Source organism: Pediococcus ethanolidurans, from assembly GCF_964062635.1.
GTDB lineage: Bacteria > Bacillota > Bacilli > Lactobacillales > Lactobacillaceae > Pediococcus > Pediococcus ethanolidurans.
Map to the genome: position 1 here is coordinate 2076175 of NZ_OZ061250.1, position 57671 is coordinate 2133845.

Annotated in this window: 58 protein-coding genes, 9 tRNA genes, 3 pseudogenes, 1 riboswitch and 1 other annotated feature (1 of these 72 running past the window's edge); of the genes and pseudogenes, 7 read left to right on the top strand and 63 right to left on the bottom strand. The window is 38.5% G+C overall.

The window, feature by feature from the left end; all coding sequences use genetic code 11:
• The 22 genes in view from secY to rpsJ are tightly spaced (at most 54 nt apart) and all read right to left on the bottom strand, a layout consistent with a single transcriptional unit that may run on beyond the window.
• Positions 1-1211 carry the 5' portion of a preprotein translocase subunit SecY gene (secY, locus tag AB3219_RS10310; protein WP_263807449.1) on the bottom strand. Its footprint begins 115 nt before the window's first position, so 1211 of the gene's 1326 nt are visible here — the first part of the coding sequence; it begins with the start codon at positions 1209-1211; the stop codon falls past the left edge of the window.
• The gene (rplO, locus tag AB3219_RS10315) at positions 1211-1645 is read right to left on the bottom strand and encodes a 50S ribosomal protein L15 (RefSeq protein ID WP_057807172.1); all 435 of its coding nucleotides are present in this window, start codon (positions 1643-1645) and stop codon (positions 1211-1213) included. The genes secY and rplO overlap by 1 nt, the downstream gene beginning before the upstream one ends.
• A gap of 28 nt (positions 1646-1673) precedes the next feature.
• Entirely contained in the window at positions 1674-1856 is a 183-nt protein-coding gene (gene rpmD, locus AB3219_RS10320; RefSeq protein ID WP_057751191.1) for a 50S ribosomal protein L30, read from the bottom strand.
• A 13-nt stretch (positions 1857-1869) separates the two neighbouring features.
• Positions 1870-2373 (bottom strand): 30S ribosomal protein S5, encoded by a 504-nt coding sequence (gene rpsE / locus AB3219_RS10325; protein WP_216753308.1) that lies wholly within the window; start codon positions 2371-2373, stop codon positions 1870-1872.
• A 21-nt stretch (positions 2374-2394) separates the two neighbouring features.
• A complete protein-coding gene (gene rplR / locus AB3219_RS10330; RefSeq protein ID WP_074693901.1) occupies positions 2395-2751 on the bottom strand; it encodes a 50S ribosomal protein L18 in 357 nt (118 codons plus the stop codon).
• 43 nt (positions 2752-2794) lie between these two features.
• The gene (gene rplF / locus AB3219_RS10335; protein WP_260365537.1) at positions 2795-3331 is read right to left on the bottom strand and encodes a 50S ribosomal protein L6; all 537 of its coding nucleotides are present in this window, start codon (positions 3329-3331) and stop codon (positions 2795-2797) included.
• A gap of 30 nt (positions 3332-3361) precedes the next feature.
• Entirely contained in the window at positions 3362-3760 is a 399-nt protein-coding gene (gene rpsH, locus AB3219_RS10340) for a 30S ribosomal protein S8 (RefSeq protein ID WP_057807163.1), read from the bottom strand.
• A 34-nt stretch (positions 3761-3794) separates the two neighbouring features.
• Complete coding sequence (locus AB3219_RS10345) at positions 3795-3980, bottom strand: type Z 30S ribosomal protein S14 (RefSeq protein WP_074693903.1); 186 nt, start codon at positions 3978-3980, stop codon at positions 3795-3797.
• A gap of 18 nt (positions 3981-3998) precedes the next feature.
• A complete protein-coding gene (rplE, locus tag AB3219_RS10350; protein ID WP_216753307.1) occupies positions 3999-4541 on the bottom strand; it encodes a 50S ribosomal protein L5 in 543 nt (180 codons plus the stop codon).
• A 25-nt stretch (positions 4542-4566) separates the two neighbouring features.
• Entirely contained in the window at positions 4567-4878 is a 312-nt protein-coding gene (gene rplX, locus AB3219_RS10355) for a 50S ribosomal protein L24 (protein WP_216753306.1), read from the bottom strand.
• Positions 4879-4911: 33 nt separating this feature from the next.
• A complete protein-coding gene (rplN, locus tag AB3219_RS10360; RefSeq protein ID WP_057782481.1) occupies positions 4912-5280 on the bottom strand; it encodes a 50S ribosomal protein L14 in 369 nt (122 codons plus the stop codon).
• Between the two features lie 54 nt (positions 5281-5334).
• Entirely contained in the window at positions 5335-5601 is a 267-nt protein-coding gene (rpsQ, locus tag AB3219_RS10365) for a 30S ribosomal protein S17 (protein WP_263773325.1), read from the bottom strand.
• 27 nt (positions 5602-5628) lie between these two features.
• Positions 5629-5823, bottom strand: a complete 195-nt coding sequence (gene rpmC / locus AB3219_RS10370) for a 50S ribosomal protein L29 (RefSeq protein WP_057807155.1) — start codon at positions 5821-5823, stop codon at positions 5629-5631.
• On the bottom strand, positions 5813-6247 hold the full coding sequence (rplP, locus tag AB3219_RS10375; protein ID WP_057782475.1) for a 50S ribosomal protein L16: 435 nt from the start codon (positions 6245-6247) through the stop codon (positions 5813-5815). Before rplP ends, rpmC begins: the two co-directional genes overlap by 11 nt.
• A gap of 2 nt (positions 6248-6249) precedes the next feature.
• Positions 6250-6921, bottom strand: a complete 672-nt coding sequence (gene rpsC / locus AB3219_RS10380; protein WP_057807153.1) for a 30S ribosomal protein S3 — start codon at positions 6919-6921, stop codon at positions 6250-6252.
• Between the two features lie 12 nt (positions 6922-6933).
• A complete protein-coding gene (gene rplV, locus AB3219_RS10385; RefSeq protein ID WP_057782471.1) occupies positions 6934-7281 on the bottom strand; it encodes a 50S ribosomal protein L22 in 348 nt (115 codons plus the stop codon).
• Positions 7282-7293: 12 nt separating this feature from the next.
• On the bottom strand, positions 7294-7578 hold the full coding sequence (gene rpsS / locus AB3219_RS10390; RefSeq protein WP_057807150.1) for a 30S ribosomal protein S19: 285 nt from the start codon (positions 7576-7578) through the stop codon (positions 7294-7296).
• Between the two features lie 29 nt (positions 7579-7607).
• The gene (rplB, locus tag AB3219_RS10395; RefSeq protein ID WP_216753305.1) at positions 7608-8456 is read right to left on the bottom strand and encodes a 50S ribosomal protein L2; all 849 of its coding nucleotides are present in this window, start codon (positions 8454-8456) and stop codon (positions 7608-7610) included.
• Between the two features lie 26 nt (positions 8457-8482).
• Positions 8483-8770, bottom strand: a complete 288-nt coding sequence (rplW, locus tag AB3219_RS10400) for a 50S ribosomal protein L23 (RefSeq protein ID WP_057751148.1) — start codon at positions 8768-8770, stop codon at positions 8483-8485.
• A complete protein-coding gene (gene rplD / locus AB3219_RS10405) occupies positions 8770-9393 on the bottom strand; it encodes a 50S ribosomal protein L4 (protein WP_057807146.1) in 624 nt (207 codons plus the stop codon). The genes rplW and rplD overlap by 1 nt, the downstream gene beginning before the upstream one ends.
• An 18-nt stretch (positions 9394-9411) precedes the next feature.
• Positions 9412-10047, bottom strand: coding sequence for a 50S ribosomal protein L3 (rplC, locus tag AB3219_RS10410; RefSeq protein ID WP_263773326.1), 636 nt, complete (start codon positions 10045-10047; stop codon positions 9412-9414).
• Between the two features lie 48 nt (positions 10048-10095).
• The gene (gene rpsJ / locus AB3219_RS10415; RefSeq protein ID WP_046871293.1) at positions 10096-10404 is read right to left on the bottom strand and encodes a 30S ribosomal protein S10; all 309 of its coding nucleotides are present in this window, start codon (positions 10402-10404) and stop codon (positions 10096-10098) included.
• 298 nt (positions 10405-10702) lie between these two features.
• Between rpsJ and AB3219_RS10420 the strand changes: the two are divergent.
• Positions 10703-11256 (top strand): annotated as a pseudogene (locus AB3219_RS10420) (cysteine hydrolase family protein).
• 85 nt (positions 11257-11341) lie between these two features.
• Here the strand turns inward: AB3219_RS10420 and fusA are convergent.
• From fusA to rpsL, 3 genes are all read right to left on the bottom strand, one after another.
• Positions 11342-13441 (bottom strand): elongation factor G, encoded by a 2100-nt coding sequence (gene fusA, locus AB3219_RS10425; RefSeq protein ID WP_263773327.1) that lies wholly within the window; start codon positions 13439-13441, stop codon positions 11342-11344.
• A gap of 135 nt (positions 13442-13576) precedes the next feature.
• Positions 13577-14047: a 30S ribosomal protein S7 gene (gene rpsG, locus AB3219_RS10430; RefSeq protein ID WP_057782453.1), complete on the bottom strand. Its 471-nt coding sequence runs from the start codon at positions 14045-14047 to the stop codon at positions 13577-13579.
• Positions 14048-14060: 13 nt separating this feature from the next.
• Positions 14061-14474: a 30S ribosomal protein S12 gene (gene rpsL, locus AB3219_RS10435; protein ID WP_046871289.1), complete on the bottom strand. Its 414-nt coding sequence runs from the start codon at positions 14472-14474 to the stop codon at positions 14061-14063.
• A 996-nt stretch (positions 14475-15470) separates the two neighbouring features.
• On the opposite strand from rpsL, the gene AB3219_RS10440 reads away from it, so the two are divergent.
• Positions 15471-16154 carry an A24 family peptidase gene (locus tag AB3219_RS10440; protein WP_216754339.1) on the top strand — a complete coding sequence of 228 codons (684 nt, stop codon included), beginning with the start codon at positions 15471-15473 and terminating at the stop codon, positions 16152-16154.
• A 75-nt stretch (positions 16155-16229) separates the two neighbouring features.
• Here the strand turns inward: AB3219_RS10440 and rpoC are convergent, their stop codons facing one another.
• The 18 genes from rpoC to AB3219_RS10530 form a co-directional block, all read right to left on the bottom strand.
• Positions 16230-19871 carry a DNA-directed RNA polymerase subunit beta' gene (gene rpoC / locus AB3219_RS10445; RefSeq protein ID WP_263773328.1) on the bottom strand — a complete coding sequence of 1214 codons (3642 nt, stop codon included), beginning with the start codon at positions 19869-19871 and terminating at the stop codon, positions 16230-16232.
• 42 nt (positions 19872-19913) lie between these two features.
• Positions 19914-23534, bottom strand: a complete 3621-nt coding sequence (locus AB3219_RS10450) for a DNA-directed RNA polymerase subunit beta (RefSeq protein WP_260365539.1) — start codon at positions 23532-23534, stop codon at positions 19914-19916.
• Between the two features lie 253 nt (positions 23535-23787).
• Positions 23788-26271 (bottom strand): ATP-dependent Clp protease ATP-binding subunit, encoded by a 2484-nt coding sequence (locus tag AB3219_RS10455; RefSeq protein WP_263773329.1) that lies wholly within the window; start codon positions 26269-26271, stop codon positions 23788-23790.
• Between the two features lie 20 nt (positions 26272-26291).
• Positions 26292-26759: a CtsR family transcriptional regulator gene (locus tag AB3219_RS10460; protein WP_057807775.1), complete on the bottom strand. Its 468-nt coding sequence runs from the start codon at positions 26757-26759 to the stop codon at positions 26292-26294.
• Positions 26760-26904: 145 nt separating this feature from the next.
• A tRNA-Pro gene (locus AB3219_RS10465) sits at positions 26905-26978 on the bottom strand.
• A gap of 56 nt (positions 26979-27034) precedes the next feature.
• Positions 27035-27108, bottom strand: a tRNA-Pro gene (locus tag AB3219_RS10470).
• A 125-nt stretch (positions 27109-27233) separates the two neighbouring features.
• Positions 27234-27307, bottom strand: a tRNA-Arg gene (locus AB3219_RS10475).
• Between the two features lie 9 nt (positions 27308-27316).
• Positions 27317-27402: transfer RNA gene (locus AB3219_RS10480), tRNA-Leu, on the bottom strand.
• Between the two features lie 21 nt (positions 27403-27423).
• Positions 27424-27495 (bottom strand) — tRNA-Gly (locus tag AB3219_RS10485).
• 11 nt (positions 27496-27506) lie between these two features.
• Positions 27507-27579, bottom strand: a tRNA-Thr gene (locus tag AB3219_RS10490).
• A 27-nt stretch (positions 27580-27606) separates the two neighbouring features.
• Positions 27607-27688 (bottom strand) — tRNA-Leu (locus AB3219_RS10495).
• A 17-nt stretch (positions 27689-27705) separates the two neighbouring features.
• Positions 27706-27778: transfer RNA gene (locus AB3219_RS10500), tRNA-Lys, on the bottom strand.
• Positions 27779-27781: 3 nt separating this feature from the next.
• Positions 27782-27854: transfer RNA gene (locus AB3219_RS10505), tRNA-Val, on the bottom strand.
• A gap of 114 nt (positions 27855-27968) precedes the next feature.
• On the bottom strand, positions 27969-29246 hold the full coding sequence (serS, locus tag AB3219_RS10510; RefSeq protein WP_057807773.1) for a serine--tRNA ligase: 1278 nt from the start codon (positions 29244-29246) through the stop codon (positions 27969-27971).
• Positions 29247-29529: 283 nt separating this feature from the next.
• Positions 29530-30162: a deoxynucleoside kinase gene (locus AB3219_RS10515; protein WP_216762998.1), complete on the bottom strand. Its 633-nt coding sequence runs from the start codon at positions 30160-30162 to the stop codon at positions 29530-29532.
• 128 nt (positions 30163-30290) lie between these two features.
• The gene (locus AB3219_RS10520; protein WP_216754336.1) at positions 30291-31760 is read right to left on the bottom strand and encodes an amino acid permease; all 1470 of its coding nucleotides are present in this window, start codon (positions 31758-31760) and stop codon (positions 30291-30293) included.
• A gap of 119 nt (positions 31761-31879) precedes the next feature.
• Positions 31880-32064: riboswitch (Lysine riboswitch) on the bottom strand.
• Positions 32065-32115: 51 nt separating this feature from the next.
• Positions 32116-32646 carry an Rrf2 family transcriptional regulator gene (locus AB3219_RS10525; RefSeq protein WP_216762999.1) on the bottom strand — a complete coding sequence of 177 codons (531 nt, stop codon included), beginning with the start codon at positions 32644-32646 and terminating at the stop codon, positions 32116-32118.
• The gene (locus AB3219_RS10530; protein WP_216763000.1) at positions 32633-33193 is read right to left on the bottom strand and encodes a GNAT family N-acetyltransferase; all 561 of its coding nucleotides are present in this window, start codon (positions 33191-33193) and stop codon (positions 32633-32635) included. The genes AB3219_RS10525 and AB3219_RS10530 overlap by 14 nt, the downstream gene beginning before the upstream one ends.
• 991 nt (positions 33194-34184) lie before the next feature.
• On the opposite strand from AB3219_RS10530, the gene AB3219_RS10535 reads away from it, so the two are divergent.
• Positions 34185-35357, top strand: coding sequence for an LCP family protein (locus AB3219_RS10535; protein ID WP_367369438.1), 1173 nt, complete (start codon positions 34185-34187; stop codon positions 35355-35357).
• 18 nt (positions 35358-35375) lie between these two features.
• On the opposite strand, the gene AB3219_RS10540 is transcribed toward AB3219_RS10535, so the two are convergent.
• The 6 genes from AB3219_RS10540 to AB3219_RS10565 all read right to left on the bottom strand — a co-directional run bounded on the left by AB3219_RS10540 (position 35376) and on the right by AB3219_RS10565 (position 40956).
• Positions 35376-36659 carry an ISL3 family transposase gene (locus AB3219_RS10540; protein WP_367369439.1) on the bottom strand — a complete coding sequence of 428 codons (1284 nt, stop codon included), beginning with the start codon at positions 36657-36659 and terminating at the stop codon, positions 35376-35378.
• A gap of 328 nt (positions 36660-36987) precedes the next feature.
• Entirely contained in the window at positions 36988-38406 is a 1419-nt protein-coding gene (locus AB3219_RS10545; RefSeq protein ID WP_216763072.1) for a GW dipeptide domain-containing protein, read from the bottom strand.
• A gap of 106 nt (positions 38407-38512) precedes the next feature.
• A complete protein-coding gene (locus tag AB3219_RS10550) occupies positions 38513-38965 on the bottom strand; it encodes a threonine/serine exporter family protein (RefSeq protein ID WP_216763073.1) in 453 nt (150 codons plus the stop codon).
• Positions 38966-38979: 14 nt separating this feature from the next.
• Positions 38980-39672, bottom strand: coding sequence for a threonine/serine exporter family protein (locus tag AB3219_RS10555; RefSeq protein ID WP_253953631.1), 693 nt, complete (start codon positions 39670-39672; stop codon positions 38980-38982).
• A gap of 217 nt (positions 39673-39889) precedes the next feature.
• Positions 39890-40090 carry a cold-shock protein gene (locus AB3219_RS10560; RefSeq protein WP_057748686.1) on the bottom strand — a complete coding sequence of 67 codons (201 nt, stop codon included), beginning with the start codon at positions 40088-40090 and terminating at the stop codon, positions 39890-39892.
• Between the two features lie 203 nt (positions 40091-40293).
• Positions 40294-40956, bottom strand: coding sequence for a metal-dependent transcriptional regulator (locus AB3219_RS10565; RefSeq protein ID WP_216753501.1), 663 nt, complete (start codon positions 40954-40956; stop codon positions 40294-40296).
• Between the two features lie 144 nt (positions 40957-41100).
• On the opposite strand from AB3219_RS10565, the gene AB3219_RS10570 reads away from it, so the two are divergent.
• Positions 41101-41442: a hypothetical protein gene (locus AB3219_RS10570; protein WP_057805014.1), complete on the top strand. Its 342-nt coding sequence runs from the start codon at positions 41101-41103 to the stop codon at positions 41440-41442.
• A 15-nt stretch (positions 41443-41457) separates the two neighbouring features.
• Here the strand turns inward: AB3219_RS10570 and AB3219_RS10575 are convergent, their stop codons facing one another.
• Both AB3219_RS10575 and AB3219_RS10580 read right to left on the bottom strand, forming a co-directional pair.
• A complete protein-coding gene (locus AB3219_RS10575) occupies positions 41458-42354 on the bottom strand; it encodes a cation diffusion facilitator family transporter (RefSeq protein WP_367369440.1) in 897 nt (298 codons plus the stop codon).
• Positions 42355-42536: 182 nt separating this feature from the next.
• Positions 42537-44099, bottom strand: coding sequence for a bifunctional UDP-sugar hydrolase/5'-nucleotidase (locus tag AB3219_RS10580; RefSeq protein WP_263765869.1), 1563 nt, complete (start codon positions 44097-44099; stop codon positions 42537-42539).
• A 207-nt stretch (positions 44100-44306) separates the two neighbouring features.
• Here AB3219_RS10580 and AB3219_RS10585 point away from each other — a divergent pair.
• A pseudogene (locus tag AB3219_RS10585) lies at positions 44307-44768 on the top strand (phage tail protein).
• A gap of 82 nt (positions 44769-44850) precedes the next feature.
• Here AB3219_RS10585 and AB3219_RS10590 read toward each other — a convergent pair.
• From AB3219_RS10590 to AB3219_RS10635, 10 genes are all read right to left on the bottom strand, one after another.
• Positions 44851-45531, bottom strand: a complete 681-nt coding sequence (locus tag AB3219_RS10590; protein ID WP_216753498.1) for a phosphatase PAP2 family protein — start codon at positions 45529-45531, stop codon at positions 44851-44853.
• A gap of 13 nt (positions 45532-45544) precedes the next feature.
• A complete protein-coding gene (locus AB3219_RS10595) occupies positions 45545-46216 on the bottom strand; it encodes an HD domain-containing protein (RefSeq protein WP_216763077.1) in 672 nt (223 codons plus the stop codon).
• Positions 46217-46218: 2 nt separating this feature from the next.
• A complete protein-coding gene (gene rny, locus AB3219_RS10600; protein ID WP_216753496.1) occupies positions 46219-47766 on the bottom strand; it encodes a ribonuclease Y in 1548 nt (515 codons plus the stop codon).
• Between the two features lie 452 nt (positions 47767-48218).
• Positions 48219-49208, bottom strand: coding sequence for a Gfo/Idh/MocA family protein (locus AB3219_RS10605; RefSeq protein WP_260365302.1), 990 nt, complete (start codon positions 49206-49208; stop codon positions 48219-48221).
• Between the two features lie 17 nt (positions 49209-49225).
• A complete protein-coding gene (locus AB3219_RS10610) occupies positions 49226-49666 on the bottom strand; it encodes a hypothetical protein (RefSeq protein WP_216763079.1) in 441 nt (146 codons plus the stop codon).
• Between the two features lie 940 nt (positions 49667-50606).
• On the bottom strand, positions 50607-51206 hold the full coding sequence (locus AB3219_RS10615; RefSeq protein ID WP_057805023.1) for a GNAT family N-acetyltransferase: 600 nt from the start codon (positions 51204-51206) through the stop codon (positions 50607-50609).
• A gap of 77 nt (positions 51207-51283) precedes the next feature.
• Positions 51284-51844 (bottom strand): NUDIX hydrolase, encoded by a 561-nt coding sequence (locus AB3219_RS10620; RefSeq protein ID WP_216763080.1) that lies wholly within the window; start codon positions 51842-51844, stop codon positions 51284-51286.
• Positions 51837-52715, bottom strand: a complete 879-nt coding sequence (locus AB3219_RS10625) for an RluA family pseudouridine synthase (RefSeq protein WP_216753492.1) — start codon at positions 52713-52715, stop codon at positions 51837-51839. The genes AB3219_RS10620 and AB3219_RS10625 overlap by 8 nt, the downstream gene beginning before the upstream one ends.
• A 36-nt stretch (positions 52716-52751) precedes the next feature.
• Positions 52752-53360, bottom strand: a complete 609-nt coding sequence (locus AB3219_RS10630; protein ID WP_216753491.1) for a TMEM175 family protein — start codon at positions 53358-53360, stop codon at positions 52752-52754.
• A 605-nt stretch (positions 53361-53965) separates the two neighbouring features.
• On the bottom strand, positions 53966-54544 hold the full coding sequence (locus AB3219_RS10635; protein WP_216753490.1) for a hypothetical protein: 579 nt from the start codon (positions 54542-54544) through the stop codon (positions 53966-53968).
• A 195-nt stretch (positions 54545-54739) separates the two neighbouring features.
• Here AB3219_RS10635 and AB3219_RS10640 point away from each other — a divergent pair, with 195 nt between their 5' ends.
• The gene (locus AB3219_RS10640; RefSeq protein ID WP_164481576.1) at positions 54740-54886 is read left to right on the top strand and encodes a hypothetical protein; all 147 of its coding nucleotides are present in this window, start codon (positions 54740-54742) and stop codon (positions 54884-54886) included.
• A 132-nt stretch (positions 54887-55018) separates the two neighbouring features.
• Positions 55019-55249 (top strand) — a binding site (T-box leader).
• An 81-nt stretch (positions 55250-55330) separates the two neighbouring features.
• Positions 55331-56710 (top strand): branched-chain amino acid transport system II carrier protein, encoded by a 1380-nt coding sequence (gene brnQ / locus AB3219_RS10645; protein WP_367369441.1) that lies wholly within the window; start codon positions 55331-55333, stop codon positions 56708-56710.
• A gap of 399 nt (positions 56711-57109) precedes the next feature.
• Here brnQ and rpsN read toward each other — a convergent pair whose 3' ends face one another.
• Together rpsN and AB3219_RS10655 are read right to left on the bottom strand one after the other, a co-directional pair.
• Positions 57110-57379: a 30S ribosomal protein S14 gene (gene rpsN / locus AB3219_RS10650; RefSeq protein WP_057805029.1), complete on the bottom strand. Its 270-nt coding sequence runs from the start codon at positions 57377-57379 to the stop codon at positions 57110-57112.
• A pseudogene (locus tag AB3219_RS10655) lies at positions 57380-57457 on the bottom strand (hypothetical protein); the annotation flags it as partial.
• Positions 57458-57671: the final 214 nt, after the last annotated feature.

The window sequence follows — 57671 nt, forward strand, 5'->3', positions numbered from 1 at the left end:
CCGCCTAAACCGATTGATTCATCCAAGTTCCAGAAGTCTTGTGCCAACAATGGAATTAGTGAAACTAATCCTAAAAATAGCGATCCAACTACTGACAAACGAATTAACAATTGAGACACATAACTCTGTGTCTCATGGCCAGGCCAAACTCCCGGAATATAACTTCCTTGTTTTTGAAGATTCTCTGCCAATTTTTCAGGGTTAACCTGAACAAATGCATAGAAGAAGGTAAAGACGACAATCAAGAATGTGTACAAAATTGCACCATCTGTCGTTTGCATGTTAAACACATTCGACAAAATTTGGTACCAAGTATCAGAGGAGTGATTATTTGCAAAAGCCATCAAGATAGTTTGAGGTGTTGCAATAAATGAACTCGCAAAGATAACTGGAATAACACCAGCTACATTAACCTTTAAAGGTAAGTAACTGCTGTCAGGTGCACCTGACGCTCTTCTTGTATACTGAATTGGAACACGACGACTAGCCTGTTGAACCCAAGTAACAAAGATCACGATTGCCAATACGGCAATAATCAAAACAGCCACAAAAATGTAACTGTTCAACCATTGACTTTTAGCAGTATCCACAAATTGTTCTTGATAAATTTGATAAATACTTGTTGGTGTTCGTGCGATAATTCCGGCAAAAATCAAGATTGAAACACCATTACCAAGACCTCGATCGGTGATCATATCACCCATCCAGGTTGCTAACATTGTTCCACCAGTCAAGATAAGTCCGATTGTGACATAAGTCTGCACACTAGGATCTTTAACCAAGTTCAAGCCCAAGTTCAAGCTGCTTAACGCATTAAATCCAGCTGTAATACCAACCGATTGGACAAACGCCAATATGATAGTCAAGTACCGCGTAGCCTGATTTAACTTACGTCGACCAACTTCACCTTGTTTACTCCATTCAACAAACCTAGGAACAATGTCCATTTGCAAAAGTTGAATAACAATTTGCGCAGTAATGTATGGAGAAACACCCATCGCAAAAATAGAATAATTGGATAGGCCACCACCACTAAAGGTATTTAAGATGCCAACCAATCCAGAGGAAGCAACACTTTGTAATGCTTTGGCGTTAATCCCAGGAACTGTGATATACGCACCTAAACGATAAATAATCAAAACACCTAGGGTAAACAGAATTTTATTTCTAATATCCTTTACTTTAAAAGCGTTTTTGATAATCGATAGCATTAAATCACCTCAGTTTTGCCACCTGCAGCTTCAATTGCTTTTACTGCACTTTCTGAGAACTTATTAGCTTTAACTGTTAATTTCTTAGATAACTCACCGTCACCCAAAACTTTAACACCACTAAGCACTTTATTAATTACACCAGCTTTTAAAAGAGCTTCTGGTGTAACTTCTGCACCTTCATCAAACGCATTTAAGTTTGTCAAATTTACAATGGCATACTCTTTACGATTAATGTTAGTAAAGCCTCGTTTTGGAATTCGACGATAAAGTGGCATTTGGCCACCTTCAAAGCCCAAACGAACTTTTCCACGAGCCTTTTGGCCTTTTTGACCACGGCCAGATGTCTTACCATTACCAGATGAGGTTCCACGTCCAACACGGTTACGTACCTTACGTGAACCTTCACTAGGTTTTAATTCATTCAACTTCATAAGTATCGGCACCTCCTAACTAATTAAATTATTTAACTTCTTCAACTTCGATTAAATGGGCAATATGGAAAATTGCACCACGAGTCGCCTCATTATTAGGTAAAACGACTGAGCTATTAACCCGTCCCAAACCTAATTCTTTAACAATCTTACGTTGCTTGGGGAGGCGATGTACTGCACTCTTAATAAGTGTAATTTTTAATTGAGCCATCTTTTGTTCCTCCTTATTCAGCCAAGTGTTCTGCAGAAACACCACGTAATGAAGCAATTTCTTCAGCACTACGTAAGCCCTTCAAACCTTCAAATGTCGCACGAATAACGTTTACAGGTGTGTTTGAACCCAAACGTTTACTTGTAACATCATCTACTCCTGCAAGTTCCATAACGGCACGAACAGCACCACCAGCTGCAACACCAGAACCTTCTTCAGCAGGCTTTAATAAAATTCGTCCGCCACCAAACTCACCGATGATTTCGTGAGGGATGGTTGTGCCAATAATTGGGACTTGGATCAAACTCTTTGTAGCAGTTTCAACAGCCTTACGAATAGCTTCTGGAACTTCTTGAGCTTTACCAGTACCAAAACCAACGTGACCATTTTTATCGCCAACAACGACTAAAGCAGCAAAACGAAGACGACGGCCACCTTTAACAACCTTAGTAACACGGTTGATACCAACAACCCGATCTTCTAAGTCTAACTTTTCTGGATCGATATAATTCGACATGTACGGTATTCCCTCCTTATCTTAGAATTTAAGTCCGTTTTCACGAGCAGCTTCAGCTAAAGCTTGAACTCGGCCATGGTATAAGTACCCGCCACGATCGAAAACGACTTTTTCAATTTTCTTTTCTGTTGCGCGTTTTGCAACCAAAGCACCAACAGAACTTGCTTGATCAGTTTTTGAATCTCCACTAACTTCACTGTCCAATGTTGAGGCACTTGCTAGCGTTACACCCGCTACGTCATCAATTACTTGAGCGTAGATGTTTTTATTTGAACGATATACATTTAAGCGTGGGCACTCTGCAGTCCCAGAAATCTTATTACGAACACGTAAATGACGTCTTTGACGTGTTTTATTTTTATCTGGTTTTGAAATCACAATTTTCACCTCTAGAATATTCTAATGACTAGCCTAAGCGGCATTACTTACCAGTTTTACCTTCCTTAAGACGAACGTATTCACCAACATAGCGAACACCCTTACCTTTATAAGGTTCTGGAGAACGAACGGCACGAATCTCAGCAGCAAAATCGCCAACACGTTGTTTGCTAATTCCACTAACCGCGATATGTGTGTTATCAGGAACTTCTAACTGTAAATCAGCAGGAGTTTCCAGTTCAACAGGATTGGAATAACCTAAGTTTAAAACCAGTGTTTTTCCCTTAAGTTGTGCACGATAACCAACACCAACTAACTGTAAGTCTTTTTTGTAACCTTTAGTAACTCCTTCAACCATGTTGTTAAAGTTTGCACGAGTTGCTCCATGTAAGGCACGCATTTTATTATCATTAGTTGGGCGATCAAATGTAACCACGTTATCCTTTACAGACATTGTGATCTCAGTGCTAACAGTACGAGTTAATGTTCCCTTAGGACCCTTAACAGTAACTTGATCACCATCGGCCTTGACTTCAACGCCAGATGGAATTTCTACAGCTTTATAACCAATACGACTCAATTTAACTGCACCTCCTTACTTTTTTAAATTTTACCAAACGTAAGCTAAAACTTCGCCACCGATTTTTTTAGCGCGAGCTTCTTTATCAGTGATTACACCTTCAGATGTTGAAATGATTGCGATACCTAAACCATTCAAAACCTTTGGTACATCATCAGCTTTTACATATGAACGTAAACCTGGTTTTGAAATACGTTTCAATCCAGTAATAACACGTTCTTTGTTTTTACCATATTTAAGGAACACACGAATAATACCTTGCTTGTCGTCATCGACATATTCGACGTCCTTGATAAAGCCTTCGTTCTTAAGAATTTCAGCAATATCATGTTTGATTGTTGATGCAGGAACTTCTAAAGATTCGTGACGAACCATGTTCGCATTACGAATACGTGTTAAGAAATCTGCAATAGGATCAGTCATAGACATTAATGTTTACCCTCCTTTTACTCCGGTATACTTTTTACCAGCTTGCTTTTTTCATGCCAGGGATTTGGCCTTCATGAGCTAACTCGCGAAGACAAATGCGGCAAAGATGGAACTTACGATATACAGAGTGTGGACGGCCACAACGCTCACAACGTGTGTAGTTTTGTGTCGAATACTTTGCAGGACGTTGACTCTTAATAACTAACGATTTTTTTGCCAAATTTATTGCTCCCTTCGTTTACTTTTCGAATGGCATTCCAAGTTGTGCCAATAATTCACGTGATTCTTCATCTGTCTGAGCAGTTGTTACGATAACAATATCTAAACCACGAACATGGTTAACATTATCATAATCAATTTCAGGGAAGATTAATTGTTCACGGACACCAAGTGTATAGTTTCCACGGCCATCAAAAGCCCTTGAACTAACACCATGGAAGTCACGAACACGTGGTAACGACACATTGATTAACTTATCTAAGAAATCATACATGCGTTCGCCACGAAGTGTAACTTTAGCACCAATTGACATACCTTCACGTAAACGGAATCCGGCAATTGACTTCTTAGCCTTTGTTACCAAAGGTTTTTGACCAGAGATCAATGTTAATTCTTCAACAGCTTCGTCAAGATTCTTAGCATTAGTTGTTGCATCACCAACACCCATATTTAAGACAACTTTGTTGACCTTGGGTGCCTGCATTACTGAAGTGTAATCAAACTTTTTTACAAGCGCTGGAGTAACTTCTTTAACGTATTTTTCTTTTAAACGGTTAGACATGAAAAATTTTTCCTCCTTTCATGAATTATTTATCGATTGTTTCGCCAGATTTTTTAGCAAAACGTACTTTTTTACCATCTACAACTTTGTAGCCTACACGAGTAGGTTCATTAGTTGATGGATCAATTAACATCACGTTAGAAGCATCAATTGCAGCTTCTACATCAAGAATTCCACCTTGAGGGTTGTCATTACTTGCTTTTTGATGTTTTTTAACTTTATTAAGGCCTTCAACCACAACGCGATTTTTCTTAGCAAGGGTTTTAATAATTGTGCCCTCTTTGCCTTTTTCTTTGCCGCTAATTACGCGAACTTTATCACCATTTTTTACGAACATGCCGTGTCGCACCTCCTTAGATCCGATTGTTATTTACAATACTTCAGGGGCCAAAGAAACAATCTTCATGTAATCTTTGTCACGCAATTCACGTGCAACGGGTCCGAAGATACGTGTTCCTTGAGGGCTCTTATCATCTTTGATTAAAACTGCAGCATTTTCATCAAATTTGATGTATGAGCCATCAGCACGGTGTGCACCATCTTTAGTACGAACAACAACTGCCTTAACGACGTCACCTTTTTTGACAACGCCACCTGGTGTTGCTTGTTTGACAGTAGCCACAATAGTATCACCAATATAACCAAATTTTACTCGAGATCCACCTAAAACCTTGATTACCAAAATTTCACGTGCACCTGAATTGTCAGCAACTTTTAAACGACTCTCTTGTTGGATCACAGTTAGTGTCCTCCTTCCATTTTTGTATCAGAATACGAAATTAAAATAACAAATTTAGATAGTAACTGCTTTCTCAACGATATCAAGTAAACGGAATCGTTTGGTTGCGGACAAAGGCCGTGTTTCCATGATTCTTACAACATCGCCAACTTTAACTTCATTATTCTCATCATGTGCTTTATATTTCTTTGAATATTTAACACGTTTGCCATAAACAGGGTGCGTTTTGTAAGTATTAATCTGAACTGTGATTGTTTTATCCATCTTGTCTGAAACAACACGGCCTTGATATACTTTACGAGCGTTACGTTCTTCACTCATGTGTTAAGTTCCTCCCTTCGTATTCTTCTACTTGTTTAATTCTTTTTGACGCAAAACAGTTTTAATTCGTGCAATGTTCTTACGAACTTGCTTGAGACGAGCAGTGTTTTCCAATTGGCCAGTTGCTAATTGAAAACGTAAGTTAAAAAGCTCATCCTTATAATCTTGTTCCTTTTTAAGCATCTCATCAGTGGTTAATTCATTAATTTCTTTAGCCTTCATCTGATTCGCCACCTACTTCCTCGCGTTTGATAATCTTCGTTCTAACGGGTAGTTTCATGGAAGCAAGACGTAATGATTCACGTGCAACTTCTTCACTAACACCACCGACTTCGAACATAACCTTACCGCGTTTAACTGGTGCTACCCAACCTTCAGGTGTACCTTTACCATTACCCATACGAACACCTACACCTTTAGAAGTGTAAGACTTGTGAGGGAAAATTTTGATCCAAACCTTACCACCACGTTTCATGTGACGGTTCATAGCAACACGTGCTGCTTCAATCTGACGGTTTGAGATCCAATGTGAATCTAAAGCTTGTAAACCGTAATCACCGAATGTAACGGTTCTACCGCCCTTTGCGGCACCACGCATTTTACCACGATGCACACGACGGAACTTAACTCGTTTTGGTACTAGCATGATTATTTCCCTCCTTGTTCTTTAGAATTTCCTTTGGAACTCTTAGCTTCTGGTAAGATTTCTCCACGGTAGATCCAAGTTTTAACACCCAAACGACCGTATGTAGTACTTGCTTCAACCCAAGCATAATCCACATCAGCACGTAATGTATGCAATGGAACCGTTCCTTCAGAATAATGTTCAACACGGGACATATCCGCTCCGTTCAAACGACCTGCAACCTGAGTTTTGATACCCTTAGCACCTGCACGCATTGTACGTTGCATAGCTTGTTTCATTGCGCGACGGAAAGCAACACGGCCTTCCAATTGAGCAGCAATGTTTTCACCAACTAATTTGGCATCTAAATCAGGTTTCTTGATTTCAATAATATTAATATGAACTCGTTTACCTGTAAGTTCATTTAATTGTTTACGTAAGCTTTCTACCTCGGATCCGCCTTTTCCAATGACCATACCTGGTTTTGCAGTATGGATTGAAATGTTCACGCGATTTGCAGCACGTTCGATTTCTACATTGGAAACAGATGCGTCGGCAAGCTTAGTTGAGATGAATTTACGAATTTGTAAATCTTCACGTAAGTAGTTAGCAAAATCTTTTTCAGCATACCATTTTGCTTCCCAGTCACGGATGACACCAACACGAAATCCATTTGGATTTACTTTTTGACCCACGCGTGTTCCCTCCTATTTCTCAGATACGACTACTGTAATGTGACTTGTTCGTTTGTTGATTGGTGAAGCAGAACCTTTTGCTCGAGGACGGAAACGTTTTAAAGTTGGTCCTTCATTAACATAAGCTTCACTTACAACCAAATCTTCACGATCTAAGTCGAAGTTGTTTTCTGCATTAGCTACAGCAGACATTAAAACTTTTTCTACAACTGGTGATGCACCTCTTGGTGTGAACTTAAGAGTTGCAATTGCTTCTGCGACACTTTTTCCTCTAATAAGATCAATTACTAAACGAACCTTACGAGCGGCAATGCGAACAGTTTTTGCAGTTGCATGTGCAGATGTTACTTGTTCAGCCATGATTCATCCTCCTTATTTAGCAACTGTTGTCTTCTTATCGTCGGTACCATGTCCATGGAATGTTCGAGTAGGAACAAACTCACCAAGTTTATGGCCAACCATGTCATCTTGAATATAAACAGGGACATGTTTTCTGCCATCATAAACAGCAATTGTATAACCGATAAAACTTGGGAAAATTGTGGAACGACGTGACCATGTTTTGATTACAGACTTTTTGTCTTGATCTTTTTGTGCATCGATCTTCTTTAAAAGATAATCGTCTGCAAATGGTCCTTTTTTCAAACTACGACTCATTATGAAACCTCCTTTAGGGAAATTTTCGACTAAATATTACCTAAGCGACCGCGCTTACGACCACGAACGATAAATTTATTGGATTTATTCCGTTTGTTACGTGTCTTCTTACCAATGGTCTTCTTACCCCAAGGTGAAAGAGGCGATGGACGACCGACTGGAGCTTTACCTTCACCACCACCATGTGGATGATCGTTAGGGTTCATTACAGAACCACGAACGTGTGGACGTTGGCCAGCATAACGAGTACGTCCTGCCTTACCAACATTAACCAATTCATGTTCTTCATTACCAACAGCACCGATTGTGGCACGACCAGCAGATAAGATCATACGAACTTCAGATGAAGCTAAACGTACTAAGACGTATTTGCCTTCCTTACCAAGTAATTGTGCTGAAGCACCGGCAGAACGAGCCAACTGACCGCCCTTACCAGGTTTTAATTCGATATTATGAATAATGGTACCAACAGGAATGTCTGTTAATGGTAAAGCATTACCAACTTTAATATCAGCACCTGAACCTGATTGAACTTTGTCGCCAACCTTAAGGCCCTTTGGTGCAATAATATATGACTTAACTCCATCAGCATAAACAAGTAATGCAATGTTTGCTGTTCTGTTTGGATCATATTCAATAGCTTTAACAGTTGCCTCAACATCGTCTTTAATTCGTTTGAAATCAATAATACGATATTGACGCTTATTACCGCCGCCACGATGACGAACGGTCATACGGCCAGAATTATTACGGCCAGCTGTGTGGCTTTGAGATTCAAGTAACGATTTTTCAGGAGTCGTCTTGGTAATTTCGCTATAATCAAGCTGTGTCATGCCACGACGAGCATTTGTCGTTGGTTTAAATTTCTTAATCCCCACGTGTTTTTCCTCCTATAGTTTAGTTATTATTCTTCGTTGAATAATTTAATTTCTTTTGAGTCAGAAGACAATGTAACGATTGCCTTACGACGCTTCTTAGTATAACCAGAATAACGTCCCTGACGTTTGAGTTTACCTTTAACATTCATAATGTTTACTTTAACAACTTTGACATCAAAGACATCTTCAACAGCTTTTTTAACTTCTGTTTTGGTTGCACGAGTATCAACATCGAATGTGTAACGTTTGTCATCCATTTCTGCCATTGAAGCTTCAGTGACAACTGGACGTAAGATTACATCACGTGATTCCATTATGCGAGAGCCTCCTCTACTTGAGAAAGAGCCTTTTGAGTAATAACGAGCTTATCACTATTGACAACATCTAAAACATTTACACCAGTTGGTGAAACAATTTTGACATTTTCAAGGTTGCGAGCTGCACGTGCAGTTGCTTCGTTATCTTCTTCAAGGACTAATAATGCTTTCGTTGAAACTTTCAAGCTGTCAAGTGATTGTGCAAATGCTTTGGTCTTTGGTTGATCAAAGCTGTAACCATCAACAACTACTAAGCTGTCATCCAATACTTTTTGTGAAAGTACAGACTTCAACGCTAAACGACGCATTTTCTTTGGCAATTTGTATGCATATGAACGAGGTGTGGGGCCAAATACAATACCACCGCCACGCCATTGTGGTGAACGGATTGAACCTTGACGTGCACGACCAGTACCCTTTTGACGCCATGGCTTCTTACCACCACCACGAACTGCACTTCGATTTTTAACGGCGTGTGTGCCTTGGCGCAATGATGCGCGTTGCATAACAACAGCTTCAAAAATCACATTATCGTTTGGTGTGATACCAAAAATGTCAGCGTTGAGTTCAACGTCACCATTCTTCGTACCATCTTGTTTATATAAAGATACGCTTGTCATTTAATTTAGTCCTCCTTTCTACTTTTTATGTGGTTTAACTGCATTCTTAACAACTAAGAATGAGTTCTTTGATCCTGGGACATTACCCTTGATCAATAAAACATTGTTTTCTGTATCAGCCTTAACGACTTCTAGATTTTGAACTGTTCGTGTATTGTTACCCATACGACCTGGTAACTTCTTTCCAGGGAACACTCGGTTAATAATTGCGCCTAATGAACCTGGACGACGATGATAACGAGAGCCATGTGCCATCGGACCACGATGTTGTCCATCCTTCTTGATATTTCCTTGGAAACCATGTCCCTTAGAAGTACCTGTGACATCAACGATATCGCCTGCTGCGAACAAGTCAGCTTTAACTTCGTCACCGACTTTTAATTCTCCCAGCTCAACATCTCTGATTTCATGAATGAAGCGCTTAGGATTTGTATTTGCTTTTGCTACATGACCTTGTTCAGGTTTGTTGCTCAATACTTTACGTTTGTTATCGAACCCTAATTGCACTGCGTTATAACCATCACTTTCGACAGTTTTAACTTGTAATACAACGTTTGGTGTTGTATCAACAACAGTAACGGGAACTAATTCACCGTTATCAGTAAAGACTTGGGTCATACCAACCTTTTTTCCTAAGATTCCTTTTGTGGTCATGAGTACACCTCCAATATTATTGTGATTCTAAATTTGTGTTTCTAAAAATTAAAGCTTGATTTCAATATCAACGCCACTTGGCAGATCTAACTTCATCAATGAGTCAACTGTCTTTGGTGTTGGGTTAACGATATCAATCAAACGCTTGTGAGTACGCATTTCAAACTGCTCACGTGCTTTTTTGAACTTATGTGGTGAGCTCAATACCGTATAAATTGTACGTTCTGTTGGCAATGGAATTGGACCAGAAATTGTGGCACCAGTTCTTTTTGCTGTTTCGACAATCTTGTCTGCGGACTGATCTAAAATGCGATGTTCGTAAGCCTTTAAACGGATACGAATTTTTTGTTTTGCCATTGTGTTACCTCCTTCGTCTATTTTGAAAATGAGACTTGCTCCGTGAAAATTACCGCCACACTGTCGTGGCAAAGCGGCCGGGTGTGTCGCAACCTTTCACATCAAAGCTCCTTGTTTTACTTGATTAATGGGCATAATCCACCCGCTAAAATTCAAGTACTTATCCATAATACTAGATAAACTGCGGTTTTACAAGGCTTTGATTGTATTTATTTATCGTTTAAAAAAATGTAATGTATTTGTAACATATGAAAACGATTTATGTTTCATAATGAAACAAAAGATTGGAGGAATTTTAATGAAAAATCCAAAGACGCTTCTTATTATTGATTACACAAATGATTTTGTTGATACTTCTGGTGCACTTACTACCGGAAAGCCAGGACAAAAATCGAATCTGAAATTTTAAAGCTGGCAAATACATTTCAAAATAATGGTGACTATGTTATTTTCCCTACTGATCTTCATATAGAAAATGATCCTTTTCATCCTGAAACAAAACTTTTTCCCCCACATAATTTAAAAAATACATGGGGACATGAATTATATGATCAAGTTCAAATCTGGTTTAACAATCATCAAACTGATAAACATGTTTATTATTTTGATAAAAACAGATACAGTGCATTCGTAAACACGAATTTAGACAATTTTTTGAGAACCCACAAAATTTGTTCACTCACCTTAACCGGTGTTTGCACAGATATTTGCGTATTGCACACGGCAATTTCTGCTTATAATCTTAATTATCAACTTACAATCCCACAAAATGCGGTTGCCAGTTTTGATCAAAACGGTCACACTTGGGCATTAACACATTTCAAAAATTCTTTAGGTGCTCAAGTTATTTAACCAATTTAATGTAAACAAAAAAATCTCAATAAACTCAGTATAAAAACTGAATTTGTTGAGATTTTTTATTTTAACTTATTTAACTTTAGTCCTTACTTGAAGAACCACCATTTTTCTTGATGATATCTTCTTGAATAGACTTAGGAACTGCTTCGTAATGATCAAACGTCATTGTGAATGTCCCACGACCCTGTGAAGCTGAGCGTAAGGTTGTTGCATAACCAAACATTTCTGAAAGTGGTACAAATGCATGAATTTCTTCAGCACCTGAAATAGCTTCCATACCTTCGACACGGCCACGACGAGCTGTAATTTGGCCCATGATATCACCCATGTACTCTTCTGGTACACGAACTTCAACCTTCATAACTGGTTCCAAGATTACAGGAGCAGCCTTCTTAGCAGCATTATGAAGTGAGATTGATGCAGCAACCTTGAAAGCTGCTTCACTAGAATCGACTTCATGATAACTACCATCGTATAACTTAGCTTTCAAGTCAACTAATGGATAGCCTGCAAGAACACCATTATTCAAAGCTTCACGTAAACCTTGTTCAACAGCTGGAATAAATTCACGAGGTACAACACCACCAACAATGGCATCTTCGAATTCAAATCCTTTACCCTCTTCATTAGGTGTGAATTCAATCCAAACATCACCATATTGACCTTTACCACCAGACTGACGAACAAACTTACCTTGAGCAGATGCTGGTTTTGTGAATGCTTCACGATAAGCTACTTGAGGAGCACCAACAGTCGCTTCAACGTTAAATTCACGTTTCATACGATCAATGATAATGTCCAAATGTAACTCACCCATTCCGGCAATCAAAGTTTCACCAGTTTCAGGGTTGGTTTCAGCCTTGAATGTAGGATCTTCTTCAGCAAGTTTTTGAAGCGCAATATCCATCTTATCTTGGTCGGCCTTAGACTTTGGTTCTACGGCAACTTGGATAACTGGGTCAGGGAATTCCATTGATTCCAAATGTAATGGATGGTCTGGATCAGTTAATGAATCACCTGTAGCTGTATTCTTCAAACCAATCGCAGCAGCAATATCACCAGAGAAAACTTCTGGGATTTCTTGACGGTGATTAGAATGCATCTGTAGTAAACGTCCAACACGTTCACGTTTGTCTTTGGTTGAGTTCAATACATAAGAACCTGATTCCAAAGTTCCAGTATAAACTCGAATGTAAGTCAAACGACCAACGAATGGATCAGTTGCGACTTTAAATGCTAAAGCAGCAAATGGTTTGTCATCACCAGCGGTTAACTCAACAGGTTCATCAGTATCAGGATCAATCGCGTTGTATGGTTTAACATCCAATGGTGATGGTAAATAATCAACAACAGCATCCAACATCATCTGAACACCCTTGTTCTTGAAAGCTGAACCAGCTAAAACAGGGAATAATTCAAGATTCAATGTACCTTTACGAATAGCAGCTTTGATTTCTTCTTTACTGATTTCTTCGCCACCAAGGTATTTTTCCATGATGTCATCATCAATATCAGCTAATTGTTCAATCATTTCAGTCCGACGCTTTTCAGCCTCTTCCTTATACTTATCAGGAACATCAACTGTATCCCATTCAGTACCAAGTTGATCTTCATCGTAAAGATCAGCCTTCATTTCAACAAGGTCAATAACCCCTTCAAAATCATCTTCGGCACCAATTGGCATTTGAATTGGTAAAGCATTAGCTTGAAGACGATCCTTGATTGTTTGTACAGAATAGTCAAAGTCAGCGCCAACTTTATCCATCTTATTTGCAAAAACAATTCGTGGAACACTGTAATCAGAAGCCTGACGCCAAACAGTTTCTGTTTGAGGTTCAACACCAGCTTGGGCATCAAGAACCGCAACGGCACCATCTAAAACACGTAATGAACGTTCAACTTCAACAGTGAAGTCCACATGTCCTGGTGTATCAATGATGTTGATTCGATGATCTTTCCAAGCAGCTGTAGTAGCAGCTGATGTGATTGTGATACCACGTTCTTGTTCTTGGGCCATCCAGTCCATTTGTGAAGCACCATCATGGGTTTCACCAATTTTGTGAATTTTACCAGTGTAGTACAAAATCCGCTCTGTAGTAGTCGTTTTACCAGCATCGATATGAGCCATGATTCCGATATTACGAGTCTTTTCAAGTGGAAATTCTCTTTTGTTAGCCATATTAAAAAATGTTTCTCCCTTCAAATTAATGGTTAAAGAGTCAAAATTAGAAAAAATGACTACTATATGGACTTCATATAATAGCCATTCGTCATTGCTTTTCCCATAAACATGGATTAAGCAACAAGCGGAAAATTACCAACGATAATGAGCAAATGCTCGGTTGGCTTCAGCCATTCTATGAGTATCTTCACGCTTTTTAACTGAAGCACCTGTATTATTTGCAGCGTCCATGATTTCACGAGCAAGACGTTCTGTCATTGTATGTTCACCACGAAGGCGTGAATAGTTCACGAGCCAACGAAGTCCTAAAGTTGTCCGACGATCGGGACGTACTTCAATTGGTACTTGGTAGTTAGAACCACCAACACGACGAGCTTTAACTTCAAGAACTGGCATAATGTTCTTCATAGCTTCATCAAATACCTCAGTTGGTTCGTTACCAGTTTCAGATTTGATGACGTCGAATGCATTATAGAGAATCTTTGAAGCTGTACCACGTTTACCATCTAACATTAAATGGTTAATTAAACGAGTTACTAGTTTTGAGTTGTAAATTGGATCAGGTAATACTTCGCGTTTTGATGCAGGGCCTTTTCTTGGCATTTAAATAACCTCCTTACTTCTTAGGTTTCTTTGTACCGTATTTAGAACGGCTTTGTTTACGATCAGTAACACCGGCAGTATCAAGTGCACCACGGATAACGTGATAACGTACACCAGGTAAATCCTTAACACGACCGCCACGAATGAGCACAACACTATGTTCCTGAAGGTTATGTCCGATTCCTGGGATATATGCTGTAACTTCGATCAAGTTAGAAAGACGTACACGAGCATATTTACGTAAAGCAGAGTTAGGTTTCTTAGGTGTCATGGTACCAACACGAGTTGCAACGCCACGTTTTTGTGGCGCTGGGTTAGCAACAGCTTTTTTCTTCATGCTGTTATAGCCATAATTCAAAGCAGGAGCCTTAGATTTAGAACCGTGTGAATGACGACCCTTACGAACCAATTGGTTGATTGTAGGCATTAATTGTTTCCCCTTCCAAATATATAATCTTAATTGTTTAAGTACACACATCCAGGTGGGTCTTTTTTATTGATAAAAAAAACCGCCTCAACATGGCTTTGTGCCACCGTTTTCAGTCAGCATGTCTGTCTAATACAGAACCTGTCCACAAAAAGCACCTTTTTTAGATTATCATCATCAGCATAACTTGTCAAACATTTATCAAAAAAATATTAGTACTTATTCCCCACTTAATAGGCTTTCACTCGTATTTAATGAATTTGCTGAGGCTTAAACTGTAAAAAACATCTCGTTACCTGATATAAAAGTGCTCATAGTAACAAAATTAGATTAAAGCGCCGTCTTCCAGCAAATTTGGGCTGGAACGTAGTGCGAGTTCTTGCGGCGGTCTTGGCCACAAGAATCGACATCGTACGGAACATCAAGATTTTCGGAACGAAAATCATTCTTCTTTGCGTAGTAGTGGGCACAACTTAGAGCCGAAATACACGTCTCTAAGCTCGGCCTTTATCTAAGCGAAACCCACTAAGATAAATGTCACTACTGAGCCCATTTGCTTCCAGACTAAGTCTAATCTTTGTAACCAATGCATCGATATAAATGTTGTTATATCAATGTTACTGAGTATTATTTAACATCAAACATTTTTAGTCCGGAGGCGATTGGTCTCAGGGGTGAAATTATTCTTAGTAATTTATTACTTAAAATAAGGCCGAGTTTGAGGACAAGTGTACTTCTTGGCTTCAAATCGTGCCCACCCCGTTCCAGACCGGGTGAGCCGCAGGACGGCAATTAGACTATTTTTTATAGACTATGTCGTTTACCATCAGTTATTGAAGTAATTTTGATACTTTCAAACTTTAAGAATCTGCTTAAAGTTAAAACCACAAAAATTGCACTTAGTTCCCTAACACAAAAAATAATCATAACAACAAAATTAGTTTAAAAAAATCATCCCAAAATTTTGTAGTTTATTAAATGAAGGAGGAAACTAACATGCTCATCAAACTTTATTTTTTCATAACCGGTACCACAATTGGTTCTTTTCTTACGCTCTGTTTTGATAGAAGTCAAACACATCAATCAATCATTTGGCCCCGTTCTCACTGTTCAAACTGTCAAACCACCCTAAAACTTTTTGACCTCATTCCTATTGTCAGCTATTGTCTCTTAAATGGCAAATGTCGTTTTTGTCATCAGAAATTTTCACCGACTTCTTGCTTGATCGAATTAACTTTGGGCACACTTTATTTACAACTTGCTGACCGATCAACTTCTCTTTTGGAATTGAGTTCAAAATTGGTTGTAGTTACTTTACTCGTTTATCTAAGTTTAGTTGACTTAAAAACTACTTCTGTAAATGGCATGTGGATCGGGTTACTGGGTCTTACGGGAATCATCGAACAGTTCACACCGATAAACCTATTACTGTTTTCCCTTTTAGTACTCAGTCTTTTTACTCGTTTTCAGTTTAGTAACATTATCAAAGGCTTAGGTGAAGCCGACTTTGAACTTACTCTAGTGTTCGGCATTCTTCTAACTATCCAAGCCATTCCCAAAATAATTTGGCTGGCTTCTGGGCTTTGTTTAATTTTTAAATTTTGTTTTCCTTATTTTCATAAACGTAAAACACCATTTATTCCTTATTTAGTCTTTGGCTATCTAATGATGATTTTTTAAATTTTTTGAAATAAAAAAAGAAGCAGATCTGATTTTACTCAAATCTGCTTCTTTTTATTGATATATAGAAACGTGCTACTTAGTTGTTTCTGTATCCATTTCTTTTTCTACATCGCTAAGTGACTTAGGCTCCGTCACTTTGCCACCAACAGTCTTTGGAATAATCTTACGATAGTCAGGCATTCCTGTTCCAGCAGGAATAATCTTACCAATAATAACATTTTCCTTCAAACCAACTAATGGGTCATTCTTACCACGGATAGCGGCATCAGTTAATACTCGGGTTGTTTCCTGGAATGAAGCAGCTGATAAGAAACTATTAGTTTCCAAAGCAGCCTTAGTAATTCCAAGAAGAACTGGACGAGCAGTTGCTGGAATGCCACCAGCGATCAATGTCTTGTAGTTAGCATCCTTGAAATCATTGATATCAAGTAATGTACCAGGAAGCACATCTGTATCGCCAGGATCCATAACTCGAATCTTACGAAGCATTTGACGAACCATGATTTCAATATGTTTATCCAAGATTTCAACACCTTGCATACGGTAAACACGTTGAATTTCACGCAACAAATAATTTTCAGTTGAAAGTACATCACGCACCTTCAACAATTCTTTAGGATCGATAGAACCTTCGTTTAGAGCTGAACCACGATGAATGAAATCACCTTCAGCAACCTTCATACGTGCTGTAATTGGTAAAGTATAAGTACGTGTATCAGTTTCACCCTTGATTGTAACTTCTTTGCTACGTTCTGCAGGATTTTCTTCAACGGATTCAACTGTACCAGTTACTTCAGTAATTTCTGCACGACCTTTAGGATTACGAGCTTCAACAATTTCTTGAATACGTGGAAGTCCTTGCGTGATATCTTCGTTTCCAGCAACACCACCAGTATGGAAGTTACGCATAGTCAACTGAGTACCGGGTTCACCGATTGATTGAGCAGCAACAGTACCAACTGCTTCACCAACTTCAACTCGATCACCAGTAGCCATGTTACGACCATAACAACGTTCACAAACACCATGACGAGTGTTGCAAGTAAATGCAGAACGAATTGTCACTGTGTCGATACCAGCATCAATAATCTTTTGTGCCTTAGGTTCGTCGATCATTTCATTTTTACCAACAATCTTTTCGCCTGTTTGAGGATCATAAACAGATTTTTGTGTATAACGACCCAAAATTCGATCGTACAGGGACTCAATCACTTCATTACCTTCAACAATTGCAGAGATTGTCAAACCGCGATCAGTTCCACAGTCCTTTTCACGAACAATCACATCTTGGGCAACATCAACTAGACGACGGGTTAAGTAACCTGAGTTGGCAGTCTTAAGAGCCGTATCGGTCATACCTTTACGAGCACCATGGGTTGAAATGAACATTTCCAAAACAGAAAGTCCTTCACGGAAGTTTGAAAGAATTGGCAATTCCATAATTTTACCATTAGGAGCAGCCATCAAACCACGCATACCAGCCAACTGAGTAAAGTTAGAAATGTTACCACGAGCACCAGAATCACTCATCATATAAATTGGATTTTGAGGATCAAAACTCTCCATCAATTTTTGTTGAATATTATCTTTAGCATCGTTCCAAATTCCAACTACTCGTTCATAACGTTCATCATCAGTAATTAAACCACGACGGAACTGCTTAGTAACAGTGGCAACTTGTTTATGCGCTGCATTGACAATTTCTGGTTTTTCTTTCAAATCAGTAATATCAGAAATACCAACTGTTAAACCAGACTTAGTCGAAATATCGTAGCCAAGATCCTTCATTCGATCCAAAAGTAAGGAAGTTTGCGTAACTTTATATTGCTTGTAAACCTGCGCAATAATATCACTCAAGAAGCCCTTTTTGAATGGTGGAATCAATGGTTGTGCCTTAATAAAGGCTTTGATATCTTCACCAGGTTTTAAGAAATATTTATCCGGTGTACCTTCTACTAAGTTTTCATCAGTAGGTTCATTCAAATAAATTAATCCCTTTGGCAAAATATTATTAAAGATTGCTTTTCCAACAGTTGTCACCAAAATACGTTTGCGTTGTTCATCAGTAAATGGTTTCTTTGGCATTGAGCTTACTTGCACACCAATTCGTGTGTGCTCAGAAACGTAACCATTTTGCATAGCCAAACGAATTTCATCAAGATCTTTAAAGATCATGCCTTCGCCGACACTGTTTTCACGTTCCATTGTTAACCAATAGTTACCAATAACCATATCCTGAGATGGCGTTACAACTGGTTTACCATTAGCAGGTGCCAAAATATGATGAGCAGCTAACATTAGTAAACGTGCTTCAGCTTGTGCTTCATCTGATAATGGCAAATGAATAGCCATTTGGTCACCATCAAAATCGGCATTGTAAGCTTCACAAACTAACGGATGCAAACGCATTGCCTTGCCACTTACCAAAACAGGTTCAAAGGCCTGAATTCCAAGTCTATGCAAAGTAGGTGCACGGTTTAACAATACTGGATGTTCTTTAATGACATCTTCCAAGACATCATAAACATCATCATCCTTGCGATCGATCTTACGTTTAGCATTCTTGATGTTAGAAGCTAAATTACGTGAAACCAATTCTTTCATGATGAAAGGCTTAAAGAGTTCCAAAGCCATTGGAACAGGTAATCCCATTTGGTTCATTTTTAGTGATGGACCAACATCAATAACTGAACGGCCAGAATAATCAACACGTTTACCAAGTAAGTTTTGACGGAAACGTCCTTGCTTACCTTTCAACATGTGTGAAAGTGACTTCAATGGACGGTTACCTGGTCCAGCAACGGGACGGCCACGACGACCATTATCGATCAAAGCATCAACAGCTTCTTGTAACATTCGTTTTTCGTTTTGAACAATAATACCAGGAGCATTCAAATCTAATAAGCGTTTCAAACGATTATTACGGTTGATTACTCGACGATATAAATCGTTCAAATCAGATGTGGCAAAACGACCACCATCCAACTGAACCATTGGTCGTAAATCTGGTGGAATGACAGGAATGGCATCCATAATCATCCAGTCTGGTTCATTACCAGATTTAATGAAGGCTTCAATAATGTCCAAACGACGAACAGCACGTGTTCGTTTCTGTCCGGAAGCATCCTTGAGTTCTTCCTTTAAGGTTTTAGCTTCTTTATCAAGATCAACATCTTGAAGCAATTCCTTAATTGCTTCGCCACCGATCTTAGCATTGAAGGTATTACCATATTCTTCTAATTTTTCACGGTATTCCCGCTCCGTTAATAATTGTTTCTTTTCGAGTGGTGTCTTACCAGGATCAATTACGACATATGATGCAAAGTAGATGATTTCTTCAAGAGCACGAGGACTCATATCCAAAACCAAACCCATTCGACTTGGAATTCCCTTGAAATACCAGATGTGAGTAACTGGAGCTGCTAATTCAATATGACCCATTCGTTCACGACGAACTTTTGACTTAGTAACTTCAACACCACAACGGTCACAGACAATACCCTTGTAACGAATTCGTTTGTATTTTCCACAGGCACATTCGTAATCTTTAGTTGGTCCGAAAATTCGCTCATCAAACAGTCCATCTTTTTCAGGCTTTAATGTTCGATAATTAATCGTTTCAGGCTTTTTAACTTCGCCGTACGACCAACTTCTAATCTTGTCAGGGGATGCGAGCCCAATTTGCATGCTTTCAAACTTATTGACATCGATCAAAGGATCGACCTCCTTCTTAATTTGATTATTGATTAGTTAAACTTACTTTTGATTATTCTTCGTTTCAGCTTTTGTTTCACTCACAGAAGAAGCATCTTTTGAAGCTGCAGTTGCTTTAGCATCTTCTTTTGATTTATCTTTCTGTTCTTCGGCATACTTACTGAGTGCATCAACATTGACAACATCATCGTCATCATCATCCATATCACGCAACTCAATTTCATTCTTATCAGCATCAAGAACTTTCATATCCAAACCAAGTGCTTGTAACTCTTTAACCAAAACACGGAAGGATTCAGGAACTCCTGGACGTGGGATTGGATTGCCCTTAACAATGGCTTCATAGGTCTTTACACGACCCACAACATCATCGGATTTGTAAGTCAAGATTTCTTGAAGTGTATAAGCAGCACCATAAGCTTCAAGAGCCCAAACTTCCATTTCACCAAAACGCTGACCACCAAATTGTGCTTTACCACCTAATGGTTGTTGCGTAACTAATGAGTAAGGTCCAATTGAACGTGCATGAATCTTATCGTCAACCATGTGGGCTAATTTCATATAATGCATAACCCCAACGGCAATTCGTTGTTCGAATGGTTCACCAGTTCGACCATCATACAAAACAGTCTTAGCATCTGATTGCATACCAGCTTCTTTAACAGCATCCCAGATATCTTTATCACGCGCACCATCAAAAACAGGTGTTGCAACATGAATGCCTAAGTTACGAGCAGCCATTCCTAAATGCAATTCGAGAACCTGCCCGATATTCATACGAGAAGGCACACCCATGGGACTCAACATAATATCAATTGGTGTTCCATCTGGCATGTATGGCATATCTTCTTCAGGAATAACTACAGAAACAGTACCTTTGTTACCATGACGACCGGCCATCTTATCGCCGACTTGTAACTTACGTTTTTGAGCGATATAAACACGAACCATCATATTAACACCAGGTGAAAGTTCATCCCCGTTTTCACGAGTGAAGATCTTAACATCCTGGATAATACCGCCGCCACCATGAGGAACTCTAAGTGAAGTATCACGAACTTCACGTGCTTTTTCACCAAAGATTGCGTGAAGTAAACGTTCTTCAGCTGATAACTCGGTAACTCCCTTTGGTGTTACTTTACCAACTAAAATGTCGCCATCTTCAACTTCAGCACCAATGCGAACAATACCATCTTCGTCAAGATCCTTGAGGGCATCTTCACTAACGTTAGGAATTTCACGTGTCATTTCTTCAGGTCCAAGTTTGGTATTACGTGCTTCTGATTCATACTCTTCAATATGAATTGAAGTATAAACATCGTCACGGACCAAACGCTCGTTAATAGCAATGGCATCTTCGAAGTTATAACCTTGCCAAGTCATGAAGGCAACCAGTGGGTTTTGACCAAGTGCTAATTCTCCGCCTTCCATAGAAGGTCCATCAGCCAAGACTTCATCATTATCCACATGATCGTTAACTTTCACGATTGGACGTTGGTTATAGTTTTTACCACCATTAGAACGACGGAATTTCATTAATTTATAGGTATCTAAAGCTCCATCATCACGACGAACGCGAATTTCACGTGCATCAACATATTCAACAGTTCCGTCATGTTTACAAATCAACGCAACTCCGGAATCATGTGCAGCCTTATATTCAATACCAGTTCCGACTAATGGCGCATGTGGGTCAAGCAAAGGAACCGCCTGACGCTGCATGTTAGCACCCATCAAAGCACGGTTAGAATCATCATTTTCCAAGAAAGGAATACATGCTGTAGCAACCGCAACTACCTGTTTTGGTGAAACATCCATGTAATCGACATTTGTGATATTAATTTCAATATTGTCACTTTCATGACGAGCCATAACCACGTCATCAACAAATGAACCATCATCATTTAATGGCGAGTTAGCCTGGGCAATAACATATTGATCTTCTTCATCAGCAGTTAAATAATCGATCTTGTTAGTAACCTTATGGGTTGTCCAAGATACACGACGGTATGGTGTTTCAATGAAACCATACTTATTGATCTTGGCATAACTAGCTAAACTATTAATCAAACCAATATTAGGGCCTTCAGGCGTTTCAATTGGACACATACGACCGTAATGAGTGTAATGCACATCACGAACTTCATATCCGGCACGGTCACGAGTCAAACCACCAGGTCCAAGGGCAGATAAACGACGCTTATGAGTTAATTCACCTAATGGGTTTGTTTGATCCATGAATTGTGACAATTGTGAAGAACCAAAGAATTCTTTAATTGAAGCCACTACTGGACGAATATTAATTAATTGTTGTGGTGTAACAGTTGCAGCATCTTGAATTGACATCCGTTCACGAACGACACGTTCCATACGGGAAAGGCCAATTCTAAACTGGTTTTGCAACAACTCACCAACTGAGCGAATACGACGATTACCCAAATGGTCAATATCATCAGTTGAACCGATTCCTTCTTGTAATAAGAAGAAATAGTTAATTGAAGCGATAATGTCAGCTGGTGTAATGTGTTTCAACTTAAGATCAATATTATCGTTACCGATCATTGTCAATTCACGTTCTGGATCATTAGGATTGACAATCTTAATTGATTGAACGGTCATTGGTGTTGTCACAACTGATTCATCAGATGGTGTATAAGTGATTGCTTTAAAATCTTTTTTGTCTAAATATGGTGCCAAGTCTTTCATGACGTCTTTAGTAACAACAGTACCTTTTTGAGCAATAACTTCACCAGTATCTGGATCAGCTAATGTCTCTGCCAAAGTTTGTCCAATTAAACGGGTCTTCAAACTTAACTTCTTGTTAACCTTATAACGGCCAACAGGAGCCATATCATAACGTTTTGGATCAAAGAAGCGCGCAGTTAAAAGACTACGTGAACTATCTGCAGTTTTGGGCTCACCTGGGCGAAGTCGTTCGTAGATATCCTTTAAGGACTCTTCAACACGTGAGTCCTCAGAATTCTTATGAACATCTTTGTCCAAAGTATTGTCCAAACTATCAGTTTGACCCAACATATCAACGATTTCTTCGTCAGATCCGAAACCTAAAGCTCGAACCAACTCAGTCATCGGAATTTTACGAGTACGGTCAATACGTACATACGCAATATTCTTTGCATCTGTTTCATACTCTAACCAAGCTCCACGGTTAGGAATAACTGTTGTGCCCCAAATATCACGGCCGTTTTTGTCAGCTTCCTTAGTGTAATAAACACCAGGTGAACGTACTAACTGAGAAACGATAACTCGCTCTGCACCATTAATAATGAACGTACCTTGTTCTGTCATTAATGGAAAATCACCAAAGAAAACATCCTGAGATTTAATTTCGCCAGTTTCGTGATTTGTTAAACGTAAAGTTACATGCAAAGGTGCTGAGTAATTTGCCTCATGCTCACGCGCCTCATCTACTGTATACTTTGGTTCTAATAATTGATAATCCACGTACTCCAATGAAAGATTTCCGGCAAAATCGTCGATTGGCATAATGTCATCGAACATGTCTTTCAATCCTTCGTCAAGGAACCACTGGTATGAATTACTTTGAATCTCAATCAAGTTAGGAAGTTCCAGCACTTCTTTAATCCGCGCGTAGCTTCTACGGGTTCGGTGCTTACCGTACTTTACCAAATGTCCTGCCAAGTTATTCACCTCTCTAAAATATTCCGCAAACGGCCAGTTACATTACAATTTGATTACATTTAACAAATTGCAGTGTTTTTTGGCAAAAAAAAACCAAAAATAGCTCTTAAATCTGATAGCTATTTTTGCTTTTTTATGAAAAGCACCACGGACAATAGATCGCAATGCTTCATTTCATTCACAGTTACAAACAAAGTTAATCATACTCATTTTGATCTCATCTGTCAAACATTTAACTGCAATTCTATTCAATTTAAACAGTTGGTTGTTTTGAATCCGGTTTTGGATTCTTTACAGCAACTTGAATTTTACCGTGACGGGCACCTACAGTAATATTATCACCGATTTTGGCCTGACCAGACAACATTAACTCGCTTAGCTTATCCTCAACTTTAGTTTGAAATGCCCGGCGAATTGGTCGTGCCCCATATTCAGGATCAAAACCAGCTTCAGCAACAGCGTCAATTGCAGCCGGTGTGATTTTAACTGTCATCCCTTGATCGGCAACTCGTTTAAGAATCTGGCGAGCCATCAATTTAACAATCTTATGAAGTTGTGGTCGTGTCAAAGAATGGAAAATAATCGTCTCATCAATTCGATTCAAGAACTCAGGTCGGAAGCTTTGCTTGAGCACTTCACGAATCTTAGCAGACATTGCTGTATAATCCTCGCTAGCATCCTTAGCACCAAAGCCAACTGATTTTTCATCTCTTAATGCTGTCGCACCTAGATTAGAAGTCATAATTAAAATTGTGTTTCTAAAATCAACTTTACGGCCTTTAGAATCAGTCAAGTATCCATCATCTAGCACTTGCAATAAGATATTGAACACATCTGGATGCGCTTTTTCAACTTCGTCAAACAAAACAACCGAATAAGGTTTTTGACGAACTCGCTCTGTCAATTGACCGCCTTCATCATAGCCAACGTAGCCAGGAGCTGAACCAATCAAACGACTGGTGCTATAACGTTCCATATATTCAGACATATCAATCCGGATCATATTATCTTCTGAACCAAACATTGCTTCAGCTAGTGCCTTGGCTAACTCAGTTTTTCCGACTCCAGTTGGTCCTAAGAACATAAAGGAACCAATGGGACGTCCTGGATCTTTCAAACCACTACGTGCACGACGAATGGCACGAGAAACGGCTGAAACAGCTTCGTCCTGCCCAATTACTCGTTTGTGAAGAATTGATTCAAGGTTAACTAACCGTTCACTTTCAGTTTTCTGTAACTGAGTTAAAGGCACACCCGTCCATTCAGAAACAACTTGTGCCACATCTTCCGTAGTTTCCTTCAATTGATACTTCGGTTTCGAGTCATCATCCTGACTGGCTGCTTTGGTTTTTTCGATTTTTGCCCGTAATTTTTCTTCTTTTATCCGAATTTTTTGAGCAGTTTCAAAATCTTGATCTTCAATAGCTGCCTCTTTCTCATCGGTCAACTGTTGTAGTTTTGATTCTGAATTTGATTTCTCTGATTTGCCCATTTGATCAATTCGAACTTTAGCCGCAGCTTCATCCATTAAGTCAATCGCTTTATCTGGTAGAAAACGATCGCTAATATAACGATCTGATAGTTCTACCGCCTGTTTAATAGCATCGTCTGTGATTTCAACATGGTGATGGGCCTCGTACTTACCTCGTAAACCACGCAAAATTTGAACAGACTCCTCTGTTGTCGGTTCATCTACCTCAACTTTAGCAAACCGCCGTTCTAAGGCTGCATCTGTTTCGATATATTTTTGATACTCATTTAGAGTGGTGGCGCCAATTGTCTGAAGTTCACCACGCGCTAATGCGGGTTTCAAAATATTAGAAGCATCAATAGCGCCTTCTGCACCACCAGCACCAATTAACGTATGCAATTCATCAATAAATAAGACAATGTGTTTGTCTTCATAAATTTCATCAATTACTTTTTTAAGTCGGTCCTCAAATTCACCACGATACTTAGTTCCTGCCACAAGGGATCCCATGTCAAGCATCATTAATCGTTTATTAGCCAAATCATCGGGAACCTTACCATCAATAATTCGCTGTGCAAGACCTTCCGCAATGGCTGTTTTTCCAACTCCCGGTTCACCAATCAGAACCGGATTATTTTTAGTTCGACGACTCAAAATTTGAATAACCCGTTTAACTTCTTTTTCGCGACCAATTACGGGGTCAATTTGATCCTCACGCGCCATTTGGGTCATATCTCTGGCAACTGAATCAAGCGTTGGTGTGCCCTTAGGCTTACCACCACGATTATTTTGCGCCTGATTTTGCCGTAACTGCGCCGATGCACTTACCCCTAATTTACGTAAAATAACTTTACGAGTTTGATTAAGATCCATATCAAGACTAATTAAAATGCGCGATGACAAAATATTTTCGTCACTTAACAAGGCTAATAGTAAATGTTCGGTGCCAATTTTGGCAGCACCCAACCGTTTAGCTTCATCACCAGCGGCCGCTAAAACCTCTTTAGCCTTTGGTGAATATGGTAAATAATCATTAGCACCGACGTTTTTTAAAGTGCCATACCCGGTAAAACGTTCGATTTCTTCCACAATATCAGTTTCAGTAACTGAAAATTGTTGAAATACTTTATAAGCAATACCATTTTTCTCGATTGCTAAAGCCAACAGTAAATGTTCTGTTCCAACTGCTTGGTGCTTAAAACGTTTAGCTTGTTCTTGCGAAATAGCTAGTACATTTTTAGCACTTGGTGTAAATAAATTATCCATGCTAACACCCTACTTTCTTTCTAGCTCTCATACCTTAAATGATTTAAAATGCCAATTAAAATTCTTGCACGTAACTGATCTTCTGCTTCACGATTACTAATTGCCAACGTTTTTTTATCAATCGCTGCTAAAATTAAATTTCCTTCTCGTTTGTCGATGACATCGTCTTCATACAAACTTTTAACAATGGAAAGGGCATCTCGTTGATTGATTGATTCACCAATCACTTGAATAAGTGTATCCAAAACATCCAAATCATCAAGTAATTTGACTTTTTCAATACGAATATAGCCACCGCCGCCTCGTTTGCTCTCAACGACATAGCCATTTTGAATGGTAAAACGTGTCTTAATAACATAGTTAATTTGAGATGGGACAACATCAAACAAATCAGCAATTTCTGAGCGTCGAATCTCAATTTCTTCCGAATCTGCTAAAATTTGTTTTAAATATTTTTCAATGATATCGGAAATATTTTGTCCTTGCACTTCGCACACCCTTTCTCGCATCTTTGACTAATGTTGACTTTCATTATACGAAACTCTCATTAAAAAGCAAAGTTTTTTGTACCGCCGTTTTTTAGAAACCAAAAAAACACCATGCAATCGACTGATTGATGGTGTTATTTACAAGTCGGGAAAACAGGATTTGAACCTGCGACCCCCACGTCCCGAACGTGGTGCTCTACCAAGCTGAGCTACTTCCCGCTGGTTTTTATTAAGTTGTTGGACTTTAGGGAAACCCTCAGAGTTCACCTACTCAATCGGGAAAACAGGATTCGAACCTGCGACCCCCTGGTCCCAAACCAGGTGCTCTACCAAGCTGAGCTATTTCCCGTTGTAATTCAAAATTCCCTCTAAAAACGCATTAACGTAAAATGCCAACTTGTAAACGAATTACAGTTGGCATTTTATGATTTTTCAGTCAGTATCTACTGCTTAAACAGTTAATTCTGAGGGGGATGCACCCAGTAGGAGTCGAACCTACAACCTTCTGATTCGTAGTCAGACACTCTATCCAATTGCGCTATGGGTGCTTATCTAAATGCCGAGGACCGGGATCGAACCGGTACGGTCATCACTGACCGCAGGATTTTAAGTCCTGTGCGTCTGCCAATTCCGCCACCCCGGCAACGTTTGTAGATATCTACAAAGCGGAAGACGGGATTCGAACCCGCGACCCCCACCATGGCAAGGTGATGTTCTACCACTGAACTACTTCCGCATAGTTGCTAATGCCGACTAGAGGATTCGAACCTCCGACCCCCTGTTTACAAGACAGATGCTCTGCCAACTGAGCTAAGTCGGCTAATTAATAAAAAATATTAATTAGAAGTGCGGGCGAAGGGACTCGAACCCTTACATCTTTCGATACAAGAACCTAAATCTTGCGCGTCTGCCAATTCCGCCACGCCCGCAATGCTTATTTGTAAAATGAGCCGTGGCAGCCTCGAACTGCCGACCCTCTGATTAAAAGTCAGATGCTCTACCAACTGAGCTAACGGCTCAAATGGAGGATACAGGGCTCGAACCTGTGACCCTCTGCTTGTAAGGCAGACGCTCTCCCAACTGAGCTAATCCTCCATCAAACGACAACTACATAATATTATCATTGACTCTCACTAATTGTCAATAAGATTTTATAGTTATCGTAAAAATATCCACTATGAATTATATTTATTCATTCAAACTCACAGTTTACTTTGTAATTTTTGTAATGCCACCCATATAAGGAACTAATACTTCTGGAATTGTCACTGTTCCATCTTCATTTTGATAGTTTTCTAGAATTGCAGCTACTGTTCTTCCAACTGCTAAACCAGAGCCGTTTAGTGTATGAACATACTGTAATTTGCCATTCTCATCCCGATATCTAATCTGAGCACGACGCGCCTGAAAGTCAGTACAGTTTGAACAACTTGAAATTTCACGATACATGTTTTGTGCCGGAATCCAAACCTCTAGATCGTGTGTCATAGCTGCTGTAAAGCTCATATCACTCGTTGTTAAAGTAATCACGTGATAAGGCAACTTCAACAGTTTAAGTAAACTCTCAGCTTGATTAGTGAGCTTTTCAAGTTCGTTCCATGAGTCCTCAGGTTTCGTAAATTTAACCATTTCTACCTTATTAAACTGATGCATTCTAATTAGGCCACGGGTATCACGACCAGCACTCCCTGCTTCAGAACGAAAAGCTGGTGATAAGGCTGTTTCATTAATTGGTAAAGCATCCTCATCCAAAATTTCATTGCGATGAAAGTTGACTAATGGCACTTCAGCCGTTGGAATCAAAGTTAAATCACTATCTTGAATTTCATAGCCGGCGTGATTCTCCTTGAACTTTGGAAATTGTCCAGTACCAAACATCGATTCATCATTGACCATGTAAGGCGTGATCATTTCGGTATAACCTGCTTTATCATTTTGATCCAAGAAGAAGTTATAAACGGCACGTTCTAGTTTGGCACCCAAACCTACATAATAAACAAAGCGACTTCCTGAAACCTTAGCAGCCCGTTCAAAATCTAAAATACCTAAGCTTTCGCCAATTTCCCAATGAGGCTTTGGTTTAAAGGTAAATTCACGAGGTTTTCCTACTTTACGTAGTTCAACACTTCCCTCTTCAGTTAAACTAATCGGAACATCTTGATTAGGAATATTGGGCAGATGAGCAGCCATGTCTTGCACCTGGTCGGTGAGTACTTGAAGTTGTTGATCAAGTTCTTTGATTTCACCACTGACCTTACGCATTTCTGTAATTTGATCAGTCGCATCTTCTTTTTGACGTTTAAGCAAAGAAATTTGGTCTGAAACTTCATTACGTGTCTTTTTTAAATTTTCACTTTCTACAATTAAATCACGTCGTTTTTGATCCACATCTAATAACTTATCGATTTCTTTTGGATCGATTCCCCGTGTACCTAATCGTTCTTTCACAAAATCTGGATTGTTACGAATATTTTTTAAATCTAACATGGTTTATATCCTCCTTATTTTTGTAAACATAATAAAAAGACCTTTCTCATCCCATCAATTGGGACGAAAAAGGTCTTTTTTTCGCGGTACCACCCAAGTTTGCTGTCGCTAGCACCCTCACTTAAGTTTAACGACCGCAGCCGTGTGAAATTACTCACCCGTTTTTATTCACCGGAGTTTCGATTGATAGCTCTCACTAACTCTATCTCGCTTTAAATCTACTTTATGTGAATTTACGTTTACTTATTAACCTAATCATAACCGAAACTAATTCAATAGACAACTAAATTTCGGCAATTTTTTCATCAATTATTTGAATTACTTTCTGACGCGCGTTAGGATCCTCCACAAAATCAAACTGATCACCATCAATTTGAATTTTAGGACTTTCATTATAATTGTCATACCACTCCGTATAACGATTATTCAAATCACGATAATACTCGTACAAACTTGGATCATTATCAATTTGTTCGTACGACCGTCCTCGTTTTTTGATCCGTGTTAGCATCGTGTCAAATGAAATATTAATATCAATTAACAGATCTGGATTCTTTTGATAATGAGTTTCCGGAAGTTCTTCCATCATATTCGTTAAAAGTGAATCATAAATCTGAACTTCAGTACTAGTTGCCCGACCCAAATCTGCATTCAGATGAAAAAGCAGCGAGTCTTCATAAATCGAACGATCCATCACACTATTTTTAGTCTGAAAAGCTTCCTTGATACCATCTAAACGTTGATTTAAAAAATAGATCTGAAGCAGAAATGCGTAACGTTTAGGATCTTTATAAAAAAGTGGCAAGATCTTGTTATCATCCACTGATTCATAAAAAGCTTTTGTACCTAAATGTTGTGACAAAATTTCTGTTAACGTTGTTTTTCCTGCGCCGATTGGTCCTGACAATGCAATCATTCAAAGTTCCCCTTTATTCCTGTTTTGATACTATATATTGTAGCATGATTTCAAGCAAAGACAACATGTAGTTTATGTTTTTCAAACGAAAAAACATTTGAATTTATACAGCGCCTTACATTATACACTTATTTTTGTGCTTTTCGACCCTTTAAAATAAAATCAGGTTGCGTTAAATCGACTTCATCCAGCGGAATCATATGGGTGTGATACTTCAACTTATAATACGTATATAACACAATAAATATGGGAACACTCATATAACTAATTCCAATTGCTTCCCAGTTAAATGTCGCAAACGAGTGAATGTCCTGACCTGCAATCACCAGCAAACAAAGAACAAAGGCAAATATAGGACCAAACGGAAACCACTTAGCATGATATTTTAGTTCATCCAATTGATGGCCCTGTTTAACAAACGCTCTTCGGAAACGAAAATGAGAAATTGCAATGCCTAACCACGCAATAAATCCGGTTAGACCACTAGCTGCTACCAACCACATATAGATTTCTGGTCCTGCAATACTAGAAATAAATGTTAAAGCGCCCACAATTGTGGTGCCAATAAGTGCCATCAACGGAATTCCACGTTTTGTCGTCAAACTAAACGTTTTAGGTGCATATCCTTCTAAGGCCATTGAGTACAGCATACGGGTTGATGCGTACATACCAGAATTAGCAGATGAAATAACCGAAGTTAAAATAACGGCATTCATCACACTTGCAGCTCCTGCCAAACCAGCCCGTCGAAATACAAGTGTGAAGGGACTAATTTTGACATCACTTGCCGATGAACCTAACAAATCCGGACTTGTGTACGGGATAATGCAGGCAATAACAAAAATTGAAAGAATGTAGAATAATAAAATTCGCCAAAAAACCTGGTTAATTGCTTTAGGGACACTTTTTTCTGGTGTTGCCGATTCACCGGCCGTAATTCCGATTAGTTCCGTTCCCTGAAATGAGAATCCGGCAACAACGAAAACACTTAAGATCATTGGAATACCACCGACAAATGGTGCTTTTTTATAAGTGAAATTATTTAAGTAAGTTGCGTGACCACCCATAATTCCAAAAATAACGGCCACACCGATAACCAAAAAGATGATTACGGTAATAACCTTAATTAAGGCCATCCAGTATTCCGTTTCACCAAAAGCTTTGACCGTCAGTGCATTAACTACAAAAATTAGAATCAAGGCCACACTGCTCCAAACCCATCCGGGTACACTGGGTAACCAGAACTTCATCACAATAGAGACAGTACTAATATCAACTGCCAACGTAATTGCCCAATTAAACCAGTAATTCCATCCCATCGCAAATCCCAGTGCAGGATCCACATATTTTGTTGAGTAGGTTGCAAACGATCCTGAAACCGGCATATAAGTTGCCATTTCTCCCAAGCTCGTCATCAAAAAGTAAACCATAATACCCATCGCAACGTAGGCGATCAATGCCCCAGCTGGTCCTGCCTCTGAAATTGCGGACCCACTAGCTACAAATAATCCGGTTCCGATACTACCACCAAGTGCGATCATGGAAATATGCCGTGTTTTCAATGATCGATCAATCGAATGATTCTCTTTTTCTGCCATAAAAATAGTTCCTCCTTAAATTTCGAATTAAAAAGGCAATCTTATTTTTAACCAATAAAAAAAGCCCCTTTGTATAACAAAATCGCCATACAAAAAGACTTACTAAATTTCTCAGTCAAATCGTAGATAGCGCCCCGTGATGATTTCAACTCATCACGACAGTCTCTGATTTATTGAATCAGAACCCAACTTAAAACTGAAAAAGCAGCCTTAAGTTTCGGCCAAACACCCTTTTGCGACTTGTCTTCAATGCTTTTTCATCTACAAGTCGTGACTGATGAGTTTGGCAACCTCTTCTTTCGATATGAATCAATTATATACAAGCAAGGTAGTTCTGGCAACCGTCATTTCGTACCTACACTTGTTTTGTGTCCTTAATTTTTTCTTTTAATTGTTGAAAATGTTCATGCAAATCTACATCAGGAGCATTCCAATCAATACCAGGTTCCGCGGGCTTTCCCATAATTTTAACCAAGACATCATTTAAGCTCTGATCTTTGAGATAATCTCGCCAAAGATTATCAGCTTGTTGAAATGTATCGTTCAAAACGTTTTTTCCACGTTCCGCAATAGGACGAGCCTCTGAAAAAACATTTTCAATGAAGCCCATATCTGGATATGTTTTAATTGGTCCTTCGCTTGCTTCAACAATATCCAGCAAAGAGATCTCTTTTGGACTCTTGGCTAATCGAAAACCGCCATTGTTTCCAGGAATCGAAGTTACCAATCCAGCGATAACTAGTTTACGCATAATTTTTCGTAGATATGCTTCTGAGCCAGTCAATCGTTCGTGAATCACAGCCGTTGTTAGCAGGATTGAACGATCCTGTGTGCACAGTAGCGCAATAATACATGCCGCTTGTTCAAATCCTTTAGTGAGTTGCATAATGTCCACCCTCCATAAATGCTTGTGCTGTTAACTGATAATAACTCTCTTGTTGAGGAAACGGATTCAGCACACTTCTTGGTAAAGTTTGTTCCCCAATTTTTTTAAAATTAAAATATTCTAAAACTGCTACAGAACGGCTATTTTTTGAATACGTACTTGCCGTTACAATTCGATCCGGGTGTTCTTGAAAAAGGTGCCTCAAAACAGCTTGAACAGCCTCTTTCATATAGCCATTTCCCCAAAAATCTTGATTGAGCATATAACCTAACTCTAATTTTTGGGAATCCTGCTCTTGCTTATCATTTACAACTGGATATAATCCAACGCTGCCAATAACCTTTGCGGTCGTTTTTAAAGTAACTGCCCAAATGTTTGCTTGCATCAGTTGCTGTAAAAAATAATCACTCTCAAAAGCATTAGCTGCAACTCGAAAGCCCGCCATTTTTGCTATTTTTTCATTTTCTACAACGGCTCTTAAATCAGCTAAATCTGTCGCTACAAACGACCGTAAATTTAGCCTTGATGTATTAATCTTTTTATTCACAGTGTTCCTCATTTATTATAATTCAAGATACCTTACAAAACTAAAGGCTAAAAGTACAAAAATCACTTCAATAACTGCTGTTAAACGACTTAGTTCACCAACAGTAGTCTAACTGCCGTCCTCCGGCTCACCTGGTCTGGAACGGGGTGGGCACGATTTGAAGCCAAGAAGTACACTTGTCTTCAAACTCGGCCTTATTCTAAGTAATAAATTACTAAGAATAATTTCACCCCTGAGACCAATCGCCTCCGGACTAAGAACGTTTGATGTTAAATAATGTTCAGTAATATTGATGTCGCAACTTTTATATCGATGTGTTGGTAGCAAAGATTAGACTTAGTCTGGAAGCAAATGGGCTCAGTAGTGACGTTTATCTTAGCGGTCTTCGCTTAGATAAAGGCCGAACTTGGAGACGTGGTTTGCGGCTCTAAGTCGTGCCCACTACTACGCAAAGAAGAATGATTTTCGTTCCGAAAATCTTGATGCTCCGTACGATGTCGATTCTTGTGGCCAAGACCGCCGCAAGAGCTCGCACTACGTTCCAGTCCAAATTTGCTGGAAGACGGCATTTAAATCTAATTTTGTTACCATGAACGTCTTTATATCAGGCAACGAAATGTGTTTTTGTACTTTCAATCTTTAGTTACAAAATTAAAAACTATAATTTAAAACAGTCTCAGGTATAAGAATACCAGAATTTGTTTCCATAATGTACTTTTTTTGTCCACTTACCAAATAATTCGATTAATTATTTTTTTGAATTTTAGAAAAAGCTTTTTTTCCTCAAATAATTGAATAATAGAAATTATCGTTTTGATACGATTAGCTCATCATCCTGAGAATGAACATTCAGAATAGCCTAAAAATGTTATATACTCTTTATGTTTAAAAAAAGATTAAATCAATTTAAAAATAAAGCTTATTTAGCAATAATTCGGTATACTATATCAAGTGTTCACTTTAATTAATAATTGCTTCAGGAGGCAAAACAATGAATGAGAACCAAACGCCTAAAAGATCCGACCTGCACAACCATTTTAATGTCCCCCCGACTCGTACAGAAATGCATCAAAATATGGAAAATCGTGAACCGAACAAACGGCCACGAAGACCAAGACGCAAACGTTTCATCATTGCAATCGTGGGAATTTTAGTTATTGCGATCGGCGTGTTTGGTGCCTACAAATGGTACTCTGCAAAAAATGCGGCCAACTCCGTTTTTAATAGTGCCAATATTCAAAAGGCGCGTGATGTGTCTGCCGTTATCAAGAAGAATAAACCGATTTCAATTCTTCTACTAGGTACAGATACCGGTGCACTAGGCCGTAATTATCGAGGCCGAACAGACACAATCATCATTGCAACGCTAAATCCGAAAAAGAAAAAAATGACTTTAACAAGTATTCCGCGTGATACGGCCCTTTCAATTCCAGGCTACACGCAATATGCACCTTCCAAATTAAATGCCGCTTATTCTTTTGGTGGCACTGGTACAAGTATTAAATCTATTCAGCAGCTCTTAGATGTACCGATCGACTTTTATGGTTTGATCAACATGGGTGGTTTGGAAAAAATCGTCAATGGTGTCGGTGGCGTAACAGTATCTCCAACACTAACCTTTAAATATGGTGCCGCAAACGTGGTCAAAGGCAAAAAGATCCATTTAGGTGGAAAAGCGGCTTTAGACTATTCTCGAATGCGAGATGATGATCCACAAGGTGATTATGGTCGACAAAAACGTCAACGACAAATATTAATGGACATTCTAAGAAAAAGTGATTCTTTAACCACCTTGCTTAGTCAAAGTTTCCTATCTTCTATTAAAAAGCAAACTCAAACTGATTTAACCTTTGATGAAATCGTCGCACTTTCGACAAAATATCGTGTGGCGACACATCATCTTAAGTCCACTCACTTACAAGGCACAACGCAACTGATCAGCGGACAAGATTATGAAGTTGCTAGTCAAACAGAAATGCAACGGGTCACAAACTTTATTCGTAAGGGATTGGATCTTGGTCATAAATCAACTGGAACGGCTAATTTAACCAGTGTCACAACTGGCACAACAGATCAATCGAGTTACACAGATACAACCCAAAGTAATCAAAATAGTCAGTATTACACAAAAATGGGCTCTTTGTCAAATCCTGTTGATGAATAGCTTTTACAGAGTTGAAAGTCATGCGACTTTCAACTCTGTTTTTTTCATTGGTTTTGTTCTCATTTGCCGTAACTTAATACGTGAAATCATATGATGGTAATTACGGAATCCAAATGCTGTGCGTTGAATTTGTTTAATCATTCGATTCATGCCTTCGACTGGGCCATTCGTATAGTCCGATTCACTGGCGTTGAGTACAACCACTAAGTTCTTTTTGAACGTTTGAAACACTGCTTTCATGTAGGGACTTATATTTTGATTTGTATATAGATCTTCCACAAGCTTGTCTTTGTCTTGATTCTTAAGGTTTTCCATGATGCTTTGCATCGACTCGTACGATGCTTTAAGTTCTTCGTTAATTGTCAGTCCTTGTTCTACACGTTCTAGTTGTGTGAGTTGTTTTCGCAGGTGTCGGTCATAAAAGACATGTTCCTCATCTAGATTTCCGGCATACTTCAAATAAAGCCGCCAGGTGAACTTTAACGTGCGATATTCATAGGATCTTTTATTGTACTTTTTCATGGTTTGCACCCGAGTTTGATTAAAAGCTCGAGTCATCATTGCAACGATGTGAAAGCGGTCGATCACAATTTTTGCCTGCGGAAACATTGCCTTGGCAATGTCTTGATAGTAACTATTTAGATCTACGGTAACTGTTTTGACACGTGCTCGAACACTTGCTGGAAATTGTTTAAAATAATCAGTAATACTTTGCTTGAATCGGTCTGGCAGAATTTGTTGAATTTCGTGCTCACCAGCGCCATTAATACAGATGAAATGGAGCCGACCACTAATTCCTCTAAATTCATCCATGGCGAGATGAACCGGTAGATAGTTAAGATTTCTGCGAAATAAGTCATCATAGTTGTCTAAGTAACGACAGACAGTGCTAGCTGATATGCCGGCATCGATCGCAATGCTAGCTTGAGTGCGGTCGTCTTGTAGACTCATAAACACTTTCTGACGCGTGGCTCGGGAGATACAACAGTACTTGTCTACCACATCAGAAGTAGCCATAAACGACGCTTTACAATTACGACAAATGACGCGTTCTTTATGGAGTTCCAAATAAACTGGTTCACTCGCATTCGCTGCCAGATAGGTCACGCGTGATACGTAGTGTCCATTATGACTTAGCTCGCAAAAGCCACAGTTAGCGCAATGTTTCTGGTCGAACTTAACCGTGGCTATATATACTTTTGCGCGCTTAGCTTTAATCACTTGATAGTTATATTTGTAAAAAACTACATTTGGGTCTTTAATACTGAGCGCAAATTTTATATTATTATCTACAGGGTCCATAAGTTTTCACGTCCTTTAAAAAAGATGCTGTAGTGGGTGGATTTTTTAGGTGCGAGGCTTATGGGCCTTTTTTATTTTGCACTAAAAAATCCTGCTAATAGATTACCATGTTAAGTAAGCTATCAACAGGAAAAAGTATAGAACCCAAAAATGAGGCGGAAATAATTTTTCCGTCTCATTTTTTGTCTATTTGATTATAACTGAAGATTGAAAGTAACAAACTGACTCAAGTTACTGCTATTAAACGACTTGACTCACCAAGTTAACTTGTCGTCCTCCGATGCATCCATCCTGGAACAGGCTTGGCATGATTTATTTTTGAAACAAATCACTTCAGTGCACTTCCATAAATCCAGCCAATTTCTTTACCATCATAATAACAACGATAGTACGGTGTTTTAACATCCGTTCGATAAGCAATGTTATCAATCGTGACTTTTTTACCAACGTATTCATTTTCAAGATGCAGGCGTTTAACCGTATACTTACTTGCCGTAACGTGATTCAAAAAGTCATGTCCCGTTACTGGAACAACCGTCATTGTTTTATTAATTGTTTGATAGCTAACGTGTACAGCTAAAGCCCCACCGTAAATCCAGCCAATTCGTTTACCGTTGTACGCACAACGGTAATAGGGTGTTTTAGTTCCATCTCGATAAGCAATGTTATCAATCGTGACCGTTTTACCAGCATATGTCTTACCATAATGCAGTAACTTATTTGTGTACATACTGCTTGTCACATGATTATAAAAATCATGACCGGGAGTTACTTTAACATCCATCGTTTTAGCAGTTGCGGTATAAGTTACATGTTTAGCAAGTCCAGCGCCATAGATCCAGCCAATTTCTTTGCCTTGATAATATGCTCGATAGTACAGTGTTCCTGTGCCATCCCGTTTACCGGTGCAATCAATTTGAACTGTCTTTCCTGCATACGTTTTACCAGAATTCAAACGCTTAACGGTGTATTTACTTTCGGGAACGTGATTATAAAAATCATGCCCAGGATTGGTTTTAACATCCATCGTTAAACTTGTATTCGTATACTTCACATTTTTGACTTTCATTCCGTCATAATAATTTTTAACTAATTGATAAAACTCGGCCATTGTGTAGCCTTGACCGAAATATTTTTTTCCGGTATTTAAATAGTATCCGTATGGATCAGTATGCGATGATCCACCAAAATATTCAGAAACTGCCTTGTGTGACCAAACCGTTCCTTTGTAATCATAAGCCGCATCATTAGAACTCAGCTTGTACTTATTCAACAAATAAGCTGTATACCAGGCTGCATTCGCAATTTCATGTGCAAATGCACTTTTTGAATGCACTTCAACCTGCTCAAATTGGGCAAACTTACCATTACCTGGGTACCCCACGCCCCATGCTAAATAATTTGTATTGGCAATATTAATAATATGATCTGCATCAACAAAACTGTGGACAAACGCATCGTTATAGTGCGCTTTCATATATGCAATCTCATTATAAATTGTCGAACTTGCATTGGCAGTTTCGTGAACGACAACTCCCTCAGGCTTACCGTAGCCTTTATTGTAATCAGATCGCGGAAAGCCACTCCAAATTGAAGTGGTGATTCCCACCGGCTTGATTTTGTTAGCCGTTATATAACTATTTACTGATTGTGCTTTTACTGACGTACCACCGATTATCAAACTAATCAATAGTACAATCGTCAACAAACACGCCGACATAATTTTACTTTTCCGAATGCCTTTCAAACGAATTCCTCCAATGTTCTCCCTTGCACCTCCGTTAACCACTATGTACTAGTTTATCCTAACATTTACAAACGGGCATTCAGATATCATCGTTCTTACATTTTCATTACATTCTACTAGGAAAGCGTTTTAACATAAGCTTTTTCCAGAGCTTATTAAGCAATTCGGCAATTAAAAAGCCAATTGCAATGGACCCAGTGATCTCAATAACTTCAGTTAAAAAAAGAACTCCTTGTGCAGTATTTCCCAACGCAAAGTTACGAATCATTTGATAGGCCTGTCCGCCTGGAACCAGAGGAACCAAACTTGGAATATTAAAAATTAACATTGGCATTTTCATTCTTCGTGCAGCAATATCACTCAAAATACCAATTGCAACTGAAGCTACCAAATTGGTCAGTGCTATGCCAAATGCAAGATGAATCAGTGCCCAATAAATAAACCAAGTAATGGTTCCAATTGATCCTGCAACAATTAAGGCTCGATGAGGAATGTTAATAATAATTCCGAAACCAACAGTTGCAATAAACGCAAAAAACAACTCAATTATCATAATCATTAGTTAATTTCTCCTTAAAAGAACCTAAACACAAAGGCAATTCCAAACCCAATCGCCGACGCCGTTAACAATGCTTCCATCCCTCGTGCTGGCCCACTCACAAAATGACCATTCAAGATGTCTCGCACAGCATTAGTCAGCGGTACTCCAGGAACCAAAGGCATCACCGCCCCAATGATAATATTATCCACTGAATGCCCTAATCCCAGTCGCACAGTTACCACCGCCATAATGCCAATTAGCAAAGATGAGACAAACTCACTAATAAATTTGATGTCTAATGTTTTATTAATTGCATAATAAACAGCAAAACCAGCTGCTCCAATGATTGACGTGACGCCAATATCATAAAAATTATTGCAAAAAATTGTCATCAAAGGACCGCTTACTAGAGCCGCTCCTAGTACTTGTAGCCAAAACGGAAAGTACGGAACAGCCTCATCCACAATTTTCAGTTGATCAAAAAACTCTTCTAAAGTAACCTTATGCACCGCATAGTCTCTTGAAAGCCGATTAACCCAACTAACTTTTTCCAAATCAATATTTCGGCGACTAACACTTTCAACCTGAGCACTTTTTTGATCTGGGATCGACATAATAATTCCAGTCACTGTTGAAAAGACTTGCGCCTCTGCATAGCCTGAATTGGTGGCAATGCGCATCATCGTATCCTCTGCTCGTGCCATTTCAGATCCATTTTCAATCATAATTCTTCCCGCTAATAAGCAGGTATCCAGTACCAAATCAGTCTGCTTCAACCTAGTCACCCCGTCAATTAATTAAAGTCTATTATGCCATAGCCCTTCCAACAAAACGACCATTATTTGGAGAAATGTTAAAATTCATTCGTTTACTTTCGTTTAAAAAAAGACACAAAAAAAGCCAAGGATCGAAATCCTTGACTTAGTAAATTCTAATTTTTAATTAGTCTTTAACAACGTTAACTGCTTGTGGTCCACGATCACTTTCTTCTACATCGAAAGTAACTGCTTGGCCTTCTTCAAGAGTCTTGAAGCCGTCGCCTTGGATAGCTGAGAAATGTACGAATACATCGCTACCATTTTCGCGAGTAATAAAACCAAAACCCTTGTCTGCGTTAAACCATTTAACTGTACCATGTTCCATAATAGAAAATCCTCCTGAGTGCTTTTTGCACTAAATATTTTAATACTTGATCCGGTGCAAATTGGAGATATTTCTTTATGAAACGATCTTACCAAAATTACCTAACCAAAATACAATGTAATTGTAGCATATAAATTTAGAAAAAGATAGCTAATTTACAATTAAGCTCTTATTTTTTTAATTACCTAATTTTTATACCCCCATTAGTTTTCCTGCACAAACACATAATGAGCTGCTTTATAACTTATTTGTCGTTCATCAATTTCTGATTCGTTATCAATAAGTTTAACCGTTGTCGCACCCTCAAACGGGGCATGATGAATCACTTGAATTTTATCACCAATATCCAAATCAATTTCATCCAGATAGTTCAAAAGTTCTCGATTATCAATAAATCGATCCACTACAACAACACTACCCTCTTTAACGTCAGCCAACAATGTATGACTATCTTCTTGATAATTGCCATCCTTATCAGGAATGACGCCGCCATGTGGGCAATGCGTGGGATGACCCAAAAACTGATCGAGCGAATCTAAAAGTTTTTCACTTGTCACATGTTCTAAAACTTCAGCATCTGCATCAACTTCGGACAACTTATACGATAATTTTTTCACCAAAAAGGTTTCCCAAATTCGATGCTTACGTACCATTATTTCTGCAATCTGAATACCTTTGTTCGTAAGTGAAATTCCAGAATATGGTGTGTGCTTAGCTAATCCTTCTTCTACTAACTTTGTAACCATTTCAGTTACAGAACCAGCTGCAATGTTTAGTCCCATTGCAATTTGTTTATTTGATATTTTCTTTGATTTTCCGCCTAACTCAAAAATTATTTTAAGATAGTCTTCCTTCATCGGGGTCAATCTATTCACCTCATTTTGTTAATACTACTTTTATAACTCATTTACATAAGAAATACAACTAAGGCATCCCAAACTTTAATTTTACACTTTTAATAGTTAAGGTCTATACTAAAGGTGTAATAAGTTTAGTTAGGAAGGGCTATTATGAGTAATTTAGTGTCAATCACGCAATTAGATTCGGACACCCAAGCAAAGGCCGTTCGTTCATTTGCTCAGTTTTATATTCGCCTCTACAAGGCCGGAAATCTTGAAATTGTGTCATCATTTGTTCCCGCAGGTTATCTTAGCGATATTAATGCTTTTATCGCTCGCAATCGTTATTTGACCCACGCCAACTTGTTAGACTTAAGTCTTGCAACTTCAAGTAAAGATTATCTTCAGGTTATCGAACATCTTAACCAAAAATTTAATCTAACTGGAACACCAGAAATTCCTTGGCATACCTGGTTCGTCTCGCTTCATAAACAGCTTGTGATCGAAAGTTAGCTTTCACAACTGGCATTAAATATCATGCCGATCACGCGTAAATAGTTCATTACTTTTTCCACGAAAAACTTCAGCTTGCAAAGTCACGTGATCCACGTGATATTTTTTTTGCAATAAATTCTCCAAATGACGATAAATCGGCTCCACATCACTTAATAATTGATCATTCAAGTTAATATGTGCAGAAAACATAATACGATTTTCATCAATTTGCCAAGCATGAATATGATGGACGTTAACTACCCCAGGTTCTTTTAACATATCATGTTTCATTGCTTCAAAATCAAGATTAGGTGCAGCCTGCATCAAAATATTGATAGCCTCTTTTAAAACTGGCCACGTTTCCCACATTATGTATCCTGAAACTAAAATTGTGACAATTGGATCAACGATGCTAATATGCCAAATCTGAATAATAATTGCACCAATGATAATCCCAAATGAAGACATCGCATCACTTAAAATGTGCAGATAGGTGGCTTTAATATTTAAATTGTTTTTTGCACCACGGCTCAATAATAAGGCAGAAACAAAATTAGCTAACGTTCCCACAATTGCCACAATTAGCATAATACCGCCATTTACGGGCTCAGGGTTTAAAATTCGACGAGCACTTTCAATAATCAAGAATACTGAAACGACAATTAAAAATACAGAATTCACAAAAGCAGAAATGATTTCAGCACGTCGGTAACCAAATGTTTTTGAAGTATTTGAATTTTTAAGTCCGATGCGACTGGCAACATACGCCAAAACAACGGATGCAGAATCACCAAGATTATGAAAAGCATCCGAGAGCAATGCCAAACTACCAGATAAAAGCCCACCGATAAGTTCCACCACGGTGATTAATGCGTTTAAAACGGTTACCAGCAAAAAACGTAATCCGCTCATTCTAGAATTTTTATACATCTGTATCTCCCCTTCTGTGTTAATTATCGGCTAAAACAAACTACTAAGCAAGCCAACATAAAGGTTAGAAAAATTAAAAATATTGTTGATAACAACAATCCTTAAAATCACAAACACCTAAGATTAATTCAAGTAAGAAATAAGACGAAATTCCTTATTCAAGTCAATTTTAGGTTGTTTAGTCATTTAATAATCTTGAAATTATTATTTACTGTAGCGGTAATCACGGGATGTTTTTGTAAATAATCCGCAATTAACTCTGACATTGCCTCTGTATTTTCGCGAATAATTTTACCTTCTGAAAACATCGGATAGTGTCCACCACCAACTGCACGATACTTATTAAGGACAATTTCAAATGAGTCCTTGGCTTCAATTGGATGTCCCTTCGTTGCCAAACGGACCACACGACTACCCACCGGTTTTGAAATGTCTAAAGTATAATCGATGCCTTCATACATATCATAATTGTAGTGACGTTTTTTGGGCGATAGATACCTTGTATTCACAATAAACTCATTTTTTTCATTAACCATAAAATACTTGGCACTCACCTCAAGTGCTGCACGAATATCAGCTCCTGAGACGCGTAAAACAGCCAATGAATTCGGATAAACATAGTTAGTCACGACTTCGCGCATGGTGATTTGTTCGTCAAATCCGGTTGCTTCATCATTAAACAACGCGGTGGCCGAAATAGAAGTCCCCGTGGCTTCCATTTGAACTTTCTGAATAAACTCAATAAAGGCTGATTCTTCAATTCTTGCCTTAAAGGGATCGGTAATTTTCATGTTCCCTTGAACTTTTCCTAATGGTTGATCTAGCCATGTCTGTGTATCTGTTTCCACATCAGTCATGATTGCTTTTAATTCTTTATGTACTGGATATTTTGCTGTTGAAATCAATTCAGCAGTTGAGCCAACCACCATAGGAGTTTGTTGTGGATCAATTTCTAAAGTGATTTTGCCAACCGCTGCTCCTCGATGACCCGCTTGAACAGTCGGAACACCAAATAATTTAGTCGCAATTAACCGATGCTGATGCGCAGAAACCAAAGCATCAATGCCCTTAATTGTTTTTAACAGTTCATAACCAACGTTTTCACCACGAAGCGACTCTGTTTCTTTACCCGTCTTCAAATCACGTTCAAATCCGCCATGGTAAACAACGACAAGCACATCTGCTTTTTTCTTTAATTCTTCCACGTAATGTTTAGCTGTGTCGAGAACCTTTTTAAACTTAAGTCCTTTAATATGTACTGGATCTTCCCAAAACGGAATATACGCAGTTGTTAATCCTAACACTGCAATTCGAATTCCCTGTTTAGAAAAAATTCGATAGGCTCCGTCCACTAATGAGTTATCATCCTGATTCAAAATATTCGCCGATAAAATTGGGTAATTAGTATTCTCAACGGCTTTTTTTAGATAATTCAATCCATAGTTAAATTCATGATTTCCTAATACCCCAACATCATAATCAATCGCATTATACGCCTTCATTAATCGTTGTGGTGCCGGTGGATTGCTAAACTTTGCAAGATATTCTGTCAAAGGTGACCCTTCTAGCACGTCGCCTGCATCAACCGTGAGTACTGGTCCAGTTGCATTCTGACGTTCCTTTGCGATAACCTGTGCCGCCTTTAATAAACCAAAAGGTAAATTCAAATGTTGTTTTACAAAGTTAGTAGGATAGACAAATCCATGCACATCACTTGTTGAAAGAATGGTTAATTTGAGTGTCAAATTTTCACCTCCATCAAATCTTCTAGATAACATCGATTTTACCACAAACCTATCTAATCGTGACGATTAATTATCACATATTTGAAAGCGGCTTCGATTATGCACAATTTTTTCTCTTTTATCTCGCTTTCTGCTTCGTTTGAATTGACCGACCAGTCATAACTTTATATACTATGACTAACAAATACGGAAATGAGGTAACATAAAGTGGCATATGAAGTTGATTTCAAGAAAGTATCCACAGTGGGTTTGGAAAGTTAGCCAGTAGCCAATGCGTTAGCAGGATTACGGGCAAACGAGGCACGTTACTATTGGAATAAGTATAAGCATGTTTTTACAACCATCCCCGCCAGTGAAGGCAAAGACACGCTCGCCTGGATTGAAAAGATCTTATCAGAAAGAGATATGCATTTTCCCTATAAACCCTTAGAAGTATCAGAATTTGAAGTAGACGGCATTAAAATGGCCTATGTTTTCTACGAGAATGGTTTAGCTGTCAACGTCATGTACAGCCTAACTGAAGGTGGTAAACGTGCAGTTGGCTTCAAGTTATCCAATGGTATGCCCATTCCAAAAGAATTTGAAGGTAAATTTAAGTTTGCTCATCAGAAGTCACGTTTAGCAGGTGTCATTCGGGGATCATTCTTCGTTATCAAGGGTACTTACTAAAGAATAGGCAAATATTTTTAAATAAATAAAAACGTGAGACAAATGTGAATTTAATCACTTTTGTCTCACGTTTTATTATCAATTAATGTTGACTATGTTTTCCCTCAGCCTTTGGTTCCACATACTGAGCAACAAAATCATACAGCTTGTTATACAACCAACGTGCAATTGCTAACCAGGCAATCGCCAAGAAAAAGGCGCCAAACACATCTGATGGATAATGTGCTCCTAAATAAACACGAGAGTACATCACCAATACAACCCAAATAATCAATACAATTTGGCTAACTTTTTGTACGGTTTCTGAACGCAGCTGACTAACGAAAAACCATAGTATCAGGAACACAATGATAACTGCTCCAAATGTATGACCACTTGGAAAACTATAACCACTTTCTGGAATGATCTGATTCCATCTTGGTCGTGCTCTTTGGACAATTTCTTTACATATGTAGGCAATGACATCTCCACCACCAATCGTTGCCAGGGTCCAAATTGCATCTACACGCATGCGCACAAACCACAATATGCCGGCAATAATAACAGCATATACGATTGCAAATGACGGTTCGGCGATCTTAGTTACTATGGTCATCAAAGTTGTTTCAAACGATGGAAACGAGCTTTGAACCACACTAATAATTCCCGTATCAATTTTCAATAACAGTGAAAAATTAGCTTTAACCGACAACATTAGTAGAATAAAAATTAATCCCGACGCCCAAGCGGACTTAGCCGAAATTGAGTTTTGATTTTTTAACATAAGCTACTCCAAATTATTTATTTTGATTCCATTCTGCTTTGAATTCTTCGAGAAAGTCTTCCAAAACAGTTGTTCGGTGCTTGGCAATCCTTTTAGCCGCGGCCGTATTCATCAGTCCCGCAAGTTTCAAAAGTTTTTCATAAAAATGATTAATAACCGTTTCATTTTGACGATATTGGGCATGCGTCATTTTATCTCGGGGAGCAATCTTAGGATCATACATTACGTGTCCGTGCGCACCACCATAATAGAATACTCTACCAATGCCAATTGCCCCAATTGCATCTAAACGATCCGAGTCCTGGACTAACTGGCCTTCTATGGTTAACTGATAATGATGTTCCAAGTTTTTTGAAAATGACATGTGTGTAATAATATCGAAAATAGCGGCAATTCTTTTTGCACTAACTTTCTGATCCTGTAAAAACTGTTTGACCTCAGTTTCAGCAGCTGCTTGATTATCCACAATTTTCTCATCAATTACGTCATGTAATTCAGCACTAGCCAACACAACAAATAAATCAACGTCTGTGTCAGTAGTTTCTAAAACTAATCGGCGAGCCAGCTTGACCACGCGTTGAGTATGCGCATAATCATGCCCTGTTCTATCATCATTTAACTTGGAAAATACAAACTTATCAATTGTATCCAGAACTTTTCCTTCTTCATTATTCAATTTCTTCATTTTTACCCCGCGTATTCTACAATCTGTAACTTTCGAACAACCGTCACTTTTACCTGACCAGGATAGGTAACTTCTTGTTCAATTTGATCCTTAACACTTCCAGCCAGTTTCTCAATGCTTTTATCAGAGGTTTGGTTCGGCTTTACAATCACGCGTAACTCACGCCCTGCTTGAATGGCATAACTCTCCTGTACCCCAGGATACTGATTGGCAATGCCTTCCAAACTAGAAATGCGTTGCAAATAATCTGCAGCCGATTCACTTCGCGCACCTTGGCGTGAACCTGAAATAGCATCAGCAGCAGCTACCAGATCAGAAATCACATACTTAGCTTCGACATCACCATGATGAGAAGCAATCGCATTAATTACAACAGGATCTTCATGGTACTGAGTTGCTAGCTCTACACCTAATTCCACATGCGTCGCTTCGACATCACGGTCAATTGACTTACCAATATCATGCAAAAGACCTGCTCGTTTAGCTAAATCAACATCTTCACCTAACTCAGCAGCAAAGACACCCGCTAAATTAGCAGCTTCGATCGAATGATCCAATATGTTTTGCCCATAGCTAGTTCGAAAATGCATTCGCCCAATAAATTTGATCAAATCAGGATGAATATTTTTAATATTGAGTTCATTAATCGCCTGTTCACCAAACCCACGAATCAGTTCATCAACGGTTCTTACTGTTTGATTGACAATTTGTTCCACAATATCGGGATTAATTCGGTTGGCCTGAATAATCTGCGTCATTGCGCGTTTGGCAATTTCTCGTCGCATGGGATCATAGCCATCTAGTGTAATTAACCGTTGTTGATCATCAATATTAATATCAATTCCAGTTAAAGCTTCTAGTGCTCGCACATTTTGACCAGCATTACCAATAATTTTACCCAACGCTTCGTTAGAAGGTACATCCATCGTTCGATTAGATGGAAAAATATGTGATCGAATCCCACTATGCTCAATTGCATGAGCAATTAGATTTTTTGCCTCTTTTTCACTGCTGCTCTGATACTCAGCTTCTGCATTTCGAACAGTTCGTTTGCCTTCTTCTTTTAAGTCACGTTTTGTTTCGTCCAAAACGTATTCTTGTGCCTTGTTATGACTCATTTCAGCCACATCCTGCAAGGTCTCTTCTCTTTTACCAATCAAATCTGTGGCTTGGGTTCGAATTTCTTTTAAAGCTTCACGATTTTCCTTAATCAGTTCTTGTTTATTTTTAAAATTATCAAAACGTCGGTTAAGAAGATCTTCTTTTTCGCTCAAAACTTGATCACGCTGATCTAGCCAGGTGGCCTTACGACTATTATCTTGCACATCAGTCGTAATTTCTTGATCAATCGATTCTTGATAAGCTAGGGTCTCACGTTTGCCCTTACTTAAGGCTCGTTTGGCTGCTACTTGTCCCTCTTTTTCGGCGTCTTTCAGAATTTGTTGCGCTTGTTGATGAGCTAACCGTAAATGACGTTGATGTTCAATTTTTCGAATTTCAAAACCAATTGCAATGGCAATCAATAAAGCAACTATACTCACAACAAACATCTGAAATTCCTCCTTTTAGTATCGTTAAATTCATATCTCCCATTATATCACAATGTTTTTAACCCCTACTTTGATTTTCTTTAGATCAGAGTCGCAAAAATTAGATAACCAAAATAAAAAGCGCTTTTCAAGAACCTGCTCAACTTGAAAAGCGCCTGGGGATAGATCTAAATACCAATCTAAAACTTAAAGTTTCAAGGTACATATTGTTTCAATTACGATTCCTTACGTTTCCTAGGATTCAATAGGAAACGCAGTCAAAGCGTATTTGTACGCATCTAATTAAAAAATCTTTCACAAAACTTTTTTCTTAAAAACGTTGCAACATGACAAGCATCAGTCCATCCAAAAAATCGACTGATATTGCAGGTATTCCTTGGTACTTAGATCGAACCCTACCCCATCCAAAGAGTATCATCTTTAAAACCAACTCACAAGCAAAATGACACAAGTTAACGAATCTTTTTCATTTGAGTCGGAAACCACTGACGATAAAGGCCCTCAATAATCTTCATTGTTTTCAAAGTAATGGCCGGAGTCATAACTGAACTTGCCTGCTGTTTGTTTAATATTTGCTCTGAAACATGATTAAACTCGTAAACAAATTCACTCTTTTGTGTCTGTTTAAACTTTTGAGTTACGTGATTAACAGTCAATTCATAAGCATCGGTTTTCCAGTAGTTAGGTACAGTCAACGAACCCTTTGTTCCCCAAAAGGTAATTTGACTAGACAACTGCTGACTCAGGGTGGTCATAAATACACTGGCCAACTGGCCTGATTTTAGCTTGAGGTTTAATTGTACCTGATCATCTGCCTGCAATGCTGTGTGACTAATCTGTCCTTGATACGCCACAATGTCGGTTTGCAAAACTAACTGTAAATATTCCAATCCATACGAGGCACTTCCATAAAATGCGCCGCCACCAACCGTCACATCGTGAAACCAGGGAATTTTTTCAATGCCGGGATGTGATTCTTGAATTGTGATACCATAAATCTTTCCAATGGCTTGTCGTTTTAGTAACTGCTTGCGCACCTGATCGGTAACAGGTAAAAAAGCTGCCTTTTGGCCTTCCATTAAAAAACATTGTTGCTTTCTTGCCAGCTCAAAAAGATCCTTTGCTTGTGCATAAGTTAAGGTAAATGGTTTCTCTAATAACACATTCTTATGATGCTGTAACGCCAATTTTGCCCCGGCATAATGACCTGCATTCCACAGCGGAATATAGATAACATCTATATTTTGATCTGCACAAAGTTCCTCATAATTTCCATATGCCACTGGAATTTCAAATTGGGTAGCTACCTTTTGGGCTTTTTCGAGGTTACGAGCGGCAATCGCCACAACTTGGCTATTGGGTGATTCATGAATTCCCGCAATAATACGCGGCACAATTGAAGCAGCTCCCATAATACCGTATCGCACAACTTTTTGTTCCATAGCGCTTACCTCAGATATTAATCCTTTTTATCTTCTGTATTTCCTTCATCAATCATGCGCCACTCACCTTCACCCGCTTTGGAAATATCATTTACAAAGCCAGTAACCATTTGTGCACGATCCATGTCTTTTTCTGCCAAAACATTCAAACCTTTACCAGTTGTCATTGGTAAGCCAAGTTCAAATTGTTCTTTTCCCATTTTTCCTTCAGCAAAGGCCACTACCCAGTCTTTGGTATCAATTTGGGTATAAAGGAAGAACAAGGAATAGTGGTCAGCTAAATAAGCCGGAACGGCCCAAACATTCTCACCAACCTCCTGCATATCATTACCATTGAAATTATATTCACTAGCATTTTTCTTAGAAATACCATGATTTAAAACCATTAACATTTGTTCAAATTTCTTGTCACCTAAAGTCAATTCAACTTCTTGAAAATCATCGTTATCTTTAGTCAATTTAATTACCCCATTATATTTTTATTTTATTATTCCTCTTGATTTTATAATAAACCATTCACAAAAGATACTCCAATGACTGTGATATCTGGTAAATACCATTTCACACTTATTTTAACCAAGCCTAAAGGTTGAAAGCACAAAAATGTATCTAATTACCTGACACAAAAATGTTCATAGTAACAAAATTAGATTTAAATGCCGTCTTCCAGCAAATTTGGGCTGGAACGTAGTGCGAGTTCTTGCGGCGGTCTTGGCCACAAGAATCGACATCGTACGGAGCATCAAGATTTTCGGAACGAAAATCATTCTTCTTTGCGTAGTAGTGGGCACGACTTAGAGCCGAAATGCACGTCTCTAAGCTCGGCCTTTATCTAAGCGAAACCCGCTAAGATAAATGTCACTACTGAGCCCATTTGCTTCCAGACTAAAGCTAATTTTTGCAATCTACACAGCGATATAAAAGCTATGATGTAAGTTTCGTTAAGCATTATTTAAGCATCAAACGTTATTAGTCCAGAGGCGATTGGTCTCAGGGGTGAAATTATTCTTAGTAATTTATTGCTTAGAATAAGGCCGAGTTTGAAGACAAGTGTACTTCTTGACTTCAAATCGTGCCCACTATTACACGTAAGGGTTAGTTTTCGTTCCGAAAACTTTAATGTTTTATACGATGTCGATTCTTGTGGCAAAAACCAGCCGCAAGAACTCGCACCCCGTTCCAGACCAGGTGAGCCGCAGGACGGCAGTTAAACTATTTTTTGGAGTCTAAGTCGTTTAACAGCAGTTATTGAAGCGATTTTGATACTTTCAACCTTTAGAAGCGAGCTTTCAAAAAAGAGATTGGCCAAAGTACTTGCCAATCTCCTACTTTTATTTGCAAAATTTCTATTTGAAATGTGGAAAATAAAGGAAAGTTGTTTTCCATTTTTTATTATTTTTAAGCGAACACAGGTTGTGTTGTTACAATTGGTTTTTGCATATGATCATACATATGATCGCCAATCTTTTTGGTCCCCACTTTTTTAAAACCGTGTCTTGCATACAATCGCTTGGCATTAGGATTTTCAAAATCCACATTTAAACCAATGATTGTATCTCCATCTTGGCGAACAAACTCCGGCAGCGCATGTAATAAACGACCGCCAATTCCTTGACCCTGATATTCAGGATCAACCGCAATAGAATCAAGATACCATTCATTTTTAAAAGCTTCTAAGTCTGGATCTAATACATCACCATCAAACACATTAGCCTTAAGGGTAATTCGATCAATAATTGCATCCAGATCTTCTTCATACTGATCAGGATAACCGAATGCAACGCCTACAACTTTACCAGTTGTTTGATCCTCCGCAACAATGGTAGTGGCTTTCTCACCAGTATAGGCATCTGTTTGATAAGCACGTTTTAGAACTCGCATCCAAACAGGGTCAGGGACATCATCCAGTTCATCTAGTTCCATTTCATCATAAATAATATTAATCAACGGGGCTATCTGACCGGCATCATCTTTATCAGCTTCACGTATAATTATCACAAAAATCCTCCTTTAATCTATCTAATAGATTACGGGATTATCGTAAAAATGTAAAGTTGTTTGCAAATGTGAAAAAACTACTGTTTATCTTTATAAAACATTTCATAGTATCCCACCGTGGCAATAGCTTGCGATGAGCGCACCCGTCTCTGAGCAATTAATTGCTTCAAATGGCTATACCGAATCAACTGACTATTTACAAATTCATCGCTATCGAAATGTTGTTGTTTTGTTTTGGTAGATTCAATTTGAGCCAAAACCAAAACAACTTTTTCAGTTGAAAAACCAGCTGACACCGTGGATGTCGTCATAATTTCAATCTTTTTAGCCTGATACCCAGTTTCTTCGAGTAATTCCCGTTTGGCTGCTTGAACAGGAGTTTCACCTTCATTAATTAATCCTGCCGGCAATGATAAACTTTCGGCATTAACACCCACTCGATATTCAGAATTTAGCAAAACATGTTGATCGGCTGTAAATGCCAAGATGGTCACGGCTGAACCATGCAAAATTACATCGCGATCGACTGTTAAGCCATCAGGTGTTTTGATTTTCTGCTTATTTAAGGTAAAAATCGGTCCCTTATAGATTTCTTTTTGGGCTAAGATTTTGCCCGGAATTCCTTCATTTTTAAACATTTTTTAGATTCTCCATATCCTGTGGCATTGGTACTTCAAACAAATGCGTTTGGTCAGTTAACGGATCTACAAATTTCAACGAAACAGCATGCAAGGCTTGCCGAGCAATTTTCTTATCCATTGGTCCACCATAAAGCTGGTCACCTAATAGAGGATGTCCCAGACTTGCAAAATGTACCCGAATTTGATGGGTTCTACCAGTCAATAGTTCGACTTCAACCAACGCATAAGTATCATATTGCTGAATTAATTGAAACCGCGTTTGCGCTTGTTGTCCCGTTTCACTTACTTCACGATGAATACCATCTTCAGCACGGGCAATTGGTTTATCAATTAATCCTTCTTTTTCTTTAAGCGTTCCTTGTACAAAGGCAAAGTATTTTTTCTCAATGTCATGATTTTCAATTTGTGGGGCTAAGACACCAACTGCTAGCCGATTCTTAGCGATTAGCATCACACCGCTGGTATCACGGTCTAATCTTGTAATCACATGAGGAATTAAATCTTTGCTGCCCTGATCTTTGAGATGTCCTTTAACTCGATTCACAACGGTATCTTCTCGGTTACTAGGACCTGGAACTGAAGATAGGCCAACAGGTTTATTAATCACCAACCAATTATCATCTTCAAAAACAATCTCCACCGGTTTAAAACTAAACGGAACGTTAGCATCCGATTTTTCTTTGGGCAAACGTAAATTTAATTCTGCTCCTGCATTAAGCACATCAGTTGTACTAACTTTGTGGCCATCTATTCTCATTGTACCCTCGTGTTTCGCGGTGCTAATTAAGCGATGACTTAAACCCTTTGATTTCAAAAATGCTTTGATTCTCATTGGTTGCTTTGTTGTATTCTCTAAATTAATAATCATTTAAACTCTCCATTATCTGTCTTCTCTAATACTTTTTTACATCGATTTGCTCAGCCTTAGATAGGCAACAAAATGATAGCCTACCCCGACTAACAATAAACATGCACCTAACCAAATCGAGAAAAAAGTTGCTAAAATTGCTGCTCCATAAATAATGACACTACGAACTGGGTCATATCTAATCGCTAAATAAAAATGCGGCTGATCACTCTTCATGCGTGTTAATTCAGGATGTTTTCGCACATACGAGTACAACCAAGCAAATGTCAGTGAAATAAATAAAGCAACAATGTCATAGTAAACAAACGCTACTTGCATATCATTTTGATTTTCCGAAATCAAGGTATTAGCTACCAGCGCCGTTGGATAATCAATCAGTGTGACTGAAAAAAGCATCACTAAATTAATGATATTCAGACTCGTATTTGTCTCTTTTAGGGTTTGAAAAAAATCATGATGAAACAGCCAAATTGTGCCAACATACAGAAAAGAAACAATGTAAGCGAACATTGTTGGCCATTGTTTAAGCACCGCCGAGAACAAACCACCCACATGATAGTCTGGAATTTTGAAGTCCAAAACTAAAATGGTAATTAAAATAGCGTAAACTCCATCACTAAAAGCCTGCATTCGATCTATTTTCAAAGGCTCATCCCCTTCTTTTCGAACCTTTTATCATTACTTATTCATTAATATAAGTATTATAACCTGCTTTCACATTCACCGCGAATCAATTCTAGTGCTGAACTAAAGGTTAAAAGTATAAAAATCACTTCAATAACTGCTGTTAAACGACTTAGCCTATAAAAAATAGTCTAAAATGCCGTTTTCCAGCAAATTTGGGCTGGAAGACGGCATTTCAATCAAATTTTGTTACCAAAAACGCTTTTATATCAGGCAACGAGATGTGTTTTGGGCTTTCAACCTTTAGTGCTGAATATGTATCCAGTTTTAGTACGTAGTGTCTCTAATTAGATTTAATTTTAACTTTTAACTGTTTTTGGATTTTGTTCTGGAGCTGATTTGGAACAGTGTGGGTAGCTTACAAGCTAATTCCTATTTCTTAGGTTAAAAATGAATCTTTCCAGTCTTTCCGATAAAATTGCTAGTAACATCGACCCACTTGAGAAACTGTCCCCATCAGATTACCCATGACACTACTAGTTACTGCATTTAACTGAATATTAATCAGAATTTTCGATAAAAAAAAGCCGAAATTATCGACTTTTTCTAAATATATACCCCTTATTTTAATTTTCAAATGATCCAAAGTTCTTTCTACCTTTAGTACGTTTAAATAAACTTGAATAACGGAAAATTTGTTTTGTTTGTTTTGCTTGTTTTAATTGTTCAATTTTAGCTTTGGATTGACAATTTAGAAGAATGGCAATCAATTCATCATTGCTAACTCGGTTAGCCATTTTAGCCACCTTAACTGTTTGACGATCCCAACTGGTAATTTGTGTTTGATCCGTTTCATTTACAATTTCTGTTAAAAATCCAAGATTGCTGACCAGATTACCCTGATCATTTAAGTTACGATCTTTAAACCAGCGTAGAACTTGAATTCCTTCACCAGAAAGTTCGATTGGTTTATGCCGAATTTTAGCAACTTCACCTAAAAACTGCTCATTTGTCATCTGCATTAGTGCTCGTGCTGCACTAACCGTTCGTTCATCATAATGTTTGTTAACAGCCTGTTTGTCTTCTAGGGCACCCATCACTTGGTTCAAGTAACCGAAAGCTACAAACAAATTTTCTGGTTGTGATCGCTGTGTTTTGAGTTGTTGTTCAATCCAGTTAACTAAACGATACTGTTTTTTAATCATAAATGACTCCCTTCTGATTTATTGAGTTGTTGTTTATAATACAGATAAAGTGTTGCAACTTGGTTACCAAAGTTTAAAGGAGTCGTTAATAAACTTTTACGTCCATAGATTACACGTTTTTTGTAAAATACATTTGCTTTTTAGGACCATTTATGATTACAATAGTAGTAACTTAAATTTTTTAGGAGGAACATCATGAGATCACCATATAACTCATTTGCAAAACGTCGTCCTGTTGCTGGAAAGCGCGAACGTCGCCGTCGTCAAGCACGAATCGTTGCTATCCAACGTTTCGCTAAGGGCAAGACAGAAGAAATTGTTGACACTCCAAAAGTTAAATAATAGGCTAATCGCCGTGAAATAATCATTCAAACGTTCATCACGAAAATTGAAGGGTTATTTTTTTATTTTCATTTTAAGGTTGACACTTAAGAATTCTCGTAGTAGATTAAGAACATATTATAAATCAATGAGAAAAAAGCTGTGAAAAGAAAGTATGGAAAACACCCATTGCAAAGCGAGCGTCATTTGGTGAAAGGACGTCAATGTATTTTTCCAGAACATCATCTTTGAGCGATACTTACGAATTTGAGTAGGCATTGGGTGCTCCCATTACAGAGCTAGAGTATGATTTCGTACTCGAAAAGGCAGGATTAGTGATAGTCCTGTAAACAAAGGTGGTAACACGCTAAAAACGTCCTTGTCAGAATAACTATTCTGATGAGGACGTTTTTTATTTTTCAGTTTTTTTACTCGGCTGATTTAAATTTACGAGGAGTGATATTTATGGAAGAAAAAAAGTTAACTAAAAAAGATTATGTGGTGGTCAGTTCCATGCTGTTTGCCTTATTCTTTGGAGCTGGAAATTTAATTTTTCCACTTCATTTAGGTCAATTGTCCGGCGCAAACTGGTTTCCGGCTGCCCTTGGTTTTTTAGTAACTGGTGTCTTACTACCGCTACTATCGGTACTAGCAATCAGCATCACCCGTTCAGAAGGTGTCTATGATATTGGTAAACCACTGGGAGCCGTTTTTGCCCTAACCTTTATGGTTTTAATTCACGGCACAATTGGCCCACTCTTTGGAACACCACGAACCGCCACTGTTTCCTATACAGTTGGTGTTGCGCCTTTAATTCCTGCTCATTTTCAAACTTTAGGACTTGTTATTTTTTCTGCTGTTTTCTTTGGCCTTGCCTACCTATTTTCAGTTGAACAAAATAAAATTGTTTCTAACGTTGGTAAACTATTGAATCCCGTTTTTCTGACCTTACTAGTTTTTGTGTTTATCCTTGGTTTCAGTCATCCCTTAGGAACACCCGCAAGTCAAGCTGTCACAACTGCCTATAAAACTGGTGCTTTCACAAACGGCTTTTTACAAGGTTACAACACTATGGATGCCCTGGCCGGTTTGGCGTTTGGAGTTACCGTTGTGACGGCAATTAAGCTTATGGGCAAAAAAAATGCAAACAGCATTGCTTTTGTCACTGCCCGTGCTGGCCTTCTTTCGATGGGATTTGAAGCTATTATCTATGTTGCCTTAATTTTATTGGGGGCAATGTCACTTGGTAAATTCAAATTAAGTGCTAACGGTGGCGTTGCTTTTGATCAAATTGTTAATCACTATCTTGGTGTTGTAGGTCAGTCTATTCTAGCTGCTTTAATTACTTTAACCTGTTTAACTACTGCCATTGGCTTAGTTGCTGCGTTTGCACAAGATTTCCACAAACACTTTCCAAAGATCAGCTACAAAACTTGGTTAGCATTTACAAGCCTTGCATCATTCTTAACGGCTAATCTTGGTTTAAATCAAATTATCGCTTGGTCAACACCATTCTTAATGTTTTTGTATCCATTAGCGATGGCACTTATCTTACTTTCAGTTTTATCTCCCCTGTTTCATCGTGATCCGATTGTTTATAAATTTGTCGTAACTTTCACGGTTATCCCAGCACTGTTCGATATGATGGCTGCTTTCCCATCTGTCGTCAGTCAAAGTGCCCTTGGTAAAGCCATGACAAGCTTTCAACAAACCTATCTACCACTTGCCCAATATGGACTCGACTGGCTGTTACCAGCTTTGATAGGAATGGTTTTAGTAGTTGCCTGCTATCTCGTCAAACGTCATTTAAATGTTGGCAAAGTTCCTCAACAAAGCCAAGAGTAAAATCAATTAAAAAAACACGCATCTTTCAATGATTAGGGTCAAGTATAGTTAGCTCAATCATTGAAAGATGCGTGTTTTGTGTTTTTATCGTTTAAACTGAAAAATTTTAGTTGGGAGATTACTTCATTTTTTCCACACTTTTTATTTTAAACGTGTTTCAAAAAACAAACTACTCCGCTTAACCCACCTTCGAAAACGAACCACACAACCCGTGGTCCATTTCCGAAGCTACGTTAATGCTCATAGTCTCCCGTTTTTTCCACACTCTTGTTTTAAACGCGCTCCAAAAAACAGACCACTCCGCTTAACCCACCTTCGAAAACAAACCACACAACCCGTGGTTCATTCCCGAAGCTACGTTAATGCTCGCAGTCCCCCGTTTTTTTCCACGCTCTTGTTTTACCAACTCGCCTTTCTCACTCCTGGAATCTGACCCTCATGTGCCAGCCTCCTAAAGTTCAAACGCGACAACCCGAACTTTCTCAAATATGCATGCGGCCTGCCATCCAAATGATCCCTTCTATGAATTCTTGTTGGCGAAGCATTCCTTGGCAACTTGCTCAATGCCTCATAATCATGATTCTTTTTCAATTGTTTCCGCAGTGACGCATATTTTGCCACCGTTGCTTCAATTCTTTGTTCCTTAATAATTTTTGACTTCTTTGCCATTTACAGATTTCCTTTCTTCTGCTTTTTTGCAGCTTTAATCGTCCGGAGCGCTGACTTTCTTGTCTTTAAACTCGGGCTCTTTAATCATCGATACGCTGTTGCCAAATCCATTGTTTTCGTCATTCTACTTGCTCTCCTTTTTGTCTTAAATAGTAACTGTTACCATTTATATCACATTTTTTTAAATTTACCAACCATTTTGTATTTTTACTGTTTTCCACATATTACTTTGACACACACACAGTAATATGTGATACATTTTAAACAATCAAAAAAATCAACTTTAAGGAGG

Bases quoted from the DNA above. Each gene is read 5' to 3' on its own strand.
- rplO (WP_057807172.1), bottom strand. From the start codon at position 1,645: ATGAAGTTGAATGAATTAAAACCTAGTGAAGGTTCACGTAAGGTACGT.
- rpmD (WP_057751191.1), bottom strand. From the start codon at position 1,856: ATGGCTCAATTAAAAATTACACTTATTAAGAGTGCAGTACATCGCCTC.
- rpsE (WP_216753308.1), bottom strand. From the start codon at position 2,373: ATGTCGAATTATATCGATCCAGAAAAGTTAGACTTAGAAGATCGGGTT.
- rpsH (WP_057807163.1), bottom strand. From the start codon at position 3,760: ATGTCTATGACTGATCCTATTGCAGATTTCTTAACACGTATTCGTAAT.
- rplE (WP_216753307.1), bottom strand. From the start codon at position 4,541: ATGTCTAACCGTTTAAAAGAAAAATACGTTAAAGAAGTTACTCCAGCG.
- rplX (WP_216753306.1), bottom strand. From the start codon at position 4,878: ATGTTCGTAAAAAATGGTGATAAAGTTCGCGTAATTAGCGGCAAAGAA.
- rpsQ (WP_263773325.1), bottom strand. From the start codon at position 5,601: ATGAGTGAAGAACGTAACGCTCGTAAAGTATATCAAGGCCGTGTTGTT.
- rpmC (WP_057807155.1), bottom strand. From the start codon at position 5,823: ATGAAGGCTAAAGAAATTAATGAATTAACCACTGATGAGATGCTTAAA.
- rplP (WP_057782475.1), bottom strand. From the start codon at position 6,247: ATGCTAGTACCAAAACGAGTTAAGTTCCGTCGTGTGCATCGTGGTAAA.
- rplV (WP_057782471.1), bottom strand. From the start codon at position 7,281: ATGGCTGAACAAGTAACATCTGCACATGCAACTGCAAAAACTGTTCGC.
- rpsS (WP_057807150.1), bottom strand. From the start codon at position 7,578: ATGAGTCGTAGTTTGAAAAAAGGACCATTTGCAGACGATTATCTTTTA.
- rplW (WP_057751148.1), bottom strand. From the start codon at position 8,770: ATGGAATCACGTGATGTAATCTTACGTCCAGTTGTCACTGAAGCTTCA.
- rplD (WP_057807146.1), bottom strand. From the start codon at position 9,393: ATGACAAGCGTATCTTTATATAAACAAGATGGTACGAAGAATGGTGAC.
- rplC (WP_263773326.1), bottom strand. From the start codon at position 10,047: ATGACCACAAAAGGAATCTTAGGAAAAAAGGTTGGTATGACCCAAGTC.
- rpsJ (WP_046871293.1), bottom strand. From the start codon at position 10,404: ATGGCAAAACAAAAAATTCGTATCCGTTTAAAGGCTTACGAACATCGC.
- fusA (WP_263773327.1), bottom strand. From the start codon at position 13,441: ATGGCTAACAAAAGAGAATTTCCACTTGAAAAGACTCGTAATATCGGA.
- rpsG (WP_057782453.1), bottom strand. From the start codon at position 14,047: ATGCCAAGAAAAGGCCCTGCATCAAAACGCGAAGTATTACCTGATCCA.
- rpsL (WP_046871289.1), bottom strand. From the start codon at position 14,474: ATGCCTACAATCAACCAATTGGTTCGTAAGGGTCGTCATTCACACGGT.
- AB3219_RS10440 (WP_216754339.1), top strand. From the start codon at position 15,471: ATGCTCATCAAACTTTATTTTTTCATAACCGGTACCACAATTGGTTCT.
- AB3219_RS10455 (WP_263773329.1), bottom strand. From the start codon at position 26,271: ATGGATAATTTATTTACACCAAGTGCTAAAAATGTACTAGCTATTTCG.
- serS (WP_057807773.1), bottom strand. From the start codon at position 29,246: ATGTTAGATTTAAAAAATATTCGTAACAATCCAGATTTTGTGAAAGAA.
- AB3219_RS10515 (WP_216762998.1), bottom strand. From the start codon at position 30,162: ATGATTGCATTGTCAGGACCAATCGGCGCAGGAAAAACAACGTTAACA.
- AB3219_RS10520 (WP_216754336.1), bottom strand. From the start codon at position 31,760: ATGGCAGAAAAAGAGAATCATTCGATTGATCGATCATTGAAAACACGG.
- AB3219_RS10525 (WP_216762999.1), bottom strand. From the start codon at position 32,646: ATGCAACTCACTAAAGGATTTGAACAAGCGGCATGTATTATTGCGCTA.
- AB3219_RS10535 (WP_367369438.1), top strand. From the start codon at position 34,185: ATGAATGAGAACCAAACGCCTAAAAGATCCGACCTGCACAACCATTTT.
- AB3219_RS10540 (WP_367369439.1), bottom strand. From the start codon at position 36,659: ATGGACCCTGTAGATAATAATATAAAATTTGCGCTCAGTATTAAAGAC.
- AB3219_RS10550 (WP_216763073.1), bottom strand. From the start codon at position 38,965: ATGATTATGATAATTGAGTTGTTTTTTGCGTTTATTGCAACTGTTGGT.
- AB3219_RS10555 (WP_253953631.1), bottom strand. From the start codon at position 39,672: ATGATTGAAAATGGATCTGAAATGGCACGAGCAGAGGATACGATGATG.
- AB3219_RS10560 (WP_057748686.1), bottom strand. From the start codon at position 40,090: ATGGAACATGGTACAGTTAAATGGTTTAACGCAGACAAGGGTTTTGGT.
- AB3219_RS10570 (WP_057805014.1), top strand. From the start codon at position 41,101: ATGAGTAATTTAGTGTCAATCACGCAATTAGATTCGGACACCCAAGCA.
- AB3219_RS10575 (WP_367369440.1), bottom strand. From the start codon at position 42,354: ATGTATAAAAATTCTAGAATGAGCGGATTACGTTTTTTGCTGGTAACC.
- AB3219_RS10590 (WP_216753498.1), bottom strand. From the start codon at position 45,531: ATGTTAAAAAATCAAAACTCAATTTCGGCTAAGTCCGCTTGGGCGTCG.
- AB3219_RS10595 (WP_216763077.1), bottom strand. From the start codon at position 46,216: ATGAAGAAATTGAATAATGAAGAAGGAAAAGTTCTGGATACAATTGAT.
- rny (WP_216753496.1), bottom strand. From the start codon at position 47,766: ATGTTTGTTGTGAGTATAGTTGCTTTATTGATTGCCATTGCAATTGGT.
- AB3219_RS10605 (WP_260365302.1), bottom strand. From the start codon at position 49,208: ATGGAACAAAAAGTTGTGCGATACGGTATTATGGGAGCTGCTTCAATT.
- AB3219_RS10620 (WP_216763080.1), bottom strand. From the start codon at position 51,844: ATGTTTAAAAATGAAGGAATTCCGGGCAAAATCTTAGCCCAAAAAGAA.
- AB3219_RS10625 (WP_216753492.1), bottom strand. From the start codon at position 52,715: ATGATTATTAATTTAGAGAATACAACAAAGCAACCAATGAGAATCAAA.
- AB3219_RS10635 (WP_216753490.1), bottom strand. From the start codon at position 54,544: ATGATTAAAAAACAGTATCGTTTAGTTAACTGGATTGAACAACAACTC.
- AB3219_RS10640 (WP_164481576.1), top strand. From the start codon at position 54,740: ATGAGATCACCATATAACTCATTTGCAAAACGTCGTCCTGTTGCTGGA.
- brnQ (WP_367369441.1), top strand. From the start codon at position 55,331: ATGGAAGAAAAAAAGTTAACTAAAAAAGATTATGTGGTGGTCAGTTCC.
- rpsN (WP_057805029.1), bottom strand. From the start codon at position 57,379: ATGGCAAAGAAGTCAAAAATTATTAAGGAACAAAGAATTGAAGCAACG.